Source organism: Sphingobacteriaceae bacterium (assembly GCA_016715905.1).
Classification (GTDB): domain Bacteria; phylum Bacteroidota; class Bacteroidia; order B-17B0; family Aurantibacillaceae; genus Aurantibacillus.
The window spans coordinates 692058-749728 of sequence record JADJXI010000004.1; the positions used below are offsets into that span (position 1 = coordinate 692058).

Consider the following 57671-nt stretch of genomic DNA (forward strand, 5'->3'; position numbering starts at 1 on the left):
CGGATGGGCATTTATGCATCCCTATGCGGCAATTCATGTGAAAAAGATTTATAAAAATACAATTATGATTTATAAAGGGCCGGAAAATAAATTGGTTTTAGACAGCTTGGAAAGCGGAGGAAAATTGGATGCTTACCGCCATGTTTTGTTTATGGCAGCTTTTAGTCAGAAGATAAAAGCAAAGAAAATCAGAAAGCTTGGAATTGCACACGAAAAAGGAAATAAACATATGCATTACAAAAAGAAAATGGAACATGGCTTTTTACCCGACAGTATTGACACCGTAATGGATTTGCATAATAATGAGCTCGGAATCCGTATTGGATCTGAAAACAAGAGTTTGAATTATACAGAACTTTCTAATAAAGTAATTAAATCTTTACTTGAAGGTGAAGGAATTGTTACAAAGAGAAATAATCAGGGGAAATTTACTGATTGTAATGGAGAAGTATTGGAACAAGAAGAATTGGTTCAATGGAATAATAAGAAATGCTTAATTCGCTCCAATGAATAATTTTAAATGTACCGGCTCCTTAAATTCCTGTTTAAAAAATACCAATCCGAAATGATATAAATCTATTGTACAGGTTACCTGTTCATGGGTTTGTATTTTTTTCCAGGCAGCGGTCATATCTTCACTCCAATAAATATCATCTAATACAATTACCGTATCTGCATTCCTTGTTTTTAATATTTCATGGAAATAACGCATGGTGGCTTCACAGGTATGATTCCCGTCTAAATAAACCAGTCCTACTTGTTTTAATTGAGTAAGCAAATCCGGTAAAGTTTGATCAAAATTACCTTCTATTAATTTACAATTCGAAATTTGATTTTGTGAAAACAAATTTTTTGCAAATTGACATAAGGCATCACTTCCTTCTAAAACATAAACCGGCTTTTTGGGATTAGCCAGCGCTAAATACATGGAAGTTAATCCCAGCGAACCGCCTACTTCTATGCAATTTTCCAATTGTAAAAAATTGGCTAGTCTATATAAAAGCTCAGCCTGTTTACGAGTACTAATTCCGGATTTAGCAATTTCGGCAACCTGCCTTTTAGTGCCTACAAATTTTTTAGAACCGGCACCCAAATCTTTTATTTCTAAAATGCTTTTATTGTTTAAAAGTTCGTGACGTACTTTATTTAATTTTTCGAAATCGTAAAAAACATTATTGTTATAAAAAACTTGTTCGCACAACTTAAATACAAAAGGTGAATGCACATCGTGCCCTTTGCGTTTGGCCACAAAAAAATGTTGTATGTATTTAATTAAACTGCTCATTAACTCATATCACAAACGCAATACACTTTTTTTTCCGCTTCACTATACCGGTAATTTAATTTCGTTTCTTTTTCCAAATAATACAAACTTAAACTGAATAATTTTTTTTCAGGATGATCTTTATTCCATTTGCGTAAAACGTATTTACAAAATAAAGGTCTTAAAAAATACATATCATTCCTTTGCATATTTTCAGTTAATTTTCTCCAACGATCATTTTTATGCATATCTAATAAGGATTCCGGTTTTTTAAAGTCCACATAGTCTTGATTAGTCCTTAAATCCCACTGTCTTCCAATAGAGTCCATTCCATAATAAACATACCAGCCTTCTTTTTTAATGATACTGGGAGAAAACATTCCCCAATTCTGATTAAATCGAAATGTATTCACCGGAACCTGAAGTGTATCACTCAACTCAACAGGAAACCAGGATAATGTACTTAAATTGATAAATACACTTATCATTATCACGCCCACTAAAAATACTTCTTTAAGTGATTTTAAAAACCCCAATTCATATTGTGTTATCGAAGAATTCGTGTATGGATTTAGAAATTTAAATTTCCTTTCCAGTTTATCCAGAGTGGCACTTGGCAACAGGCCAACAGCCGTTATCAAATTAATGATAAAAAATAAGCCAACGTATAAGGTAAAAGCAATACCTAAATGAAGGAGTATCAAAATCCAAAAAGCAATTAATCTCCAGTTTCCTTTTTTAGAAGGTAAAAGTATAAGCAGCGGTAAAATTAATTCGGCAAAATAAACAAACACAGTAAGTCCTTTCATTAAACTTGGCGATTGGTAAATCCAATCTCCTACCGGAAAAATTCTTAACTGTTCTAAACTCAGGGCATAATAAATGGCGGTGAAATCGGGAATCCATTCTTTGCCTGTTTTTAAATTAACAGTGAAAAAATAAACGGAGGCCAGTAAAACATAAAATCCCAAACCGGATAACGAATAAAATGGTTGAGTTGTAGAATATTTTGAAATGGAATATTTTTTACCCCAGGGCAGAAAAATTCCCCAGAATAGTACTAAACGGAGTAGGTCATCACCCGATTGATTAATAAATAAATTCCGATTGTGTAACGATATATAAAACAACCAAAGAATTAAACTCATTAAGCTGCTGCGAAATCCGATTAATAATCCAATAGCACTTACTATATGAACCAGAAACAAAGTTTTCTGCCAAAGCACAGTATCAAATAATAAATGTAAACTCCAATAACCTTGCTTAAATCCAAATAGCTCCACTACCCGTTTCGGCCACCAACCTTCAGCGGAGTACATATCACTTATATCTCCCCAACGGATAAATAAATCAATTAGAATAACACAGGCTAAACCTATTCGCATGAGCGACAAGGCCCGTACATCCGGCTGATAATAGGCCGAAATATTTCGGAGTATATTATTTAATTTCCCCAATGATGTAAATTTAACGTTTTTACTAAACCTACATCTGCTCAGGATAAATTACCCCTTAAATTTTTCGATTAGCGTTACGCTGTGAAAAAAATAATTTTAAGCGGTCCGAAATTAGTCATTGCGATTATTACTTGTAAATCGCCAAATGTAATATACTAATGTTGCGATTGAACCCAAGGCCGATGCAAAATAAGTATATGCCGCCCAACGCAAGGCATCTTTGGCCTCTTCATGTTCATGTTGTGCGGTTAATCGGGCGTTATCTAACCAAACTAAAGCTCTTTTGCTGGCATCTACTTCAACCGGCAAAGTTACTATGCTAAATAAAGTAATTGCACTTTGTAATACAATAAAAAGCAAAATCATGCTATTCATTAATGTGGGAGAACTATAAGCTATAAAGGCCAAACCTAAAGTTAAAAAACTCATAATCTGACTTGAAATCTGAACTACCGGAACCATTTTACTTCTCATGGTTAACCAGGTATAAGAATCGGCATGCTGTATGGCGTGTCCGCATTCATGCGCTGCAACCGCTGCTGCCGCCACATGATGCCCCTCATAAACAGCGGCACTTAAATTTACCGTTTTGGTTAAAGGATTGTAATGATCACTCAATATACCCGCAACGCTAACCACTTTTACATCATAAATACCATTATCACGCAGCATTTTTTCGGCAATTTCTTTACCACTAAAACCTGAACTTAACCGAGCTTGCGAATATTTGGCAAACTTTGATTTTAACCGAGAACTGATGAATAAGCCTAAAAGCATAAACACCACGGCAATTATTATTAAAATTGGATCGTAATACATAATCTCTCTTTTTTTTCGTTAAACTATCAATTTAAGTGCCATATTTTCAATTCTGCCATTATTACATTATCACTATCACAAATCTATTTTACTTCCTTCTTTTTTGCTAAAATTCGTTAAGCCTAATGACAAAAATAACAAAATAGCTTTCCTAAATGTCAGCCGTACAATTAACAATGTACCTTTAGTAAATCAATCTTTAATTTTCATTTGGTATTGAAACTATCTTTAGCTTTATTCATTATAAAATTATGTCCAATACCCCTAATATTTTAGTCACCAACGATGATGGCGTGTTTGCGCCGGGTTTAAAATTCTTAACTTCTATCGCTTCCAAATACGGTAATGTAGTTGTGGTTGCACCCGATAAACCGCAAAGTGGAATGGGACATGCCATAACCATCAATTCAACATTGCGTATTCAAAAAACGAATTATCATCAAGTAGAAATGGAGTTTGCTTGCACAGGCACACCGGTAGATTGTGTAAAAATGGCGGTAAACAACATCATGAAGTCAAAACCTGATTTGGTGTTAAGCGGCATTAATCACGGTAGCAATAGCTCCATTAATGTTATCTATAGCGGAACCATGAGTGCTGCTGTTGAAGGAGCATTGGAAGGAAGTCCGAGTATTGGATTTAGTCTTTGTGATTACAGTATTGAAGCTGATTTTACACCCGCTAAATTTTTTATTGAGAAAATAATTGAAAATGCCTTATTGCATAAAATGGAAAAAGGCGTTTGTTTGAACGTGAATATTCCAAAATTAAGAAGAGAAGATTTGAAGGGGATTAAAGTGGTAAGACAAGCTAAAGCAAACTGGGTTGAAAAATTTGATGAACGAAAAGACCCTTATGGAAGAGAATATTTTTGGTTAACCGGTGAATTTGTGAACTTTGAACCGGAAGCAACCGATACGGATGAATGGGCATTAGCCAATGGATATATATCTGTTGTTCCCGTTCAAGCAGACATGACAGCTTATAACAGTATTCAGCAATTAAAAAATTTAGAAAAATGAACTGGCAGAAATTAGATAGTTTTTGGAAAGGATTGGCAATAGGTGTGTTTTTCCCTATGCTTATTTTTGTTTTGTATTGGTTGTTTTTTCATCACCAACTCAGTTTTCCGAAAGGATTTTTACGTTATTTAACCGGGGGATATTTACTAAGCAGTGTAATTAAAATTTGTGGTATTGGAAATTTATTGCTTTTTTATTTAGGACTCACCAAAAAAATAGACAAGTTTACAAAAGGAATTATTTTAAGTGTATTGCTTTACGTTTTACTAGTGGCCTATGTAAGTTATTTTATGGAACCAGAATTTATTTAATTGAAATATTATTTCATAGCCGGAGAATCAAGTGGCGATATGCACGCCGCGAATTGTATGAGAGAGTTGAAAAAACTAGACTCCGGTGCTGAATTTGCATTTACCGGAGGAGATTACATGATAGAAGTTAGTAATTGTAAACCTGCCATTCACATCCGCGAAATGAATTTCATGGGATTTATTGATGTGTTAAAAAATATTGCCACCATCAAAAAAAATTTTAAAAAAGTAAAAAAAGATATTTTAGCCTTTAAACCTGATTTATTGGTATTGGTAGATTATCCGGGCTTTAATTTGCGAATGGCCAAATGGGCGCATCAACATCAAATAAAAACCGATTACTACATTTCTCCTACCGTTTGGGCCTGGAAAGAAAACAGAGTCAATATTATCAAGCAGTATATACACAAACTTTTTGTGATACTTCCTTTTGAAGAAGCATTTTACGCAAAACATAATCTTAAAGTTCATTTTATTGGACATCCTTTAGTGGATGCTATTGAATTTAAAAAACCTCAATTAAAATCAAAGGAATTATTTGTTACAGAAAATAAATTATCCGATAAACCTATTATTGCCATTTTACCGGGAAGCAGAAAACAAGAAATAGAACGAATGCTTAATGTAATGTTAGATGTTACTTCTCATTTTCCGAATTATCAATTTGTTGTTGCCGGATCCAATTCCTTAGATCAATCTAATTATCAAATTTTAAGTTCTTATAAAATACCAGTGGTTTATAATCAAACTTACGAGTTGCTTTCTTATGCAACAGCAGGTATAATTAAAAGTGGAACTTCTACACTGGAAAGCGCTTTATTGAATTTGCCACAGGTAATTTGTTATAAAGGAGGAAATCTTTCATTTAAAATCGCTAAAAAATTAGTTGATGTTAAATATATTGGCTTACCGAATTTGATTATGGATGCTCCATTGGTGAAAGAATTAGTACAGGATGATTTTACCATCAGCAATATTATCGATGAATTAAAAAAATTATTATTTGATAAAGAATATATAGAAACCATGCTAATCAATTATCAAAAACTCAGAGCACATTTGGGAGGAACAGGAGCTTCAGCTCGTTTAGCGCAAGCTTTGTATCATGACGTTAATATCAAAAACTAAATGAAAATATTAAAGAAAATAACTATTCTGTTATTTATTTGTTTCCTGTTTATACATGCAGCTACTTTTGTACCTACAGAACGATTAAATATTAGAATTTTCAGTCACTTAAAAGTGAATGCTTTACAATTAAATGTAAATGCCGGTACTTATAAGATTACAGTTGACGGAAAATTATTAGAAGAAAGTAAAGGAGAAAGTATTTATAAATTAGTGTTAAGTCAAGATAGCATTGCCATTTATAAAAGTGCGGAATATATTGGTAAATATCATTACGTTAAATTTTCAGGTGATGAATTAGCTGAAGTAAAAATAAAACTCATTAATCCCGAAAGAAAAATTCGCACTTACCAAAATGATGTTAGCTTTAGTGTAACCGACGGTTATATAAAAGTTTTAAATGATGTTATTTTGGATAATTATATTGCCGGAGTTACAGAGGCTGAGGCCGGACGAAGATCGAGCCTGGAATTTTACAAAGTACAAGCCCTTTTAGCAAGAACCTTTGCTTTATCCTCTATCAACAAACATGTTTTAGAGGGTTTTAGTTTGTGTGATCAGGTGCACTGTCAGGCTTATTTCGGTAAACCTCGTGACGTTAATATTTTTAATGCCATTGCCGAAACCAAAGGTAAAGTTGTTGTGGATGAAAATTTGGATTTAATTGTTGCTGCTTTCCATAGCAATAGCGGCGGGCAAACAGCCAATAGTGAAGATGTATGGGGATCGTACAGACATTATCTTCGAAGTCAGGTGGATAGTTTTAGTCATAAAATGCCAAACGCAAAATGGGAACGAAAAATGCTAACCGAAGACTGGTTGACTTATTTAAAACTGAAACACAATTACGCCATTGATGAACCTAACGCAGTTAAAGTAGCACTCAACTTTAAACAAGAAACCCGAAAGGTTTATTTAGAGTGTAATAATACAAGAGTACCTTTAAAAAATGTGAGACAAGACCTTCAATTGAAATCAACTTTTTTTTCTATTTACGAGCTGAATAATGATAGCATAGTGTTTAGGGGCAGAGGCTATGGTCATGGATTAGGTATGTGTCAGGAAGGCGCAATGAATATGTGTAAAAAAGGTTATTCCTATATCGATGTTTTACACTATTATTACCGAAATATCAGAATTATAGATATGCGGAAATTAAATTTTTTTAAAGACGAATAGTATTGCTTATCGTGTAGTATTTATTTTCAAATGTCTAAGGCTGCAATACATCATTTAAGAAAAGATCCAAAACTTAAGCCCGTGATAGCCAAACACGGGCCGGTTAAACTCAAAAAAAATAAAGATATTTATTTTATGCTGTTAAGGGCCATTGCCGGTCAGCAATTGTCAGTTAAAGCAGCGGCAACCATTTGGCAAAAATTTCTGAATTTATTCCCCGATCAATACCCTCATGCCCATTCCATACTTCATTTGAAGAGTAGCCAAATGCGAACCTGCGGACTTTCTTTTCAGAAAATAAGTTATATGGTGAATATTGCTCAATTTTCATTACAAGAAACTTTGGATTATGAAATTTTAAAATCCAAAAAAAATGACGAATTAATTGAATACCTGATCCAAATAAAAGGTGTGGGTAAATGGACTATAGAAATGATATTGATGTTTGGTTTGGGCAGAACAGATGTGTTCCCCTTAAATGATTTAGGAATACAAAATGGGATGAGAAAATTATATCGCATAAAATCAACCGATAAAAAAGTTTTATTGAATAAAATGGAAAAAATAGCCTCCTCCTGGAAACCCTATAGAACCATTGCCTGCATGTATATTTGGAAATACAAAGACAGTTAAAGTCTTAAAATATCTTAATTAAGCAATAATAAGCCTGAATTTACGCTTTAAACTTAAATGAAAAAGTAGGGCAAAAGATAAATTAATTAAACACGGATGTTTCTTTATTTGTTATCTTCAACCCGCAACAATTACTATGGGAAATTATATTTTTTTAGGACTATTAATTTCGTCTTTTGTAGGTTTATCCAAACTCTTTGGAAAAGCAGGAATAGAAGGCTGGAAAGCGTATATTCCATTTTATAACTTTTATTTATTAAGCAAACTATTAGGAAAACCCGGTTGGTGGGCTGCCATTATGATTTTTCCGGGTGTTAACATCATCATGTATGGTGTTTATGGTTTTAATGTTGCTCGTGCCTTCAACAAACCCGCCACTTCTGATTTGCTTTTCGCTTCCATTCTGCCCTACATATACTTTCTTAAATTAGGATTCGATTCCACTGCCAAATTTGTAGGATTAGATAAATTTAAAAAAGAACCCAGTTCATTCGTGAAAAACTGGCTCGACCCGATCATCTTTGCCGTAATTGCCGCTTCCATCATTAGAGGTTACACCATTGAAGCTTTTACCATTCCAACTTCTTCATTGGAAAAAAGTTTAATGGTGGGCGACTTTTTATTTGTAAATAAGTTTGCGTATGGTCCTAAAATTCCGCAAACTCCCCTATCCTTCCCTTTTGCACACCATACTTTACCCTTTAGCGAAACCACTAAATCTTACTTAGAGTGGATTAAATTTCCATATATGCGCTTACCGGGTTTTGGAAAAGTGAAAAATAACGATATAGTTGTATTTAATTATCCGGATGGGGATACCGTTTTGGTAAGTGAGCAAAACATGAGTTATTATGCGCTTAAACGTTATTTCTCGCAGATTATTCAACATGAAGAAACAAGGGCAGGCATGAAACCTCAAAGTGAAGCTTACTATGCTGCTAAAGCACATGAACTGATTCACTCAGAGGATATGCAAAATCCAATTAACGGCAAAAGAATGAATAAAGTCGTTGCCCGACCGGTAGACAAAAGAGAACACTATGTAAAAAGATGTGTAGCCATTGCGGGAGACGAATTGGAAATTAAAGATGCAGAGCTTTACATTAATAAACAGAAACAAACTGCACCGGAGCATGCTCAACATTTTTATTATGTAAAATGTACTTCCCGAATATTTGGAGATGAAATTGAACTTCCTAACGGTCAATATTCATTATCCAATATCAATGCTTTAGATAAACTGGATATTTATGCGTCAGAGGTGGGCGTTGCTGCCCTATCAAAAGATACTATTGTTTATCGACTAAATATGCCGGTTGCCGTTGCAGAACAAGTAAGACAAATGCAAGATGTTGTTTCGGTTACTTTAAAATTAGATGAAAAGGGAAAACTTGATCCTTCTATTTTCCCACATAATAATGCGTATGCCTGGAACAACGACAACTTCGGTCCGCTCTTAATTCCAAAAAAAGGTCTCACTATACCTATTGACACGCATAATATTTGTTTGTATGAAAAAGTGTTGAGTACCTATGATGATGGCATACACCATATACGTAAAGAAGGTGCACAGGTTACTTACGATGGCAAACCCATTACTTCTTATACTTTTAAACAAGATTATTATTTTATGATGGGAGATAACCGCCACAACAGTGCCGATAGCCGAAGTTGGGGATTAGTACCTTACGATCATGTGGTAGGTTCGCCGTTTTTTGTTTGGTTTAGTATGAAATATGCCGAAAATAATCCGGTGAGTGGAAAGTCGGTTATAGGATCATTAACTAAAAACAGTAAAGATGGGAAATTCAGGTGGGAACGCTTTTTGTGTTATGTGGAAGCCGGAAATTTACATTCAATCAAAATTCCATTTATTCTTTCTGTTTTGGCCTTATGGGGTTTCAGTAAATGGAATACAAAAAGAAAGCTGAAAAAAAATAATACTGGTAAAGCCTAAACAAATATTCATTTTTGTTTTTACACTAAAGTGGTTTATTGCGGCGGTTATTGGTATGATGATTTTTTTGATTACTAAATTCTATGTTTTTGATGTAATAAAAATTAATTCGGAAGACATGAAAGCAACACTAGGTAAAAACGAACTAGTGCTTATCAAAAGAATTTTTAATACCTATCAGATTAACGATTTAATTTACTTTAAATACCCAACTTCAGATTCAATTATCCGAAATACATATACTATTCAGCGTTTAATTGGTTTACCGAACGATACAGTAGAAATAAGAGAAAAAAGCGTGTATATTAATAATAAGTTAACAGCTGACCCTGCCTCCACTAAACATAATTATTTTGTAAAGGCGAATGTAAAATTAGATAGTGCTTTTATGTATACAAGTAATCTTTTGGAAGGAGGAGAAATTTCAAACGATTTGGATTATAGTTTTTCATTAACTAAAGAAGAAACGAAAAAATTAAAAAAGGAATACACAAAAATTAAATCCGTTGTTTATAAGATTGAACAAAAGGGAGCGATGGATGAAACCGTATTCCCCAACAATTCGAAGTATGCTTGGAACCGAGATTATTTTGGCAAGATTTGGATTCCAAAAAAAGAATCTAATATAAAATTGGATACAACTAATATAAGTTTGTATTTGAAAATCATTCAGGAATACGAAGGTAATTCAGTACATATAATAAAGGATAGTATTTTTATTAATAATGAGTATACTACCAATTATCTTTTTAAATACAATTATTATTTTGCTCTTGGCGATAATAGGGATAATGCAAACGATTCCAGAATATTTGGTTTTCTGCCGGAATCTTTTATCAAAGGAGTTGTGATCAAACATTTCAAGCCATAATACGAATGAGCTCTAAATCCGTTCAAAAAGTAATATTAAGCACTGCTTACCTTCCTAATATTTCCTATTTTAAACAGATTATAAAAGCTGAAGGATTAATACTTGAATCGCATGAACATTATATTAAACAGAGTTATAGAAACAGGTGTTGTATACTTAGTGCCAACGGCCCACTTAACTTAATTATTCCGGTTAAGCATTATAAAGGGATTATTACGGAAGTAAAAATATCCTATCAGGAAAATTGGCAGCGAAATCATTGGCGTGCCATTTGCAGCGCTTATAAAAACAGTCCTTACTTTGAGTTTTTTGAAGATGAGTTCAGTAATATCTATACTGATCGGTGGGAAAATTTGTTCGATTATAATTTATATCAATTGAAAATGATTTTAAAAATACTGCGGTTAGAAAAAAAAATATCCTTTACAGATTCCTTTCAACCTAATATTGATAACTTAACAGATTGCAGGAATTCTTTCAGTCCTAAAATTCCTCCTACTAAAGACGATTTGTTTTTAAATAAAGCTTACCCACAGGTTTTCGACAACAAATTATCCTTTAAAAACAACTTGAGTATAATTGATTTATTATTTAATCAAGGAATTAAAAGTGTTGATTATTTCAAATAAACACTTAAAGTTAATCTACACGTTAATTAAGCTAATCGCTTAACCTCCACTTGTTCCACCTAAAATACCCGCGCTGGAAGCACCCGAATAATCAACCGGAGTAATGGCTACAATCGGACATTTACTCTTATGAATAACTTGTTGTGCGTATGGTCCTAAAAATATACCGCTCACTTCATTATCCTGATCGGTCATTATAACAATAAGGTCGGCGTTAACGGCATTGGCAAATTCAACAGTTGCCGTAGCTCTGTTTTTCACATTGGTTTGTAATTCAATATGTACTTGCACACCGCTTTTTATAGCAATATCATTTATTTGTTTTAAAATTACTTCAGTGGCTGCTTTTTCGTCCTGCTCATCTTTACCCAACAATCCAACAACATGAACCGCTGCACTGAATTCTTTGGCCATTTGTATAGTATAATTTACTTTTTGGCGAGTATGTGAACTAGTATCAATAGGCATTACAATTTTATTATAGCCTTTATGATCCGCCACACTACTCATAGCCATAGTAGGACAGTGTGATTTGGTTAATACCTTCATAGCAACACTGCCAATCAAAAGCTCTTCCATAGGCGAATAACCATGCGTACCCATAATAATTAAGGATGCGTTAATTTCTTTGGCTACATCCACAATTTCAGTACTTGGACTTCCGGTTTTAATAATACAATCCACCTTAATTCCATATTTTTTTGATACATCTTTAGCCAAATCATTTAATTTTGAGGCGACTTTATCTTCCAATTCTTTGGTACTACTCATATCTATCGTTGGCAAAAACAGGTTTTGTGCCACATAATATGAGTTTATTACATGTAATAGGTAAACATCACCTTTAGTTAACTGGGCCGTAAAAGCACCGTGTGTAATTGCTAAGAGAGAGGTTTCACTAAAATCGACAGGAATAAGGATTTTTTTAGAACTGAATTGTATCATAAAAGTAGTATTTTGTGTTAAAAGTAGGTTTTTTTTGCAAAATATGCCATTTTAACATTAAAAAAATAGGTTTAGGCCCAACCTTTAGCCAAAAGGCCCGTATTAGTGGTTTGAATTATACACAAGTGGATACTGAAAACTTTAGGGATACAATAATTTGTCTATAAGCAGGAAATATTCTACTTTTGCGTAAGTTTTAAAATAAAAAAACATAAACCCAAATAAATATGAATAAAAAAGTCCTAATCGCAGCCTCATTGTTTACTACAATGTTGTTGCAAGCTCAGGAGGCAAGCTCCGGAGATGAGGTCGTGAAGAACAAAAAAGGAAACGAGATTCTGCCAAAAGCAGGAGATATCGGCCTTGGCTTTAACGCCGTTCCAATGATCGACTACGTTTTTAACGCGATTAAAATTAACCAAAATGCAGGTTTTGTAAGTGCTGCAGGTAACAATCATCAGTATGTTACAGGTTCTGCTAATCAAATTGTAGGTAAATATTATTTATCTCCAAAAGCTGCAATTCGCGGTAAAATCGGAATCAACACCCTTTCTGGTCGTATCACAAACCGTGTACAAGATTCTAAAGCATTATATGATGCAAGTTTCGGTACAGCAGAAGACATCAACACTGCTCAAAATTTACGTGTTGAAGACGTTTATAAATTTAATAAAAGTAACTTGTTAATTTCTGCCGGTTACGAAATGAGAAGAGGATATCGCCGTTTACAAGGATATTATGGTGGTGAAATCGCTTTTGGTGGCGGTGGAAATAAGGAGTACTTCACTTACGCGAATGATTATTCTGATTTATATGCTACTCATTACACCAACTCGGCTGCAGGTAACTTCAACACACAGCTTCAACACAACCCGACTGCTCCTGGTCGTCAAGAGCGTGTGTTGCACAATAATTACCGTGGCAACTTCCGTTTTGGAATGAGAGGCTTTATTGGAATTGAATACTTCGTTTTCGCTAAAATTTCAGTTGGTGCTGAATTTGGATGGGGATGGGCTATGTCAACCAGAACCAACAAAATCTCAACTGTTGAAGTATATGAAAACGGAACCAGCGGTTTAGCTACTGTATTTAATGATGAGAGAAGTACAGATACAAACGAAAGACAAAATGGATTCTCTGTTGATAATAACAATGGCGGAAACAATGGTTTTTCAATGAATAACTTAACCGGTGGCGGTGGAAATAGTAATGGTAACAACGGTTTAACCGGTGGTACTGGTGCTATCACTGTCTTATTTCACTTTTAATAAATAAATCAATAATAAATAAACAATAAAAAATAAATATAAAGTCATGAAAAAATCACTTTTAGCACTTACACTTACTGCTGCTCTTTTCTCTTGCAAGAAAGACATCGAGCAAAAGTCATTAGAAGCAACCGATATCACAGGTATGGGTTGGGTAAAGGGAACTTTACGTAAAACAATTATTACACCAGATGGTGGTGCGGGATGGACGAGCAACACAAAAGTACCTGCTGCCGGAGTTAATGTTAGCGTTCGCGTTAATAAGAATGGTGGAACTGGTATTTATCCAAATTCAAATCAATCAGGAGTTGAAGTATTCAACGGTGTAACTGATGCAAATGGTAACTACGCAATTGCAGTTAAATCAAACGGAACATCAAACGGTGTTAATGCTTTAGTTTTAGTTGAAGGTTTCCAAGGAACTCAAGATACTTTAATTAACGGAGTAACCAAAACAGGTCGCTTATGTAACTACTTTGGTATGAGTCAAAACATGATGGTTTACAAAGGTCAGTCTACTTATTGGAATGGAAATAACAACATTAATGAGTGGGCTTTCTATAATGGAAATATGTCAGTAGTAAATGATAACAATAACCCAACTCAAAATCAAATTGGAACTGCTCAAATTACAGGTTCAGTTACTTTTGGTGTTTGGACTTCATCTACTAACGTAGTTAGCGGAACCGTTCAACCGTCTTCAGTTAACCAAAATGGTTTATTAACTGCACCTGCAGGAACTAAAGTATACTATACTTTCAATACTGATCCTTTATCATTAAGTACAAAAGTTTACGAAACATCTTTAGCTGCTAACGGAACTTATACTTTTGATGTTTCAACTGTAAAAGTAAATACTCCTGGTTTTGGTCAAGACGGTAACGTTTGGATTCAAGATTTACGTCAATCACGTGATACTATTAAAATTACTTCAGTTTACACTGGAACTACTTTTGTAAGTTCAAGCACTGTAATTGCTACAGGTCCAACCGGTGTTTATAATGGTGGTACTTTCAGCAATCAAAACGACTTATTTAATGGAGAAATCAGAAATGGTGTTAACCATAACTATAACTTCTTTAGTTTCACTCAAGATTAATCAAGTACTTTTCTAAATAAAAAAGCCTCCCATTGGGAGGCTTTTTTTATGCTTATAGGTTTCTTTTTCCGTTTACTTTCATTCATATATAGTTCTTTAATACCTTAATGTCTAAGCGTGCCTTAACAACAAAGTTTTTCATTAGTTGAGACTTTCTCTTCAGATATAAGCTGTGTTTTATTAGTGCAGAAGTAGAAAGTAGACGTGAATGCCTATAAATAGCTTAAAACGGATAAAATAAAGTATTAAATCAAATATATGGTAATAGTAATACCCTATTTATAGTCCGTTTTCATCCCTTCTAACTCTTATAATTCAATAATTTTAATAGGCAACTTGCCCGAATAATTAAACATAAAAAAACCCACACTATTAAAATAGTGTGGGTTAATTAATAAAATATTTTTTATTGCGTACCTGTTGGTTGAGCCGGCGGAGCAGATGGAACATTAGCCGGTGCCGAAGGCATGGTAACCGCTGAAGCCGCTTTACGCTTAGCTATGGAGCCGTTATCTTCTGTAGTATCGGTTGTCATCGAACTTTTTGGAGCCATTAAAATGCTTAAAGCAATCAAAACAATGGCTAAACCCCAAGTTGCTTTTTCAATAAATTCAGTGCCTCTTTTAACACCCATAATTTGAGTTGCAGCACCGTATTGACTTTGAATTCCACCGCCTTTTGAATTCTGTACTAATACAACCAGAATTAAAAGGACACTAACTATTATTACTAAAACTGATAAAATCATTTCTCTTAAATTAATCTTTTTGAACGTTTTTTAATTTCTCAATCAGGGATGCAAAGTAAGCACTTTTTTGTGGATATTTCAAACTTAAAAGCTCATAAGCTCTAACGGCTTTTGAAATATTACCCTGAGATGCGTAAATGCTCGCAAGTGTCTCAGTTACAAGATCTTCACTTTCAAGTAGACTTTCTTTGGTTTTAATTTCGGCTTTAAAGAATTTTTGTTCTTCTTTATTTCGAATAGCTCCCGGATTACTTTCTATAATTTTATCTATTAATGCCTTTTGTTTTAGCTTAATCTTTTTAATATCCTCTTCTTGTTTGCCTAATACATCCTTTTTCTGAGCTGTAATTTCAGTGGTGTGTTCTTTATGTTTATCAACAAAAGTAAGCCAATCGGTAAAACTTTGCGGTTCCTTAGGCTTATCCTGCTTAATTTGTAAAACTTCCTTCTCAATAAATGAATTAACTACCGATCGCTCAATTTCTTTTTCAACTTTTTCGGGTGTAATTTTTTCTACCTGAATTTCCGGCTCCAAATTTTCAGTTTTTATCGGAGTGGTTTCAATTTTCTCAATATTTTTTGGTTCTACTAGCGTTTCTTGCTCTAATGTCTTAGTTTCTTTAATTATTTCAACTTTCTTTTCCTGCTCTTGAATTGGTGTTTCTTCTATTAATAAAGAATTTTGAATCAATTCATATAATTGCTCTCTGCTACTTACACTAATTGCTGTGCGCTTTATGGTGTTTTGATATAATGTTGTGTCCCAGTTTTTAGCAGATAAACTTAAAAGTATATGTGCTGTATGAAAATAAGGAAATTGATCAACCAAAGCCGATAATTCAGAAACAGCTTTTTTATCCATTTTTAATGGATGAGCCATAAAATCATATAGTTCCGATTCACGCATTTACCAATTATTAAAAGCTCTGTTAAATATATCTTCTGTTAACTGTCGGTATATTTCGGTTACCAATGTAGCTTCTTTGTCACTAATATTTTCTGTTGTTGCAAAATCTGCATAGCGTGTAAAGGCCTGATCAAAATCTTTCGTTTGATCGAATTTATTTTTATAGGTTACCTGCACGCTTATAGTAAGTCTGTTTGTGCTCGCTTGCTCGGTATTTTGCACGGCAACCGGTCCAACATTATAATCTGATATATACCCTTCAAACTGTAAATCGGCATTGGATTTAATTAATCCCAAATTAGTTTGTTGTGAAACTAAGTCACGCAGTTTCTCGGTGAAACGTTGTGATAAACTGGGTGCGCCTAAACTTGTGTTATTGGTGAAAAATCCTACACTTACTGTTTTTGCTTCGGCCGGAATAGTAGCACCGGATAGAGATACTCTTGGTTTGCATGCTAACATGGCAAAAAAAACAAGCGTATATGTTAGGATTCGTTGTATCATGACAATTGTATACCAATTAACGAAATATCATCAGTTTGTTCAAATCCTTTTTTCCACAAGATTAGCTTTTGTTCAATTTCCGTTTTTTGCTCGGGCATGCTCAGGTTCACGGTTTCCGTTATCCATTGCTTAAACAACTTTGATTTTACTTTTTTACCTGCTTGCAAATCTTGCGCAGGTTTATCTTCTAAATTACCAAACTGATCAATAATTCCATCAGAAAACAGATACAATTTCATGCCCTTTTGAATAGCGATGATTTGTTCACTGTATTTTTCGTTTTTTTCAAATAAACCAATAGGTTGTTTATTGGGTATTAACTCTGTTACGTTATTATTTGTAAAAATAAATGCCTTAGCATTTGCTCCGGCATAAGTCAATTCATTTTCTTGAATTGAAATAACTGACATATCCATTCCATCCCGCTGGCCATCTCCATCATTATGAAGATTTAATGCTTGTATAACATCATTTCTTAATTCATTTAAAATTAAAGCGGGTGAAAGTATGTTTTTCTCATTTACAATTTTATCCAACAAGGTCATTCCAATCATACTCATAAATGCACCGGGAACCCCGTGACCTGTACAATCCGCTAAAGCCAGAATGTGCCTGTTGTTTTTAAATGTGTACCAATAAAAATCACCACTTACTATATCACGTGGTTTATATAGTATAAAGGAATTGGGTAAACTTTTACGCAAAATATTTTCATTAATTAACAAAGCATTCTGAATTTTTTGAGCATAATTAATACTATCTGTAATATCACGATGTTTTTCTTCAATAATATTTTTTTGCTGTGATATTAATTCGTTTCTGCTTTTCAGCAATCGGTTATTTTTTTTGAAATTAAATACAAAAAACAGGGCGGTAAATAAAAACAGCATACTTAATACTAAACCACCCAATTGTTTTTGTTTTTGTTTTTCGGATTTTTCTAATTCTAAATCTTTCTTTAACAACTCTGCTTGTTTTTCTCCCAAAGTGATATCAGATTCCAATTGGGAAACTTTATTTGACAACTCCTCACTATTTAATTTTTGACGTTCCTTATTAAACTTTTGAAGCCACTCATAAGCCATTTTATAATCTTGCTTTTTTAAATAAATTTCATTGTACGTCTGTAGAATTTCGATTTCTAATTTTTTAAAACCACGGCTTGTTGCAATTTTCATGGCAGAATCGGCTAAGTTTATAGCCTTGTTATAATTTCCTTTTTCTGCATAAAAAAAAGCCAGATTATTCAAAGAGCCGCCTATTCCCAATAAGTCGTTGGCCTTGATGCGATATTTTAAGCCCCGTTCAAAGTTCACTAAAGCAGAATCTTGGTGTTTATTCATGATATAAATTACACCTAAATTATTATAATCGTTACCAACATTAATGATATTGTTTTTTTCCAGGTCGAATCGTAATGCCCTGATAAAATATTCAAAAGCTATTTCCTTGTCACCTTTCCCTGCATAGGCAATGCCCAAATTATTATACACGCTGGCAGAATTATCATTCACTTTATTTTGCTTAATAAGTTCCAATTGTTTCGTGTGAAAATGAATGGCTTTATTAAAATTATCTTGCGAATTAGCAATTAAACCTAACTCACTGTAAATATTGTATTCTATCTGATAATTTTTTTCCTGAATGGCCCGATTCAAAACCAGATTGCAATAATGTATGGAAGAGTCAATTTGCCCTATGCCTCTAAAAATTTGTGCTTTTAAATGCATAATATCAAATGGATAATTTATATATCCTTGCTTTTGCCAAAAAATCAAAGACTGATTAATAAACTGCAATGCTTTTTTAGGGTTTTCATTTTCATACAATTTTGACAATAAGAAATAAGTTCTACCTCTAACTGAATCATGTTTTTGATCATTTCTTGTAATCTCAAAAAGCGAATCCTTGTTAAGTTGAAGATAATGTTGAGCTGATAATTGACTTATCAATATGCTAAAAAAAAGAAATATAAAAATTTTACTCCTCAATGTGATATTCATTAATTTTTCGATACAAGGTTCGCTCACTAATTCCTAGTTCCTTGGCAGCATATTTACGTTTACCTTTATGTTTAACTAAAGCCTTCTTAATCATATCTATTTCCTTGTCCTGAAGCGATAAGGTTTCCTCCACTTCAATGGTATGTGTATCTGTATTTCCTTTCGGTAAGGCGGTATGTAAATTGAGTGGTGACAAAGCATCTTTTTGATTTGAACCATATAAGCGATTGGCAATTTGTATATCCTCTGCATCTATAGCTCCGCTGTTTCCGGTAGCTGCAGAAACTAAATCATAAACCACTTTTTTAATTTCATTCAACTCTGCCCTCATATCTCTAACTACTTTAAATATGAGTTCACGATCCGTGCCCTGCAAACCGGAATGATCTGAACCGAGTACAGAAGGTACATTATTTGAATTATACTGAGGTAAATACTTTAAAAGAATTTCGGCATTAACTTCTCTGTTTTTTTCAATAATTGAAACTTGCTCAGCAATATTTTTTAATTGGCGGATGTTACCCGGCCAAAAATAATTCACTAAAACATTTTCAGCATCTTCCGTTAAGCGTACAACGGGCATACGATATTTTGTAGCAAAATCATTCGCAAATTTCCGAAACAATAAATGTATATCCTCTTTACGTTCACGTAATGGAGGTAAATAAATAGGAACCGTATTTAAGCGGTAATATAAATCGGCTCTAAATTTCTCTCTTTCTAGTGCCTGATAAAAATTAATATTGGTGGCTGCTACAACTCTTACATCCGTTTTTTGAACCTTACTGCTTCCAACTTTTAAATATTCACCACTTTCAAGTACACGCAATAAACGGGCTTGTGTGGCCAAAGGCAACTCCCCTACTTCATCTAAAAAAATAGTACCTCCGTTAGCTACTTCAAAATAGCCTTTCCTGGCTTCAGTAGCCCCTGTAAAGGCTCCTTTTTCATGGCCGAACAATTCACTGTCTATTGTTCCTTCGGGTATTGCACCGCAATTTACAGCTATATATGGGCCATGTTTACGAGCACTATATTGATGAATAATTTGTGGGAACACTTCCTTTCCGGTTCCGCTCTCGCCATTAATAACCACATTCAAATCTGTTGGCGCAACCTGCCTGGCAATTTCTACCGATCGGTCGAGTAATGGATTGCTACCGATTATTCCGAATTTTTGTTTAATTTCCTGATTACTCATACGCTTGAATTATTTCGAGTTAGTTGAGATAAACTTATTCTGCTAATGAAACTACATGTCCAATCATGGTGGTAGTAGTACAAGAAGTAACCAAAACATTCACATAATCTCCCTTTTTGAAATTTTCTGTTGGAAAAACCACTACTGCATTTTGGGAGTTTCTGCCCATGAACATACTTTCACTCTTTTTAGAAAATCCTTCTATTAAAACTTTATGTATTTTATTTAAACCTTTAGCAACACCAATTGCACTGTTCTTGTGTTGCAAACTCATTACTTCGTTGTGTCTCTTATTTTTAATCTCTTCGCTCACATCATCTTTATACTTCCGTTCTGCCAAAGTTTTTGGTCGTTCACTATACATAAACATATAAGCAAAATCAAATTTTACTTCTTCCATCAAACTTAAAGTTTGGGCATGATCTTCATCTGTTTCACTGCAAAATCCGGTGATAATATCTGTACTAATTCCACACTCGGGTATTACTTTTCGTATGGCATTTATTCTTTCTAAATACCATTCGCGGGTGTAACCCCTGTTCATCAACTCCAATATTCGGCTGCTTCCACTCTGCACCGGCAAATGAATGTAATCGCAAATATTTTCATACTTAGCCATTACCTGTATTACATCATCGGTTAAATCTTTTGGATGCGAAGTTGAAAAACGAACTCTTAATTTAGGACTAAGCTGTGCAACTTTTTCTAACAACTGCGCAAAGGTTACTGCTTCTTGCTTTTGTTGTTCGCTCAGGTTTGCCTTCTTTAATCCACCTCCGGTATAAATATAACTATCTACATTTTGTCCCAACAAAGTCACTTCTTTATAACCGGCCTCCAATAATTGTCGGGCTTCTTTCAGAATGCTTTCAGGGTCTCTGCTTCTTTCTCTTCCTCGTGTAAATGGTACCACACAAAAACTACACATGTTATCACAACCTCGGGTTATACTAATAAAAGCGGTTACTCCATTACTATTTAATCGTACAGGTGTGAGGTCGGCATACGTTTCTTCTTTACTTAATATTACATTAACTGCTTTATGACCATCTTCGGCTTGTAAAATTAATCCGGGTAAATCGCGATAGGCATCCGGACCAACCACTATATCAACTAATTTTTCCTCTTCTAAGAATTGATGTTTTAGGCGCTCGGCCATACATCCCAAAACTCCAACAATGGCATATGGATTTCTTTTCTTCACCCGTTTAAAATCATTGAGTCGGTTTCTAACCCTTTGTTCAGCATTATCTCGAATAGAACAGGTATTCACAAAAATCACATCCGCTTCTTCAAAATTAGTAGTGGTTGAAAAACCGTTTTCACTTAATATAGAAGCAACAATTTCACTATCGCTGAAATTCATTTGACAGCCGTAACTTTCTAAAAAAAGTTTTTTATTGTTTATTGGACTAACAGACGATGAAAAAGGCTCTCCTTGTCGCCCTTCATCAATTATTTTTATCTCAGAACTCATTTATGGGACTCTAAAATTACCAATAATAATGACAAATTGACAGTTTTTAACAAAAATAGGGCCTGTTTATCGAATATTTATAACCAATGAGCCATTAATTTGGAAGTTGTGCTAATATTTATTTTTCTTTGCACCCTGTAAAAAATTACGGTCAACTATCGCCAACGGGTCAATTTGAGCGATTTTTGTTAATTATTTGAACTGACATATATATATGAGTAAAAATCTTGTAATCGTTGAGTCACCTGCAAAAGCAAAAACAATTGAAGGATTTTTAGGGAAAGATTTTACGGTGAAGTCGAGTTTCGGGCACGTGAGAGACTTAGTGAAGAAGGGATACGGAATAGATATAGAAAAAAACTTCACGCCAACATACGAAGTACAACCTGAAAAGGAAAAAGTAATTGCCGAATTAAAAAAATTAAGCAAGGGAGCCGATATGGTTTGGTTAGCGTCCGATGAGGACCGTGAGGGAGAAGCAATAAGTTGGCATTTATTTGAAACATTGGGCTTAGATAAGAAAAAAACTAAGCGTATAGTATTTCATGAAATTACCAAACCTGCAATAGAAAAAGCAATTAAGAATCCGAGGGAAATTGATATCAATTTGGTTAACGCTCAACAAGCTCGCCGTATTTTAGACAGATTAGTAGGCTTTGAATTATCACCCATCTTATGGAAAAAAGTTCGTCCGAGTTTATCAGCAGGAAGAGTACAATCGGTTGCTGTGCGATTAATAGTTGAACGTGAACGAGAAATACAAAGTTTTGTACCTACCAGCGCATTTAAAGTAGCTGCTATATTTCAAGTTGAAAACAGTAGTGTTAAAGCAGAATTAGATAAACGCTTTAAAACAGATAAAGAAGCTGAAGAGTTTTTAAATAAATGTAAATCGGCTATTTATGAAATTGTAAGTTTAGAGACTAAACCTGCGAAAAGAACACCGGCTGCTCCTTTTACTACCTCTACCTTGCAACAGGAAGCTGCTCGTAAATTAGGCTTTAGTGTGGCGCAAACCATGATGGTTGCTCAACGACTTTATGAAGCGGGAAAAATCACTTACATGAGAACTGACTCTGTGAATTTATCTGAAACGGCAATCAATCAGGCAAAAGATGCAATCACAAAGGACTACGGAAATAAATATTATCAGTTTCGTCAATTTAAAAATAAAAGTAAGGGTGCACAAGAAGCACACGAAGCTATCAGGCCTACCTATATTAATGTACAAGAAATTGAAGGAGAGCGCAACGAACAAAGGCTTTATGATTTAATTTGGAAACGAACTATTGCCAGCCAGATGGCAGATGCCGAATTGGAGAAAACAACTGCAAAAATTGGGATAAGTACCAGTAATGAAGTATTTGTTGCACAAGGTGAAGTATTAAAATTTGACGGATTTTTAAAAGTTTATATTGAAGGTACGGATGAAGAAAATGACGAGGAGAATTCGTCTATGCTTCCACCAATGAAAGAAGGCAATAAATTAAAAGTAAAAGAAATTAATGCCACCCAGCGTTTCACTCATCACCCTCCAAGATATACGGAAGCCAGTTTGGTAAAAAAATTGGAAGAGTTGGGAATTGGCCGACCAAGTACTTATGCCCCTACAATTAGCACCGTTCAAAAAAGAAATTACGTTGAAAAAGTAGATAAAGAAGGTAAACCTAGAAACTATACTTATTTAATATTAGAAGGCGATAAAATAGCCAAAGAAATAAAAACGGAGAATACCGGAGCTGAAAAATCAAAACTTTTTCCAACGGATATTGGAATGGTTGTTAACGATTTTCTATTTCAATACTTCCCCGATATATTAGATTTTCATTTTACCGCAAAGGTGGAAGAAGAATTTGATGAAATTGCCGATGGTAAATTGGAATGGACCAAAATGCTGAAGGAATTTTACAAACCATTTCATAAAAATGTAGAAAAAACAATAGATAAAAGTGAAAGAGCAAGTGGAGAAAGACTTTTAGGGAAAGATCCGGTAAGTAAAAAAGATATAATAGTGCGCATTGGGCGTTTTGGACCCTTGGCTCAAATTGGCGTAGCCGATGAGCAAACCGGTGAGAAGCCAAAATTCGCTGCATTAAGAAAAGACCAAAGAATGGAAACTATTACTTTGGATGAGGCTTTACTTTTATTTAAAATGCCCAGAATAACGGGTGAATTTGAAGGGAAAGAAATGAAAGTTGGCATTGGAAGATTTGGCCCTTATATTGTACATAACAGTGTATTTACCAGCTTAGGAAAAGAAGATGATCCTTACACTGTGGAAGCTGATAGATGCATAGAATTAATATTAGCCAAGCGTAAAAAAGATGCTGAAAAATTAATTAAATCGTTTGACGAAAATCCGGATTTAAAAATAGTAAATGGTCGTTGGGGTCCGTTTATTTCCATGAATCGTGAAAATTTTAGAATACCAAAAGGTACTGAACCATCCAAACTTTCATTTGCCGACGTGGTACAAATCATTGGCGGACAAGATAAATACGAAGCGGTAATTGAAAATTCAAAATTTAAAGCCGGAAAATCAAAAGGTAAAAAAACAGCGAAGTCAAAAAGCGTAGCGAAGTCAACCGCTAAAGTTGCTGCTCCAAAAAAAACCGTTAAAAAAGTTGCCGCAAAAAAAACTGCGGTAAAAAAGAAAGCCGTTAAGAAAACAGCTGTGAAGAAAAAGGCGGCCAAAAAAGCAAAAAAGAAGTAATTGCTTCTGCTTTTTCAAGTTTTTTAATCGTTCCCAATTTTGCGTACATTTAATTAAAATGTCGGCTTATCTTATACTTCTAATCAAAGCTATTCTCGCTTTAGTATCATTGGCATTTGCCAATTTTATGGTGGGTCGCAGCCTTTTATCTTTCTATAAAAGTAATGCCGCTAAAAATTACTATGAATATTTTTTCAAAAGCTCTTTAACGGGAACGATCGCAATTGTAATAGTCATATCCCTTATCAAAACACAATTTAATTCCATTAACCTATTATTTTTACTCCTCATTATTTTTATTTTCATTGAAAAGAAAATTAAAAAAAATAATGAAAAACTTGTAAGCACACAAATTAAACCTCATTTAAAATCAAGAGATTTAATTACCCTACTTGTTTTTTTATCAATAGCTTTTCTATGGAATTGCAGCGTTATATTTATTCCTTCTGAATTTCCAATTGCTGAAATTGAAAAAGATAGTTTTTATTATGCCGAAATTTCAAAATGCCTAATTCAAACCGGTAACGAAAATACATTTTTAACAGCAAATTTAATTGGAGACACTTATCATGCGGCAACACCTTACCATTATTTTGATCTCTGGATCAATGGATTCATGGCAAAAGTTTTTAAAATAAATTACGCTGTTTCTTTACATCTCATTACTTATGCCTATTTTCTATTTTTATTTGCTATTGGAATAATATCCATGTTTGGTTCTTTTCAGAATAACAAAATAATTAATAGCATTTTAACCTTAGCTCTTTTATTTATCGGAGGTCTATTTATTTCGGAAAATATTTTTCACTTGTTTCAGTACCAATCTCAAATGGAAGGAATGAATGAACGATTTGGCGGTAAACTGGCCATGATTTACGGTTTTGCACTGGCTAGTATGATGAGCTTTAAAGATCGAAATTACTCCTCCGGTTTATTCTATTTATTCTTATTGCCTATCCTGTCAATAAGTTTAGCCCCTGCAATTTATGGCGGAATTATCCTTTATTGCTCCATTTTATTTTTTAAGAATTCAGAAAAAAGAAGTGAAAGCATAAGGTATTTATTTTATGCAGCACTCCTTTTAACGGCTATTCAATTATTTTACGCATTCAATAAAAACTCCCATTTAAATTACAGATTAGATAAACCACTTTTGAAATACACCGATTTTACTGAATTTAGTTTTTTTAGGCTCAAGTTTTTTTTAGTGGAATTTTTTCTGAAATCCTGGGCCCAACCTTTTTTATTTGCTTTAAATTATTTACCGTTTATTCTTTTAGCGGTTTACTATTATTTTATTTCCAAATCGGATAAAACCTATCGACATTTAGTGCATATTTTGATTTGTATTTGGGTATGCGGACTAACAGCATTTTCTACACTTTATTTATTGGATGATGCTCATCAATTTTTCACCAACACGCACGTTTTAGCACATGTGTTATTTGCATTCACCTTTGTTTTACTTTACCAAAGAAAAGATGCATTTAAATTTATTTTATTGATACCTTTTTTATTTGGTTTAATCTTCCGTATTTATTTAAGTTATCATTCGTTTAAAAAAGTTGATGTTTATGGCAATAAAGTAAGCGAGGAATACCTGATAAAAGTGAATCAGCAATTTGATTCTATTACTCAAATAACTCATGGAGGCGTGATGTATGATAAAATATTATATAATAACACTAGAATAACTTATCCCTTGGAGTTTTATTTATGTCCAACCATTCTTAACCCGCTTGTTTATACTCCTTTTAATTTAACTCCGGAAATCATAAATGAAAAATGGAATTTATATCAGTATGATAAGGCTATTACCAGAAGCCCGTTTGTGCTTTTTTGCAGATCAGAATCCCAAAAAAACAAAAGTGTGTTAGAGAATCAAATTGATTTTATTCAAAAATACAATATTAAATATCTGATCATACCCACATCAGACACCCTTAAGTATGAAAAATATTTTCAAATTAAGCAGGAAATAAAAGATAAATTATCCGGGCAGAAAATAATATTTTTAAATTAAAAAAAAATGGAAAAAGTAAACATAGGTGAAAAATTGAATTTATTTCATGAGCATTGGTCGCCTCATATTGTAGGCGAATTGAATGGGCAACACATCAAATTAGCCAAGTTAAAAGGTGAATTTGTATGGCACAAACATGATTTGGAAGACGAAATGTTTTTAGTATTGAAAGGTACATTAACCATGCATTTAAGAGATAAAATAATTGTAATTAAAGAAAAAGAATTTATAATAATTCCCAAAGGTACTGAACACAAACCGGAAGCTATTGAAGAAGTTGAAGTATTGTTGTTTGAACCTATATCTACCTTAAACACAGGCGATGTAAAAAACAATCTGACCAAATCAGATTTAAAGAAAATTTAAACCCGAATTCCCATTACGCATACGTCATCAATTTGCTCCAGGCTACCCTTCCAGGCTTCAAAAGTTTCATTGAGAATATTTCTTTGCTCTTGCATAGGTAATTTTGAAATACTTAAAACCAACTCTTTAAAATTTTTGAATTTAAACTTCTTACCGTTATCTCCTCCAAACTGATCTACATAACCATCCGTAAGTAAATAAAAACAATCTCCCGGCAAAACATCAATTTCATGCAATTCAAATTTTTTACCTTCCGTTGAATGCCCTCCAATAGAAAATTTACTCGGTTTAAATTCGATTAATTCATTATTACGGATCAAAAGTAACGGGCGTTGAGCTCCCGAATAGTACAATTTATTTTCGTTTTTATGATAGGTACACAAAGCTAAGTCCATACCATCATTGGCCGATGCTTCTGAACTTTTCTTTATCAATTGAACCAATTTCTGATCAATGGCTGACAAAGCTTGTGCCGGATTATCCACCTGTTGATCGTTAATTACTTTATACATGATATCGCCGCAAATTAGCGACATAAATGCGCCCGGCACGCCATGACCTGTACAATCAGCCGCAGAAAAAACTGTAGTATTATTGCTAAAGTGATCAAACCAATAAAAATCACCGGATACAATATCTTTTGGCTTGTATAAAATAAAAGCTTCTTTAAAATTCTTATTAAACTCTTCGGTATTTGGAGCTACAGCCTGTTGAATTTTTTTAGCATACCGAATACTATCGGTAATATCCTTGTTTTTTTCTTCAATGATAGCTTTTTGTTTTTGAACTTCGACCGTTCTTTCCTGCACTTTATGCTCAAGATTTTCATAAAGATTGGCGTTATCCAAAGCAATTGCAATGGAAAGTGCCATATTCCTTAAAATGTTTACATGATAATCCTGATAAGCATTTTTTGTAAAACATTGTGCTGTTAATACTCCAATTTTTTTCTCTTTTGTAAAAAGAGGCAGGTAAACTAAAGAGTCAGGCGTTTCACCTACAATAGATTTGTTGAAGTTTTTTGTGTACTTCACATATTCTACCATATGATCATTAATCACTATTTCTTTTTCTTCTTCAAAGCACATTACGGCATATCGCTCTTTATTATCCATGCTTACTTGGACAAAGGGAAGCTTTTCACCTTTTTCAATAAACCCTGAAAATCCGATGGTATTCGTTTCCGGATTGTACATCCCAATACCAAAAGATTCAGCCCGAACAATGCTTTGGAGATTTTCATATACTCGAGAAACAATCGTTTCAACCGATAAAGAAGAGGCAATTACTTTGGCTATTTCGGCTGAAAGTTTAACATCATTAAAATTTTTCTCAATTAATTCTTTTTGTTTAATCACTTCTCTGGTTCTTTCCTGAACCATATCTTCCATATTTTGGTATAGAAATGCATTATCGATAGCGATGGCCACATACACTGCAAGGTTCTTCAAAATCTGAACGTGATAATCACTATAAGCATTTGCTTGCGTGCTTTGCACCGTTATAATACCAATCACTTTTTCTTTTAAAGTCATGGGAAGAAAAATGATAGATTTAGTATCAAAGGCGCCCTGAATAACCATATCTCCCCTTTTGATAAATTGATCTATTTCAGCATCAAAATCATTGATAACTACATCCCGATTTTCATTGTAACATAAATAAGTTAATTTATCCCGGTCGGTAATTTGATATACCATACTGGAGAATTTATCCTTTCCTTCAATGAAAAGCGGATAAACAATTTTATTCGTTTCTTTATTTAATAATCCAACACCAAAGCAATCAGCACTCATTAAACTGGTAATTTTAGCATATACTTTATCAATAATATCCTCTACAGATAAGGTTGATGTGATGTCATTTCCTATTTTAGTTAAAGTACGTTGATCCTCAAATGTTTTTTCAATTTGTTCTTTTTGTTTAATTACTTCTAAGGTTCTTTCTTTTACTTTCTCTTCCAAATTTTCATAAAGGTTTGCATTGTCTAATGCAATACCAATTGAAACGGCCAAATTTTTAAGTATATTAAAATGATAATCGGTGTACACATTTTTTTCAAAACTCTGAACGGTGAATACACCAATTTTCCGATCTTTAGAATACAATGGAATATATACAATAGCCGCAGAATCTTTACCCGAAACCGGGGCTGCTATTCCTTTTATGTATTTTTTATAATCTAGTAAATAGTCATTAATTAAAATATCCGTCTCGTTGGTAAAGCAATATGCGGCCAAACGATTTGGATCATCCGATTTATAACTAAAATAAGGCATTATCTCGTCATTCTCTACAAAACCTTTAAATTCGAGATTTCCATTAGATTCATTATACACACCAATTCCAAACATGGTGGCATCCATCAATTTATTTACATTTTCATATAATTTACTGATAATCGTTTCTACAGAAAGAGATGCACTAATATCTTCGGCAATCTGACCTAATAATCTGGTGTTTTCATATGCTGTGGAAATTTCGGCTGTACGCTCTGATACCCTTTCTTCCATTTGTGCATATAGAGAAGCATTATCAATGGCAATAGTTGTATAAATAGCTAAACTCTTTAAAAGCTGAATATGGTAATCACTGTATGCATTTACTTCGAAGCTTTGCACAGTAATTACACCAATATTTTTACCACCGTGTGAAAGCGGCATATAAATGATAGATTCGGTACTTTGTCCGGGTAGAGATTTTCTGGAACCCACCCTTTGACTATTGATAAATTCTTCCGTGAAATTATGAATAACCAAATCTTGTTGTGTTGTATAACATAAAACGGCAGGACGATTTTTATCAGACATTTTATGTGAATAGTCTTCCAGAATTTCGCCCTTTTCCATTACTCCCTTAAAAACAATTTCCTCATTTTCCGGATCGTAAATTCCTATCCCGAACATGGCAGCATCCATCAATTGATTCACACTGGAATAAACTTTACTAATAATTTCCTGTATAGAAAATGTACTTGTAATTTCACGTCCAATTTCACTAATCAGTTTGGTATTGTTGCTGGCTTTTTCAATTTCTTCTTTTTGCTTAACAACTTCAGAAGTTCTTTCTTTAACTTCTGTTTCCATATTTTCATACAACCAGGCATTTTCCAAAGCTGTGGCGGTATAGGTACTCAAGGTTTTTAAAATCTCGAGGTGGGAAGGCGTATATGCGTTAAACTTGAAACTTTGTACTGTAATTACCCCTATTATTTTTTTACCGAGAACCATTGGCGTAAATAAAAGCGAGTTTGGCATGTCGCCGGTTACCACGCGTATTTTAGTTACATACTTTTTATATTCTTTGCGGTTGTCATTTAAAAAAATGTCTTTTTTATTTTTGATACACCAAACCGTATAATTATCATCATCCGTTAAAGGAATAGTATGCACCACATCATCCAACACACCACTTTCAATTTCATACTTATACTCTACTGTATTATTTTCTTTATTGTAAATACGCACACCAAAACAATCCACAGACATTACCTCATTAATGCTGTCATATAGTTCTTTAAAAATACTTTTAAGATTCAAGTTAGAAGTAATGTGCCTTCCTATTTCATTTATTTTTTTATTTACCTTATAAGAATACTCAATTTCTTCTTTACTTCTCTTTAATTCAATCGTTCTTTCGTTTACAATACTTTCCTGCTTTTCATATAATCTTGCATTTTCCAAGGCTATAGCAATGTAAGTAGCCAGGTTTTTCAAAATATTTAAATGAAACGGATTGTATGCATTGGTTTTGAAACTTTGTACAGTAACCACACCTAATTTTTTATCTTTAAATAAAAGGGGCAAATATAAAATGGATTCTACCCTTTTTCCAATCTTAGGTGTATAGGCTTGTTTGATATACTTTATAATTTCTTTATCGTGATCATTTATTACAATTTCCCGCGCCTCATTAAAACAAATTGCCGTTAATCGATTAGTTTCTGATATTTTATATTTAGTATTCGTATATTTTTGTTTTCCTTCAATATAAAGCGGATAGATTACAGCTTCCTCCTTTTCATTGTAAATACCAATTCCAAACCCTTCAGCATCCATCAATTTGTTAATCGACTTATACGCTGTATTTACAATTTTTTCAACCGAAAGTGTAGAAATGATACGCTGACCCAACTCACTCATGTGAATAAGATTCTCGTTAAAATTTTCTAACTCTTTGGCTTTTTCTTCCAGTATTGCTCGCTCGGCACTATTTTGCAAAACCCGATTTTGTAATTCAAAACTTTTTGCCTGCTGAATACTTTTAAAATTTCTTACTTCTTCCTTATACTTATGATATAATTTAAAAAAGTAAAGCGCTTTATCATTTTGTTTTTGCTTTTCGTAAATTTCGGCAAGCTTTTGAGTTGTTTTATATAAAGTTTCTTTAGCACCAACTTCTTTGGCTATTTGATACGCTTCAGTAATAAATTCAACTGCTTTATTAGAATCCTTCTTTATCAAATATAAATTACCAATACTATTTAGGGTGTTGGCTATGCCTACTTTAAATCCAATACTTTTTCTAACCTTTAAACTTGTATTAAATTGGGATAAGGCTTTTTCGTACTGTTTAGATTTTAAGTAGGTATTACCAAGACCCTCTAATGCATAAGAAGTAACATTTAATTGTTCATCTAATCCTTTACACGTTTTAATGCATGTTTTAAAATACGATTCAGCATTCTTATATTTTTTTAAATTCAAGTAAGTTTCTCCGATACCCTCCTGAATTTTTGCTAATGCAATATTTAATTTATTTTTCTTTGCTAATTTCTCGGCTTCCAATAAAGACTTGAGCGCTTTTTCATTCTGTTCAGTAGTGTAGTACACTGTGCCAATACCATTTAATGCATCAGCCATAACCGGAATTTCATTTATTTTTAGCGCCAAATCATACGCGGTTTTATAGCATTTAAGCGCAACATCATAATCCGATAAAAGATAAAAATTGGTACCCAATGCAACGTATACCGATGATCCGTTTTTCTTATCCTTTAATTTCTTAAAAATTTCATTGGCTTGTAAACAATACTCAATTGCTTCTTCGTTTTTTGAAATCCAAACCATAGAAAAACCAATGTTCTTCTTGGCTAAAGCAATTCCCATTAAATAATTTTCTTTTGATGCTTTGACTAATGCTTTTTCAGCCAACTCAATAGCTTTTACAGGATCTTTTTTGATTAAAATCCTAGCCTTTTCATTTAAGGAATCAATTGTTTTGAAATTGGAAGGAGACTTTAAAGTAAGAGACATAATCAAAATACGTAAACACCTAAATTTAGGTCTTTATATTTGTTAAAACAAACCGAATTATTAAATTAACTTACTGTTAACTAATACTATATAAAATAAAAATCAATTAATCTCCAATTCAAACGGCATACGTGCCTGAACGCCTTTTTGACTTAAAATTTGACGTATTGATTTTAAGTATGGGTAAACCGGTCCCAGATTTTTTTGAAGAATGGACATTTCGGCATCTTTTTCAGATTTACCAAATAAATCTTCAAATGGATTTTTTGGTTTTGGTAATTCTAAAATTTTATAATCGGTAATTCCTGCTTTTTTTGATGCATATTGAATTGCATTATTTAAACCACCTAACTCATCTACTAGGCCAATGGCAATCGCATCAGCGCCGCTCCAAACTCTGCCTTGTCCAATACTATCCACATCACTTTGTTTCATTTTTCTACCTTCTGCTACTCTCGAAGTGAAAGTGTCGTAAACCTTTTCTACGCTAGCCTGAATGTACTTTCTTTCCTGTTCATCCAATGCCATTAAACCAGTTCCCATGTGGCTGTATTTATTGGTGTTTACCGTATCAATGGTGATACCTAATTTATCATCCAGCAATTTTTGCATGTTAGGAATCATTCCGAATACCCCAATAGAGCCGGTAATTGTATTAGGTTGGGCGAAAATCCGTTCAGCTGCGCAGCTGATATAATATCCACCGCTGGCTGCATAATTCCCCATACTAACTACTAACGGTTTACTCTTTCCCGCTAAAACAGTTTCTCTCCAAATCACATCGCTGGCTAAAGCACTTCCTCCGGGTGAGTTTACCCTTAGCACTATTGCCTTTACTTGATCATTTAAACGAGCTTCTTTTATTGCTTTTGCAATTCTGTCACTACCTATTTCCTGATCATCACCTTCGCCGCTCGAAATTCCCCCATTCGCATAAATAACTGCAATCTTATCTTTAGCCGTTTTTGCCTTTTCTTTAAAAGCATATTTTCCTAAACCTACCATGTTTAATTTTTCTTTATCCGCTTGCCCGGCCTTTTTCTTCAATTCACTCATAAATTCATCCATATACACCAATCCGTCAACCAATTTATTTTCTAAGGCATCACCGGGACTGCTAATTCGTAAGGTATTGGCCATTATCTGCAAACTGTCTTTTGAAAGGTTTCTGGATTCAGAAATAGCTACTAACATAGTATTCCAAATACTATTTAAAAAAGTTTCAGATTGCAAACGATTTGCTTCGCTCATTTTATCCAACATAAAAGGTTCAATGGCACTTTTAAATTTCCCGTGTCTGAAAATCTGAACGTCTACCCCTAATTTCTCAAATGTTTTCTTAAAAAACATAATACTCATACTTAAGCCTTTTAAATCCATAGCTCCCTGCGGATTCAGATAAATTTTATCACTTACAGAGGCTAAATAATACTCTTTTTGCCCATAGTATTCACCATAGGTGTAAATAAATTTTCCGCTTTTCTTAAAATCAAGTAACAAATCGCGTACTTCTTTAATGCTCGCAAAACCGGCATTTAAAGCTTGAACTTCCAAATAAATTCCTTTTACTTTTTCATCGTTTTTAGCACCCTCCAATTTTCGGGCAAGGGAATTCAAACCGGTTCCTTCCTCATTAGCGAATTTGTTCATTTTCCTGAATTCTTCAAAAGGATCTTCAATCTCTCGCTCATTGATATTACCACTTAACTTGATTTTAATTACTGCGGCTGATTTAGCCTTACCCGAATCATCCTCATTCATCGCCTCGCCAATACTGCTTTTAATTACTGCTATTATAACCACTATTCCCAGAATAGTTGCCAAAAATAATCCAATCAACGACCCAAAAAATGCCCCAAAAAACTGCTTCATAGTAAAGGTTTTTAATAATTTGTTATCTAATAAGAACCCTAAAAATACAAAGGATTATTAATTTAACCGAATTATAATATGAAAGAAGCAATTTTATGTTTGGGAAGTAATTTGGGCAACCGGTACAACACGTTAAAAGTAACGCGAAATTTAATTGCTCGTTTTGCCGGTAAGCTTGTTGCAAGTTCCAAGATATATGAAACTGAACCCTGGGAAAGCAAATCTCATTTGAAATATCTAAATCAGGTAATTATTATTCAAACTCAATTAACTGCTCCTTCCCTACTGCGGACACTATTGAAAATTGAAAAAAAATTAGGTCGGATAAGAACCGATGAAAAAAACGGAGACCGGAGTTGTGATATTGATATTTTGTTTTTTGAAAGAATGATATTTTCAAAAAAACAATTAACTATACCACATCCACAAATCGAAAATCGGATGTTTGTGCTCAAACCTTTGATGGATGTAGCCGCAAACTATAAGCATCCAATAAATAATAAAACAATTAAACAATTATATAAATCTTGTGCCGATAAGCTACATGTGAAGTTATACCAGAAACCAATTTATGTTTGTATAGAAGGGAATATTGGCAGTGGAAAAAGTACATTTGCTAAAGAAATAAGTCAATTACTCAAGGCTAAATATTTACCGGAAGAATTTGAAAAAAACAGCCTTTTACCCTTATTTTATGAAAAACCCGAACAATTTGCACTAATACTTGAAAACAGCTTCTTGTTAAGCAGGTTCCAGCAAATGAAAAATGTATTTGACACAACACAAAAAGCGGTGATTAGCGATTATACTTTCTATAAATGTCTTTGGTTTGCAAAAATCAACTTAAAAAATAAAGATTATAAAATTTTTAAAAAGCATTTTCAGGTATTAAATGATGAACTTCCTAAACCCGATTTAATAATTTATTTGAAAGCTACAATTCCTCAAATTCAGAAAAACATTAAAGCCAGAGCAAGAAAATTTGAAGAAAAAATTGATTCCACTTACTTAAAAAAGATAGCCAAAACTTATCAAGCAGGACTTGAGGATCTTAACAGCATTAAAATACTTCAAATACCCGTGGACGGGTATGAATTAAAACATACCAAAAGGTTAATAAATGAAATTAAAAGTGAAATAAATCAATTACAAAACGAATAATTTAATTAATTTTATTAGCTCATGCGTTCAATTCTTATTTTCATATCCATCTGCTTTTCATTGCTTTTTAAAAGTCAAATAACTTTTATAGGACATTGTTATATCAATAACGAAAAATTGGCTAATACCGAGATTTTAGTGAACAATGGATCAGATGTTATTCAAAAACTAAATACGAATAAAACAAATGACTTTAGTATTAAGTTGGAATTTGGAAACATTTACCGTTTACATCTTAAAAATGAGTTAAGTCCTAACTTAATTCTTGAAATAGTAGCCAATAATATACCGGATGAAAAAAAGAATATTCACATGACGCATGAAATGAATATTGAGTTTTATTATACAAATGATGATGATATAGATACCAGCGTATTTAAAAGACCATTTAAAAAATTAATATTCGACGGTAAATCAAAAATAGTGGAAGATACTGCATACACTGCGGCATTTGAAAGGAAAATTTTAAGACAGATACCATTGGTTGAAGAAGCCCGCGACCCTAAAGGTTTAGAATTTCCGGTAACAATTGCCGGACGATTAGTATTGAATGAAGATATTAAACTGCCTTTATCCTATAAAAAAGTTTCAATTTTTAATAAAGAGAATAAAATATTGAAAAGAACAGAAACCAATAGATTTGGCTCATTTGCCTTTACAGGAGTAAAATACTCGCAAATTTCAAAAATCAGAATTGAAACAGCATCTAAAGAAATTTCAGGAGGAGAAGCGCATGTATTAAACAGTAAACACGAGTCAGTTGCCAGTTCTAAATGTGCTGGCGAAGGGTGTTATATTAATTTAAATTCAGAAAAAACAAAGTCGTTGATTGACAATAATTATACGGCCAATATAGGCGGAAAACTAATACTCTCTTCACCGGGTTCTAAAAAGTTCTTTTCTAACAAAACAGTTTATTTATCAAACAAAAGAAATACCGTAATTCAAAAAACGACTACCAATATTTTGGGCACATTTGTTTTTGAAGGTTTAAAACCCGACGCATCTTATTATATTGGGATTGATGCCAAAGAAGCAAGTCCGGGTGAAAATATTGACTTTCTGAATAAAGACGATAAACTGGTTGCACAATTCGACACTGTGGCGGCATTTAGACGATCAATTAAGTTAAGTACCGACTTTAATCCAACCTTTAATGCGATTTCGATTAGTGATGATGAAATGAAAATGAATGTAAGAGCGAAATTATATGGTGATAATACCAATAACCCCATAGGAAAACTTAAAATACTTTTATTGAATGATGCTTATGTTGTTATAGACAGTGCATTGACAGATGATTTTGGAACATTTAAATTTAAATATCTTCCTTTTTTAAAGAAATTTTATTTAAGCGCAGAAAACACAAACAATATATTAGATGTGTTTAATAACATACTTGTTTACAGTATTGATGACAATTTATTAAAAGTAATGACACATGAAAAGGGAACAAAATTTGAATATCGCCCTATTCCTGCTGAAATGAATAAATTGAAAGAAATTGAAATAGATGACCCTTGGTTTGAATTAATTACAAACGATAAGGAAAGAAAAACAAAACGCGGATTAGATCAGAAAAAAACAATCATTGAGAATATTTTATTTAACAATAACGAACATGAATTATTGCCACAGGCCAAACAAATACTTGACAAAGTTATATTGGTTTTAAAAACAAATAAAAGCATTAAACTGGAGCTAAGCGCACACACTGACAGTAAGGGTAACGATGCCGACAACTTAAAATTAAGTCAATTGCGCGCGAAAAGTGTGCGCGAATACATTACGAAGGCCGGAATAGAAATTGATAGAATTATTTCTGTTGGATACGGGGAAGGTCAATTACTGAATAAATGTTCAAACAATGTACCTTGCACCGAACTTGAACATGCACAAAACCGACGTGTAGAATTTAAAATATTGGAAGAATAACAGTTATGAAGACCAGCACGATAAAATTTAATGTTACTGTAGATGAAAATCATTTACCCGAAAAAATTGAGTGGGAAGCTCCCGATGCAGGGAATAAAAGCACGGCAGAAAGCGTAATGATAGCACTTTGGGATAAAAAAGAAAATAACACCTTAAGAATTGATTTATGGACTAAAAATATGAGCATTGATGAGATGAAGAAATTTTATGTTCAAAATTTGCTTACCCTAACTGAAACTTATTTGCGAGCAACCGGTGATGATATAGGGGCCGGAAAAGCTAAAAAATTCTTTCAGGAATTCGGAAAAGAATTAAATGTTTTACAATAGTAAACGGGCGATTCAATTACTGTTCGCTATTTTTCTTAAAAAAGGAGAAATTCACATTACCATATTTTCTTTTTTCTAAAAAATAAGTTAATGTTTCCAAATTGGTTTTAGCGCCATGTTCAATAATTAAATATCCACCGGGATTTAATAGATTACGATTAAAAACAGAAGCGTGTATTTGCGCAATATCTTTTAAGTCGTAAGGCGGATCAGCAAAAATTAAATCATATGGGTAACTATTTGAACTTAAAAAACTAAAAACATCTGCTTTCACTACGCTCAAATTGAAATTTAATTCTTTACTTATTGATTTGACGTATCCACAACATTTAATACTTTGATCAACGCAGGTAATTTGTTTTACCCCTCTAGATGCAAATTCATAAGAAATATGACCGGTGCCACAAAACAGATCCAATACTTTAATTTCATCAAAACTTATTTTATTACTTAAAATATTAAACAAAGCCTCTTTAGCAAAATCGGTAGTTGGACGAACAGGTAAACCTGAAGGCACTTTTAGAATTTTTCCATGAAAGGCGCCTCCTATGATCCGCATAAATGCTGATTAACTAAACTAAAATAAAAATGTTCGGGGAGTTGCCACGATGTTTCGGTAAAACGAATTGCATTAACGGCAAAAGAAACATGCCGAATATATTTTTTCAATAATTCATGTACTTCAGAATTAACTAAAATATTTCCGGAAACTACCAGCTTTAATTTTTCAGGATCTAAACCGAATTGCTCTGCCATAAATAAAAGATAGTAGAGAACTTCCTCTTTATTTTCAATTCGGAAGGTGTTATAATAAATCAGGTCTTTATCCCTTTTCGCCAAAATTTCAATACTGTTATCCAAAAAGTTTATCCAAACATCTTTAGTTTTTAAAGAAGAATTAGTGAAAAACAATTCTATGGCTACAATTCCCGAACTTTTAATTGTTGCATTTTTAAATTCTTTTTCTAACAGATTCATTAAATTAGGTTGTGGTGAAAAAGAAAACTTCATGTTTTGAAAAGAATGGGTAAATACGGTTTGGATTTGTTGACCACTCGAAAACTCTAGGGTTTGTTTTACATTTTCCGGTTTATAAAATGATTCAGGAATTAAAGTATATATGGTATTATGAAGACAAATACTTACCTGCTGAAAATTACTTGCCGTTAACTGATGACTTTTAATTAAGTGGGAAATCTTTTCTTCTATAGATCTAAATTGCGTTAGTGCATCTAAATCAATCGTTTGAATAAGCTGAATTTGTTTAAATGACTTGTCACTTAAACAAAACTGAAAGTGGTTTTCACTTAAAAAAATGCTCAACCGGGTTATATTCTTAACCGGCACGGTAGCAACATATGCCTTTTGTATTTGTGAAACCAATGTCATCTAAGCCATTGCTAATATAACCTTAAAGAAAAAGAAGTGAAAATTTATTTACAGAGAAATTCAAAACAAGGACCTCTTTACATCAAATTGTTAATTATTAATATCTACTGAAATGCCATCCGAAATATTTAAGCCTAAAAAGTAAATGTCCAATAGAATTACATAAAAAAACCGTTATCTTTAATTCAAATACGAATATCAACAATGAAGCTCAAACAACTCTTTAAAATGAAACTCCTTATAACAATATATATAGTTATGATTAGTTTTTTAGGGTTTTCTCAAGGCAATTTAAGCTTTAAACTGGACTCCATACCGGCATACAATCCTGCTATAAGTCGAACATATGGAGTAACACTCCCGGAAAGATGGAAGTATTGCAAAGGCGACAATTTAAACTGGGCTTCGGTTAATTTAAAAGATGATTACTGGCCGAGAATAAATACAGAACTTCGGATAAACAATGTTTACCCGGCTATTTTTGATGGAATAGGTTGGTTTAGGCTTCCCATCGTGATTGACAGTTCATTAATTGGTAAACCATTATGTTTAATGATTCACCAACAAGGCGCCAGTGAAATATATATTGACGGAGAAAAAATATACGCCATGGGTGATATTTCAGCGGGTAAACAAGAATTTCAATCAAGAGAAAATTTAAACGGATTACCCATTTATTTTAGCTTTAAAAAAGGAGTAAATCATCTAATTACCATTCGATATTCACACTTTGCAATTGCCAAGTACCGGAAAATAAGTGATAACAATGCCATCGGATTTAGCGCGGCAATTGGTCATTTGCAAGAAGGTGTTCAAAACAATTATATTGCAGGAACCGTTATTTCATCTTTTTTTATTTTTTATTTCACCTTTTTTGCTGCCATTGGTTTCCTTCATTTGTTAATGTACTTTTTTTATAAAATTAACCGCTCAAATTTATATTTCAGCATTTTTTCATTAGGCTTTGGAGTTGGATTTTTATTTATGACTATTCAGTTTGTAGGATTTGATCCTGATTTTAACCTGAGTTTACAGCGCGTGTTTATTTATCTGCCATACTTTTATATAAGCGGATTATTAGCCATGCTTTATAGTATTTTTAATAACGGGAAATTGCCACGTATTTTTTGGATCATATTCACATTTCTCACCATAGATTTTATAAGTACTTTATTTGGGTTTGACTTAAAATATACTAGTATAGTTAATACTATCGTTTTGGTTATAGAGCCCCTTAGAATCGTAATTCAAGCCATTATAAAAAAGAAAGATGGTGCTTGGATAATTGGTACGGGTATTATCTCCACTATTGTTTTTTTCATTGTTTTTATCATGTCCAGTTATCTTCAAAATTCAGCTTACATTAACGATGGTCCGGCTATATCCTTGTTAATGGCATCCATTATAGTGTATTTTACCCTAAACATACCTTTAGCCATGTCTATTTACCTGGCCCGAGATTTTGCCCGTACCAGTAAAAAATTGGCACTTAAATTAAAAGAGGTAGAAGAACTATCAGCTAAAAACCTGGCCCAGGAGAAAGAGAAACAATTGATATTAGAACAACAAAATCAGATTTTGGAAGAGAAGGTAGTTCAAAGAACAGAGGAAATAACCGCTCAGAAGAAAATAATTGAAGAGAAGAACAAGGATATTACGGATAGTATTAAATATGCTCGAAGAATTCAAATGGCTCACATCCCCAGTGAATCCATGATAAAAAGGATATTGAATAAGCTTCGATAAACGGAACCTTTATAAAACCAAAAACCCGTATTTCCTACGGGTTTTTTGGCTCTCAAAAAACTAAAAACCATGGCTAGGCTTCTAGTTGCCCAATCGAACACGTCGACCGGGAGTATTTTAATTATTATCTAACTTATTCTTTAAGTCAGATAAAGCAGAAATGTCTCCTAAAGTTGTTTTTTCAACATTATCTTTAATCTTCTTAACTGCTTTCTTATTATCATCAGCCTCTGCTTTTTTAGCCGCTTTGTCTGATTTTCTTACTTCGTCTTTCACTTCTTCGTGTAAACGAGCGTGTGATACTACAATACGTTTAGCATCTTTGCTAAATTCGATTACTTTAAAATCAAGAATTTCTTCTGACTTTGCGTTTCCACCTTCAGCTTTAGCTAAGTGACGAGCCGGACAAAAACCTTCTACGCCATATGGTAATCCAACAGTGGCACCTTTATCATTTACAGTCATAACGGTTCCTTTATGTACCGAATCAATAGTAAATACAGTTTCGAATACATCCCAAGGATTTTCTTCTAATTGTTTATGACCTAAGGATAATCTGCGATTTTCTCCATCGATTTCAAGAACAACAACATCCATCTTCTCTCCTACTTTGCAAAACTCACTAGGATGTTTTATTTTTTTACTCCATGATAAATCAGAAATATGTACTAATCCATCAACACCTTCTTCCAATTCAACAAATACACCAAAATTAGTGAAGTTGCGAACTGTACCTGAATGTTTCGAATTCTTAGAATACTTCTCCATAATCATGTTCCAAGGATCAGGAGTTAATTGCTTCATGCCTAAGCTCATTTTGCGTTCTTCGCGATCCAAGGTTAAAATCTGAGCTTCAATTTCATCTCCAACTTTAACAAATTCCTGCGCACTACGCAAGTGCTGGCTCCAGCTCATTTCACTTACGTGAACTAAACCTTCTACACCCTGTGCAATCTCAACAAACGCACCGTAATCATTAATTACAACTACTTTTCCTTTGATTTTATCGCCCACTTTTAATTCAGCATTCAAAGCTTCCCAAGGATGCGGAGTTAATTGTTTTAAACCTAAAGCAATTCTCTTTTTATCATCATCAAATTCAAGAATTACAACCTGGATTTTCTCATCTAATTTTACTATTTCTTCAGGATGATTAATTCTTCCCCACGATAAATCAGTAATGTGAATTAAACCATCTACTCCTCCTAAATCAATAAACACACCATAAGAAGTAATATTTTTTACAGTTCCTTCTAATACTTGTCCTTTTTCTAATTTAGAAATGATATCTTTTTTCTGACTTTCAATTTCAGCTTCAATTAATGCTTTATGTGAAACTACAACGTTTTTAAACTCATTGTTGATTTTCACCACTTTGAATTCCATTGTTTTTCCAACGTACACGTCGTAATCACGTATTGGTTTTACATCTATTTGTGAACCCGGTAAAAACGCTTCAATTCCGAATACATCAACAATTAATCCACCTTTAGTTCTGCATTTTACAAAACCTTTAATGATTTCATCTGTATTCAAGGCAGCATTTACACGATCCCAACTCTTATTAGCGCGGGCCTTTTTGTGAGAAAGTATTAATTGACCACTTGCATCTTCAGCATGTTCAACAAATACTTCTACTGTATCTCCAATTTTTAAATCAGGGTTATATCTGAATTCAGAAAGTGCAACTACACCATCTGATTTATAACCAATGTTTATAACAACTTCACGGTTGTTTTTTGCTACTATTACACCTTCAATGATTTGAAGATCTGTAATCGTGTTTAACGATTTTCCATAGAGCTCATCAAACTTTGCTTTTTCTTCGTTTGAATAATTTTCTTGTTTCTTACCAATCGAACTCCAATCGAAATCCGGATTACCTACTAGGGCTTTTTCTGCCATTTTATTAATTAATTGTATTATATCGCGAGGCCGATATAAGGGGTTAAACTTATTTATTTATGCGCTTTTGCCTCAAAAAGCGGGGTACAAATATACGATTTTTAAGCCCCCCTTTTTGTTGAGTTGATTAATTTTAAAATGCTGATTTTTAAATAAATAGATGAAGCTAAAATGTTTATAAATTGTAAAATTTAATTCCAATTTCTATACATTCAATTTTAAATACCTGAAAAATAAAGACTTAAGGTTTAAAGGGAGATAAAGGACTGAATATTGCTTAATCGTCAAATAATTCGCTGTCGCTAACAATTTTGCATTTAGGTCCGGGGCGTGGAACTATCATGGTTTCAAAAGGCTTCATGGCTTTACTTGCTTTATCATACTTCATCGTTAATTTAACTTCCGATTTGCAAGTAACACCGCCTTTAACTGCAGGATTCCAAGCATTCATCATTTTAACTGCGGCAGTTAACTGTGCATTTAAAATTTGATCAGTTCCGGTAACCATAATTTTTTTAATTGAGCCATCATAATTAATTTGTATACGAATGAGTGCTAACAAATGTTTGCCGTGTCTTTTTTGTTTTTTAGAAAGGGTAATATTGTTTTTAAAAAATTCATTTAAATCATCATCGCCATTTTCATAAAAAGGAGGGCGACATGCTTTAGGATCTTTTGCTCTACGCGGCTTATTAGGTATAGCCTTTTTAGGTTTAGAAGCTTTTAATTCGGCATCACTTGCGGTGTGCGTAGTTTCAGGACCATGACCATCATATTCACCACCATCATCTTCTTCATTATGATGCGGAACTTTTACCGGCTCCGTATTTTTTACGACTTTCTCTTCTGTTTTCTCCTCTTTCTTCGTATCAACTTTCTTTGGTTCTTCAGCTTTCGTTTCCTTTACGGTATTTTCTTTAGGTTTACTTTTTTCTTCTTTTACTTTCTCCGGAGTTTTTACAGGTGTTTGCACCACAGGCTCTTCTACTTTTTTCACTTCTGCTTTTGCTGTTGGATCCGCTTCATAATAAATATAAAAACCTTGAGCTTTTTTAAAGGCCTCATTCTCTCCGGAACGGGTGTATTGACACATGTTTAAATAAGCAGTGCTGAACTGAAATAATCCCGGATAGGTTGCTAATAAATTCTCCCATCGTTCTCTGTTGTTATCTTCCCGCTTTTCCATGTCATCATTATCATATTCAGAAAAAACTAATACAATATCTGTAACTGTTTGTTTTAGTATGGCATCAACAGCAGGATCTTTAGGCATGCCATCGCTTCCTTTCTTCGACTTTACATAAACGTATTTTTTTGCTGTTGGAGTATAGGCTTTTGATAAAGAATCTATATCAATATTCATGTCATCATAAGTTGTTTCCTGGGCTGACATAAAAAAACCGGCTAGAATAGCCAGTACCGAAAATATTATCTTTCTTTTATTCATATAGATGTTTTACAAATAGTGAATATACAATTAATTTTTACTAAAAAGTGAATCTACAAATTCAACTGCATTAAATAATTGCAAATCATTTATCTTTTCTCCTACGCCGATGTATTTCACCGGCACTTTAAATTCATCTGTTATTCCAATTACCACGCCGCCTTTTGCTGTACCATCTAATTTTGTTATGGCTAATGCGTTTACTTCGGTTGCTGCAGTGAATTGCCTGCACTGCTCAATGGCGTTTTGTCCGGTACTTCCATCTAACACCAGCAATACCTCGTGAGGCGCATCCGGAATTACTTTTTTCATTACATTTTTAATTTTGGTTAATTCATTCATGAGATTAACTTTATTATGTAATCTTCCTGCTGTATCAATTATCACCACATCGGCATCTTTAGATTTAGCACTACTTAATGTATCAAAAGCAACACTGGCCGGATCGGCACCCATACCCTGGCTAATTAAAGTTACACCTGCTCGTTCACTCCATACTTTTAACTGATCAACCGCGGCTGCCCTAAAGGTATCTGCAGCACCTAAATAAACATTTTTACCGGCTTGTTTAAATTGATTGGCTAATTTACCAATGGTTGTGGTTTTTCCCGCACCATTTACTCCAACAACCATAATTACATAAGGTTTATTTTCTACTGCAAGCTGGTTTATTTTTTTTAAGTCGGCACTTTCATTAATTAATTCGGTGACTTCTTCTTTTAAAATTTTATTTAATTCCGAAGCGGTTAAATATTTGTCGCGCTTAACACGTGCTTCAATACGTTTAATAATTTTTATGGTGGTATTTACGCCAACATCTCCGCTAATCAATATTTCTTCCAGATTATCTAATACATCGTCATCAACCGTGCTCTTTCCGGCAACAGCTTTGCTTAATTTACCCAAAATACTTTCTTTGCTCTTGGACAAACCGTGATCGAGGCTTTCTTTATTCTCTTTGGTAAATAATTTGGAGAAAAAACTCATTGAAATTATTAGTGTGTTTAGGTTTATAAACAAAAAAATTCTTTCCGGTTGGGAAAGAATTTTCTTTAAATGTCATTCACATATTTATTTTGATTTCAAAAAATCAGCAATGTGATCATTGTGCACAATCTCTTCTTTGAATAAATATGCACCCGTTTTTTGAGATCTTACCATTTTAATCACTTTTGTAAAATCTTTTCCTTTTCCGCTTTTTAAGGTTGCTACAACTTTCTTTGCCATGTGCTATAATATTAAAAATTACTTAATTTCTTTATGAACAGTCATACGCTTTAAAATCGGATTGTATTTTTTCAATTCGATACGCTCAGTGGTGTTCTTTTTGTTTTTAGTGGTAATATAACGAGATGTTCCCGGCTTACCGCTTTCCTTGTGCTCAGTGCACTCTAAAATAACCTGTATTCTATTTTTATTCCTTGCCATTTCTTAGTCTATTAGTATTATAAAATGCCGTTCTGTTTTGCTTCTTTTAAACAAGCACTTATTCCTTTTTTATTAATGTTTTTTAATGCAGATGTAGAAACACGTAATGTTATCCATTCTCCCGTTTCAGGTATGAAAAAACGCTTACGTTTCAAATTCACTTTAAACTGACGACGAGTTTTAGTATTAGAGAAAGAAACTGAATTTCCTCCCATCGCTTTTTTTCCTGTTAACTGACAAATACGTGACATAATGCTTTTTCTTATATTGATAAATTCCCTTTAAAAAGGGACGCAAATATACATCATTAGTGACAATTCACCAAAAACATTATTAAACAACTGTAATTCAAGTACTTAATAAACTTTTTTAGATAATTCAAAAAGGCTTAAATTGCAGAATATTAGTTAACATGAGAAATTTCATCTTATCAATATTTTGTATAGTTAATTTGTTAGGTTTTGGACAAGATACCTTATTTTTCATCAATCAAAAAAAGTTAGCCGTTGTTCTTTTAGAAATAAATCCGGAAAGTATTAAATATAAAAGATTTGACAACAAAGAAGGTGCTACGTATACCGAACTAATTAGTAAACTACAATACGTTAAACTACAAAATGGTGTCATTGAAAAATTTAATAACGAACCAATTAAAGTTGCCAATACCAATGAAAACAAGGAGAGAGACTCTTTGATTTACAATTCAAATAAGGAAGCAGATCCATTTTTTGACGGGGACAAACCAGATGTTTTAATTTTTAAATCCGGTAAAAAAACGGAAGCTAAAGTTTTAATCGTAAATGAAAATGAAGTAAAATACAAGTTGTTTAATTTTCAGGATGGGCCAACTTATCACGCACAAAAATCAGAATTAAACTCTATACAATATGGAAACGGAAGAAGCCAAAATTTGAGCAACAATTCCGAATCATCAACTATAAACAATAATACTGCCTCTAATAATAAGGTGAATACAGAAAATAAAAGTGATAAAGAAGAAAAAGAAGACAAGGAGGATGAAATTACGGAAACTAAAAGCGGATACGCAGACCCGGCAAAAATTTACGGAGCTCCAACTTTAGCGGGAGAAACAAACGCATCCTTGTATGCCCGCGGACAAAAAGATGCAATGATTTATTACAAAGGATATGGAGGTGGCCTTGGTTCTGGCTGCGCAGCACTAGGGTGCACACCAATCCTTGGGCTTATTCCGGCCGTTATAGTTTCAAATACAGAACCAGATCATTTAAATCTGAACATGCCCTATTCCATTTATTCTAGTCAAATAGAATATAGGAGGGGTTATACTGAAACGGCCTATCGAATCAAAAAGAAACGAACTTGGGCAGGATTTGGCATTGGTTCAGGAATTTTTATTGGTATTGGGATACTAGCTGCCTTTGCAAGATAATCATGAATAAATTCATAATCATATTACTTTTATTAATCCCATTAATCAAACCGGTGTTGGCACAGGACACCCTCTATTTTAGCAACACCAATAAGCTTTGTGTGCAGCTTATGGAAATTAATCCGGATAATTTAAAATATAAACGATATGATAATTTAAATGGTCCTATTTACACAGTGAGTAAATCTGAAATCATAAAAATTGTTTTTCCAAATGGCGTTACAGAACAAATTAATCCAAACGAAGGTTTAACAAAAGAAGACGATAAGAATAACGAGGAAGATTTTTTTAGCGGAGATGCGGCAGATACACTTTTTTTTACTTCCGGAAAAAAAACAGTGGTGAAAATTTTAATGAATAGCACAACTGAAATTAAATACAAGTTGTGGGATTTTCAAGATGGACCAACCTATCAGGTTGGTAAGAATGAATTAAACAGTATTCATACAGGAAAGGGCAAAATTATTTCCATGGCTCAGGAAACAAAAAAAGAAGAAATAAAAAGTCAACCGGATGAATACGCAAAATATACCGCTTTTACCGGGTACTCATATGCATTTAATCAACGTTTGTATGATAAAGGAAAAATAGACGCAAGGCGCTACTATCGCCATAATGGCGGGGCAGTAGGCGTTGGTTGCGCAGCGGCAGGTTGCGGACCGTTAATAGGCATTATTCCGGCAGTAATTGTGGCCGATAATGAACCCAAAGAAATAAATTTAAGAATCCCACCAAGCGAATATTCAACACATCATGATTATTTAACCGGTTATAAAGAGGAAGCGAAAAGAATTAAAAAGAAAAAAGTTTGGACCGGATACGGAATTGGTTCCGGTGTACTGGCTGCTTTAACTATAGTTTACTATATCATTTTATTAAACGGTATTTAGGGGCCGTCAATCCTGTTCCAAAATACTTATCCGGATTCCGATGAATAATTACTTCATCGGTATAATTTTCTTCCAAGCAATTTTCAAGTAATTTCTTACCCCCTTCTACCAACACCGACTGAATTCCATTCGCATATAAATAAGCAAAAACATGCTTTAAAATGTTTTGTGAAAAATCCAGTTGAACAAATTGAATATTATCTTTTTCTGAATTCAATTTTGAATTGAAAATAATGGTTTTGGCTGCTTGATTAAAAATATGATGAGTTGGAGGAACATCCAGATTTTTATCCAGAATAATCCGAATTGGATTTTTTCCTTCTACTAAGCGTGTTGTTAATTCGGGATTATCATAAATAGCCGTGTTTTTACCAATAAAAATGGCATCTACACCGGCCCTTATTTGATGGGTTTCGATTAATTGTTCGGGGGTACTAATCATGTTTTCCGAACGATTTTCAGGAACCGGCAATTTACTAATAAACCCATCGGCGGTTTCAGCCCACTTCAAAATAATATGCGGTCTTTTATTTTCATGGAATGTAAAAAACCGTTTATTCAATGCTCTTCCCTCCTCTTCTAATACTCCTTCAATCAATTCAATTCCTTGCGATTTTAATTTTTCTATTCCTTTACCTGACACCAAAGGATTTGGATCTTTATTTGCAATCACCACTTTTTTAAATCCTTTTTCAATAATTAAATCGGCACATGGCGGGGTTTTACCGAAATGCGAACAGGGTTCCAAATTAACGTACAGGGTGCAATGTTCCGGTGAAATATCAATAGGTAAAGCGCGTATAGCATTTACTTCGGCATGTGCTTGTCCATATTTTTCATGATATCCCCGAGATACTATTTTATGATCATGAACAATAAAACAAGCCACCAGCGGATTTGGATAAGCATGCGGATTACCCTTTGCTGCATAAACCAGCAAATCCTTCATAATCCCTTTATCAAATTGTGAATTCAATACCCCTTTTAATCTTACGAATTTATATATTTATGCGTTCAAATCTTGCAATTAGTTTCAGATAATTTTTATTCCAACAAAAAACAGGTATTAGGCATCCTGTTTCTAATACCTGTATTACTTTATTTGAAAAGTGTGTTTTATGATTTCACTCCATTTGATGAACAATGGCTCATATTAAAAAATAAAAATGTCCTTGCCGATTGGTCAAATATAAATCTGATTTTTTCCAAACCTTTGGCAGGCATGTATTATCGTCCGCTTTTAAACGTTTGGCTTATGTTGGATTTTCATATCGGAGGAACTTCACCATTTATATATCATTTAAGCAGCGTGGTCCTTCACGGACTTTGTGTGTTATTGTTGTATTTAATTCTATTAGAACTTCAGGTAAGTAAAAAATTATCATTCCTTTTCACGCTTATTTTTGCTTTGCACCCCATTCATTTACATGCGGTAGCCTGGGTGCCCGGTAAAAATGATTTATTGCTTGGCTTTTTTGCTTTGAGTGCACTTTTATTTTTACTCAAATATATTCAATCCAAAAAATTATACTTTTTCATTATACATTTTTTCTTTTTTAGTGCATCTCTTTTCACCAAAGAAAATGCTTTTTTATTAATCATTCCTTTTTCCATTCTAATAAATTCGCAAAAAAAATCAACTTTTTTAATATCCTTACTATTATGGACCGGCGTTATTTGCCTTTGGTATTTTATCCGACAAAATATTGTTAATCATTATATTCCGGTTCATGGAGAGTTAACAAATTCCATTATCAAATTTATCCAAGGACTTTTCATGGCTATTGGCAAATCTTTTCTGCCCTATCCTCAATCGGTTTTTCCAATCATCAATAATTTTTCCGTTTTAACAGGAATAGTAATTACCATACTTTTAGTAATCCTGACTTTGAAAAATAAATTACGCAACAAACGATATGGTTTAACCGGACTTGGTATTTTTATTTGTCTAATTGCTATACCCCTTTGGTACGGAGCCAATAGTTCGAGCGGTGAACACTACGAGCATCGCTTGTATTTACCGATTATTGGATTACTAATTTTTCTTTCTCAACTCAATATAAATTTTAATCACAAAAACTTTATTAAGGCTATGTATATTTTACTTATCGTTTTTGGGATAAAAGCTTTTATGCGGATGGATGTATATAAATCGCCATTGGCTTTTTGCGAGAGTGGAATAGCAGAAAACACCCAATATTTCCAATTTTATTTCGAGAAGGGAAATATTATGTACGATCAAAAAAAGTTTAGTGAAGCCATACAAAATTTTAATCAGGCACTTGAATTGCAAAGTAGACGTCCGCAAATACTCCATAACAGGGCTAATGCTTTATTGGAAGTTGGGAAACCGGAAGAAGCCATTGCTGATTATAATTTGGCTTATGAAGTTTCGGGGAAAGACCCCTTGATTCTGGTATCCCGCTGTGTGGCTTTTAATCGCATTGGAAAAATTCCGGAAGCCGAACGCGACCTTAAATTGCTTAAACAAAGTTGCGCACAATGTATTCCACCGGGTTTAGAAGAAAATATTAAAAAGAATTTTGACCGATATCAGTTTAATGTTATTCAAAAACTAATTAAGGAAGAACCCGGCAGGGCTATTTATTATGTGAACAGAGCTAAATTGTACCTCGATCATAAAATGCCAAAAGAAGCGCTGGCTGATTTACAAAAAGCCTGTGAATTGGAACCGGAAAACAAGGAATTTCAGACTTATTATCATGAATTAAATCAAAGTTTACCTCGTTAAACACTATTCAGCTCAATCAACTTGTAATTCAACCGAACTCACCCATTATTTCATCCGCTTTACTCATTCATGTCTTAAATGACTTAAACAATTTATAAGTTTGCTCAAAAAAATTCATGAAAAAATTAATTATCCTTCTTTTTATTAGTATTTCAACTCTGCTTAATGCACAAACTTCAACCTTTGTAAAAACATATAGTGTTCAAAACTTAACTCCGGCTGGTTTTCACCCCAAAACTATAATTTACGGTAACTCCCAATTCATAGTACACGCTGAAGGCTCAGGCTCTTTAAGCATTCAAAAAAATAATTTGAACGGAATTCCGGTTACTAAACGTAGCTATGCAAACTATAGCATTCTTGGTAATCCATCTTATTATCTTGAAACACTAAATGGCACATTATTAATAAGCGGGAGTAAAACAACTAGCTTGGGAACTGTACCATTTATTTTACGATTAGACACAACAAACTGCAATAGCATACTCGCTGCCGACTATATAATTGCCGGTTACAACAGTATCAGAATAAATGATGCCAAAGTGTTGAATAACGGAAACTTAATTTTAGTAGGGGGCGCTTCAAATACCGGCACATCAACTGCACAAGACGGATTCGTATTAGCAATTAATATTCCGGCAAATGGTAGTCCACTTTATAGCCACACTTTAACAGTAAACAGCAGTACTAACACAAGCCTAATTTCTATACAAGAAATTAGTAATAGCTCATTTATGTTTTCTGCAAGCGGTAACGGATCGCCTTACCTTGGAAAAGCCTTAAAAACCACAAGCACTTTTAGTACCATTAATGCTTATGGGTGTAGTATAGGCGCCTCCAGATTGAATTCATACACCAATGCAAAGAAAGTTTTTGCGCATACCAATGATTTGATTTTTAAATTAGATACTAATTTGGCTCAATTATCACTTTCTGCACAAATGGGAATAAATATGCCTGCCTGTTTAGGCACCAAATACGCTAATAACAAAATTTACAGAATGTTAACCGGTAACGTGGTGCATATTGTAGATACAGCTTACGCGGTTATTGCTAACACTTATTCTTCAGTAATTGCAAGTTCTTTAACTCCAAAGGATGTTGTTTCAGATGCGAATAATATTTATGTAACTTTTGGCTCGAATAGCACTAGTAATAGACATGATTTACTTAAAGCTTCATTAACCGGCACAATGAATTGTTCGAGCCAGGTTATTCCAAATCCGGTTACAAATGGAACTAACGGAGGTTCCGTTACTGCCACATCAGCCCCGGTTCCATTCAATTTACTATTCAATAACCCGGTTTCACCTACCATTTCTGTAACTTATACCGATGTTTGTAATTCGGTTGGAATAAACGAAATAATCAAAAACAATTCACTTCGTCTTACTAGTAATAACGGAATATATCATATTGCAATTGCTAATGAAATTGAAAATATTCAGTTATTTGACTTAGGTGGAAAGTTAATTGCTAATTTTACCTTTAATTCAAATTCTAATCAGGAAAGAATTAATTTGAATGATTTAACAACCGGTATTTATATTATTAAAATTACTGATTCTAATAAAAATGAATTTAAAGGAAAACTGATACGGTAAATTCTTTAAAACGATGTCTTAAGAACCACAATGTATTGCATTGTGGTTTTTTTTTAGTTCAAAAAAACGTATCTTTATACTCCTCAATTCTATTTCAAAATGTTTGATAATTTACAAGACAAGCTAGACAGAGCCCTTAAAAACTTAAAGGGGCAAGGAAAGATTACTGAAATAAACGTAGCCGAAACTTTAAAGGAAGTAAGAAAAGCCTTAATTGATGCCGACGTTAACTTTAAAGTTGCCAAAACATTTACGGATACCGTTAAAGAAAAAGCCTTAGGACAAAATGTGTTAACGGTAGTTTCTCCCGGTCAATTACTGGTAAAAATTACACACGATGAACTTGCCAATTTAATGGGAGGCACCAAGGAAGATATTTATCTGGCCGGAAATCCAACCATCATTTTAATGAGCGGCTTGCAAGGTTCAGGTAAAACAACCTTTACAGGAAAGTTGGCCAATTTCTTAAAAAATAAAAAAGGAAAAAGTCCATTAATGGTGGCCTGCGATGTTTATCGTCCGGCCGCCATCGATCAGTTGCATGTGTTAGGTGAACAATTGAGTATTCCGGTATATAGCAATAAAGAAGAAAGTAATCCGGTTAAAATTGCACAAGCTGCCATTAAACATGCAAAAGATAATGGAAACAATGTGGTTTTGATTGATACAGCGGGACGATTAGCCGTTGATGAAGAAATGATGAATGAAATTTCTGAAATCAAAAATGCAATTAAACCCAATGAGATTTTATTTGTAGTGGATAGTATGACCGGACAAGATGCTGTGAATACTGCCAAAGCATTTAACGATAGATTAAATTTTGATGGTGTAATTCTAACCAAATTAGATGGTGACACCAGAGGTGGAGCTGCGCTTTCCATTAAAAGTGTAGTAAATAAACCCATTAAGTTTATAGGTACCGGCGAAAAAATGGAAGCTCTGGATATATTTTATCCCGAACGTATGGCCGATCGTATTTTGGGTATGGGTGATGTGGTGACCTTAGTTGAAAAAGCTCAAGAACAATTTAATGAAGAAGAAGCCCGAAAATTAAGCAAGAAAATAGCCAGCAATAAATTTGATTTCAATGATTTTTTAAGTCAATTACAGCAAATTAAAAAAATGGGTAATATGAAAGATTTAGTGGGCATGATACCCGGCGTTGGTAAAGCGCTAAAGGATGTGGATATCAATGAAGATGCTTTTAAAGGAATTGAAGCTATTATCTCAAGTATGACCCCCGAAGAACGCAGCAAACCCGAATTAATCAACGGATCGCGCAGACAAAGAATTGCCAAAGGAAGCGGACAGGGAATTCAGGAATTAAATAAATTATTAAAACAATTTGAAGATACCCGCAAAATGATGCGCATGATGAATGATAAAAACGCTATGGCTAAAATGATGCGGAATATGCCGAGACCGAAATAATGAAATTGAAGAACTATAAAATACTTATCCCCATTTTTCTACTTTTTACATTTGTTAATGATGCTTGTAAAAAAATCTCCAAACACCCTTTAAATCTTTATGGAATATGGGTTTCTAGTGAAGGTTATTGTGGCTATATGTATTTGGAAATAAATAGAAATAATATTGGAACTTACGGAACAGATGCATATTACATAGGTTGCAGTTATAAAAAATGGACTGGAAAAGTTCGTTATAATAGTGTTAATATGTTTATAGGTTCAACTAAAATGACATTCATAAAAAAGCCCGAATTAAATTTTTCAAATGACTCAGCGGCCGGGCATGGTTGTCCCAAAAACCGAATTTTAGCAACAATGACCATCCAATTATCCAAATTTCATAATGACGCGATTTATAATTTCAAAAAAATAAAAGATTATTGATGAATACTAGTTTCTAACAGTAATTAATTTAGAAAAAAAATATTTTGCTACTCAAATATGATTTAAAATTATGCCATTCCGAAAAAAATCATTTAATTAGAGCTTATGAATACAACAACCATGAATTTAATAGACGGGAAATCGGTTTCCTTAAAATTACAGGATGAAATTGCGGCTGAAGTAAAAAAAATTGTTGAAGCAGGCGGAAAAAAACCGCATTTAGCAGCCGTTTTGGTAGGAAACGATGGAGGCAGCGAAACTTATGTAGGAGCCAAAATTAAAGCTTGCGAAAGAGTTGGATTTGAATCAACCTTAATCAGACGTCCGGAAAATATTACTGAAAAAGAACTATTACAAATTGTTTTCGAATTAAACTTAGACAAGTCTATAGATGGGTTTATTGTTCAATTGCCTTTACCCAAACACATCGATGAGCATAAAGTAACCATGGCCATTGCTGCCGAAAAGGATGTTGATGGATTTCATCCCGCTAATGTGGGGCGAATGGTATTAAATCTTCCGACTTATGTAAGCGCAACACCTTATGGTATTGTACGTTTATTGGGAGAATATAATATTGAAACCAGCGGTAAACATTGTGTGGTGATAGGAAGAAGTAATATAGTGGGTTCGCCTATGAGTATTTTAATGGCCAAAAATAATAAAGTTGGAAACTGTACTGTTACACTTACCCATAGTAAAACAAAAGACCTGGCCGCTATTACCCGTTCAGCCGATATCATTATTGCTGCTTTAGGTAAACCCGAATTTTTAACCGCTGATATGGTAAAAGAAGGGGCTGTAGTGATTGATGTGGGTACCACTCGCGTGGAAGATAAAACCACTAAGAGCGGATTTAAATTAAAGGGAGATGTAAAGTTTGATGAAGTTGCGCCTAAGTGCAGTTATATTACACCGGTTCCAGGTGGAGTTGGTCCAATGACTATTGCCAGTTTATTAAAAAACACATTACTAGCTGCAAAAAAGGAAGTTTATCAATAAGAATATTGCATTATTCTATTAATTTATTATTTGATGACCTTAAATAAAACCGGCGATTGGAGTTTTGCGCCAGCGATTGAGCGGCATGTTTAAGCTCCTTCGCATGAAAGATTAGCCCGGCGAAGAGCGAGTAGCGAAAGCGCGTTAAGGCGCCCATATTAAAAAATCTATACTTTTAAGAAGGATATTTTTTACTTTTTTAAATCTTTTAATACTTTCAGTGAGAAAATTAAAAGCAAAAAAGAGGCTAAAGAAATACAGGCCCACATAAACCAGGGCTCTTGCCATAAATTAGTTTCAACCGGAGTTACTTCAGAAACTATTGCCGGAATAAGTGCAAGTTCAGATCCATTGCCAATAATTAATTGTTTGGAAATTTTATCTTTAAAATAAGCGATATCATACACCGGTAATGCTAATTTTTTATCCCCGGCTTTTAAAATATATTTTTCGTTTTCCTTAAAATCAGCAACCAAATAAGATTGCAGCTGACTAAATTCTATTTTCTCAATTTCTAAAGCAGGATTATCGTTATTCTTAATCTCTATTTCAAATTCACCTTCTCTGAAATTACTAATCTCAAAACTATTGGAATGGTCAGAATTTAATTCAAAACTCATAATCAAGTCGCGGTATTGCTCAACTTTTTTCTTATTAGTTTGTGTGCGATTAACGTAAACATTCACTTCTCGCTTAAAAAAATTAGGTGCTTTTATATTGAATCTAATTTTATTGATAATTGCGGCATTTTTAAATTTCACTTTTATTAAAGTCGTTTTATTCTCCTTTACTTCGGTGCTTATTAAGGAATCTGCTTTTATTTCGTTTAATTTTCCGGCACTTATACAACCCTCAAAATAACCCGCTTTCAAAATATTTAAGGGTTTAGTGGAAAGATCTTTAATTTCAAACTTAATGTATTTGTAATTTACCGGAGGGAAATGAATGCTTCTATAGGCATTCGTATTATCTAAATCATACAAGTGATGTAAAAATATATGATCGCTAATCGAAAACCATTCCTTATTGTCATTGCTCCCGGTAATATCACACACTTTCCAGGCATCAGAATTTACGATGTTTAAAATTACATGTCCGATTTGTTCTGCATTTGGATTATGAATTGTAAAACGCGTGTAACGCCCCTGCCCTACTTCTTTATTTAAAATTTCATACTCTTTAAATGAAGTTGAATTATATTTAAAGGTTTCGTTCACCAAAAAATAAGGCGTTTCCCTTCCGGCAGAATCAAACAATCTTACATCACTAAAATCACTTTTAGCATAATTTTTTAATTCGGAAGAGATGGCTAAGGCTTGCAAAGCATTTTGCTTAGGCGTAAAAGCCAAACTATGGGTGAATACCTGGGAAATTCCAAGTAAACCGAATAAGATAAAACTAAGCGTTAGTATTTTCCTCATTATTGCTATTGTTTTTGGTTTGTGCATCATCCATTAAAATGGCTTTTATTTTTTGATACATAAACGACATAATTAATAATAAAACACCCAATAAAATAAAGGCTATAATTTTACCGGCTTCGCTTACATCTTTTATATCGTAAGTGAATAATTTAATTAAGGTAATGGCCAGTAATACTAAAGCCATAATACGAAGCGGACGAATTTGTCTTTTTATTCCAATACTTAATAAGGTAAAAGAAATAACTCCCCAAAACACAGGCAAGGCTGTTTTGCTGATCTCTTCCTTCATATAATCTATAACGGTATGCACCAAAAAATAATCATCTCGGTAAAATGCATTCATTTTCATCACCAACACATTTAAAATAACTTCATTTGACAAAATAAAAATTCCAAAGAATCCGAAAATCCAGTACAAAGCATTCTTTCCGTTTACAATAAAGTTATTTTGTTTTATTCCCTGTTTAATACATAATATAAAATGAGCAGTTAACACTAAAAGTGAACCAAAATGAAACAAAAAAGTATGGTAATACTTTTGTTCAGTATAACAATTATCCGTTATTTCATCGTAAGGCAATAAACTGTAAATAATAGTATAAATTAAAATATTTAAACACAATTGAATAAAAGAAAGTGTGAATTTAGATTTACTGTATGTTTTTAATAATAATATTCCGAGGATTCCCGTAAAAGCAAAATGATAAAAGAAGCAAATACCGGCAACTGAATTTGCTTTGTCGATATAGTTATCGCTTTGATTTCCGATTTCCAGCATACCGGTAAAGTAGGCAACTACGGAAGCTGTTATTAATAATATATTTCCAAAAATCTTTGGATTTAAATCATACCACTTTGGTTTTTCTTCCTTAGTTTGTTTATACAGTAGCATACCGGCTATAAAAAAGGCAGCAGCGGTAAATACACCGGTAATAAATGCTTTATTGATGAGTACAGGCATATGCTGATCTGCACCACTTCCGTAAAAGTTGATTAAATCCATGACAAAACTCACCACGGCACAGGAACTAATGAGTAATGAAGCTAATTTAAATGCCTTTAATTGTGTTTTACCCGCTAACCAAACTAAAAGTAAAGCTTCAGCTGCCCAGAACATGGTGATGTAATTCCCTTTCAATTGCACCGGTGCGGCAAGGGTGGCAAAGGTTAAAGTCATGCCCAATAAAAGGTAAACCAAATTCTTATCCGACTTAAATTTCTTATGCAATAAATAAGCGAGTATGAAATTAAACACGCCCACCACAATGGTGTAAATTCCTTTCAGGTGCCAAGCATATTCTTTTAATGCTAGCATGGAGGCGATATAAAAAACAAAGTTATTGCTCACCAATATAATTAGTTCAACATAAGTAAATGCTCTTTTTTCTTTGATGTTATTTACAATATTCATTAAAACAAATACCAGGTAAAATATATTGCCAAATAAAAAGGCACCGGCATAAGGCGCATTTACAACACCTACTACTTTTGTTCCCAACCAGGCGCAATATAAAATTACCGTGAATGCATAAGATAGAATATTGATGATGTTCCATTTTTTAATATAGGCCAACACCAACATGCCAATGTCCAAAATCAAAATATAAGTAAACAAAACTTTGTAATTGCCTTCGCCTGTACTTAACATTAAGGGCACGCCAAAACCTCCCACAAGGGCAAGCGCTGCCAGTTCTTTTCGATCATAGGCCACTGAAATTAAAACACTGAAGCCGGTTATAAT

48 protein-coding genes (2 of these 48 cut by a window edge) are annotated in these 57671 nt (G+C 33.4%); 25 read left to right on the top strand and 23 right to left on the bottom strand.

Features of this window, described 5'->3' with window-relative positions; genetic code table 11:
• On the top strand, positions 1 to 514 hold the 3' portion of the coding sequence (locus tag IPM51_07350) for a hypothetical protein (GenBank protein MBK9284123.1). It extends 86 nt beyond the left edge of the window; the window shows 514 of its 600 coding nt (coding positions 87–600); the start codon falls outside the window, past its left edge; its stop codon occupies positions 512 to 514.
• On the opposite strand, the gene IPM51_07355 is transcribed toward IPM51_07350, so the two are convergent.
• The 3 genes from IPM51_07355 to IPM51_07365 form a co-directional block, all read right to left on the bottom strand.
• A complete protein-coding gene (locus IPM51_07355) occupies positions 494 to 1285 on the bottom strand; it encodes a class I SAM-dependent methyltransferase (GenBank protein ID MBK9284124.1) in 792 nt (263 codons plus the stop codon). The genes IPM51_07350 and IPM51_07355 overlap by 21 nt on opposite strands.
• A complete protein-coding gene (locus IPM51_07360) occupies positions 1285 to 2721 on the bottom strand; it encodes a hypothetical protein (GenBank protein MBK9284125.1) in 1437 nt (478 codons plus the stop codon). The genes IPM51_07355 and IPM51_07360 overlap by 1 nt, the downstream gene beginning before the upstream one ends.
• Positions 2722 to 2832: 111 nt before the next feature.
• Positions 2833 to 3540, bottom strand: a complete 708-nt coding sequence (locus IPM51_07365; GenBank protein ID MBK9284126.1) for a zinc metallopeptidase — start codon at positions 3538 to 3540, stop codon at positions 2833 to 2835.
• 251 nt (positions 3541 to 3791) lie between these two features.
• Between IPM51_07365 and surE the strand changes: the two genes are divergently transcribed.
• The 8 genes from surE (at position 3792) to IPM51_07405 (ending at position 11270) form a co-directional block, all read left to right on the top strand.
• Positions 3792 to 4562 carry a 5'/3'-nucleotidase SurE gene (gene surE, locus IPM51_07370; protein MBK9284127.1) on the top strand — a complete coding sequence of 257 codons (771 nt, stop codon included), beginning with the start codon at positions 3792 to 3794 and terminating at the stop codon, positions 4560 to 4562.
• Positions 4559 to 4873 carry a hypothetical protein gene (locus tag IPM51_07375; protein ID MBK9284128.1) on the top strand — a complete coding sequence of 105 codons (315 nt, stop codon included), beginning with the start codon at positions 4559 to 4561 and terminating at the stop codon, positions 4871 to 4873. The genes surE and IPM51_07375 overlap by 4 nt, the downstream gene beginning before the upstream one ends.
• Positions 4874 to 6001 carry a lipid-A-disaccharide synthase gene (gene lpxB, locus IPM51_07380; GenBank protein MBK9284129.1) on the top strand — a complete coding sequence of 376 codons (1128 nt, stop codon included), beginning with the start codon at positions 4874 to 4876 and terminating at the stop codon, positions 5999 to 6001.
• Positions 6002 to 7180, top strand: a complete 1179-nt coding sequence (locus IPM51_07385; protein MBK9284130.1) for a SpoIID/LytB domain-containing protein — start codon at positions 6002 to 6004, stop codon at positions 7178 to 7180. It abuts the gene before it with no gap.
• Positions 7181 to 7225: 45 nt separating this feature from the next.
• Entirely contained in the window at positions 7226 to 7813 is a 588-nt protein-coding gene (locus tag IPM51_07390; protein MBK9284131.1) for a DNA-3-methyladenine glycosylase 2 family protein, read from the top strand.
• A 136-nt stretch (positions 7814 to 7949) separates the two neighbouring features.
• Positions 7950 to 9770, top strand: a complete 1821-nt coding sequence (locus IPM51_07395) for a hypothetical protein (protein ID MBK9284132.1) — start codon at positions 7950 to 7952, stop codon at positions 9768 to 9770.
• Between the two features lie 58 nt (positions 9771 to 9828).
• Positions 9829 to 10641, top strand: a complete 813-nt coding sequence (gene lepB, locus IPM51_07400) for a signal peptidase I (protein ID MBK9284133.1) — start codon at positions 9829 to 9831, stop codon at positions 10639 to 10641.
• Between the two features lie 5 nt (positions 10642 to 10646).
• Positions 10647 to 11270 (top strand): WbqC family protein, encoded by a 624-nt coding sequence (locus tag IPM51_07405; GenBank protein MBK9284134.1) that lies wholly within the window; start codon positions 10647 to 10649, stop codon positions 11268 to 11270.
• A 39-nt stretch (positions 11271 to 11309) separates the two neighbouring features.
• On the opposite strand, the gene IPM51_07410 is transcribed toward IPM51_07405, so the two are convergent.
• Complete coding sequence (locus IPM51_07410) at positions 11310 to 12215, bottom strand: universal stress protein (protein MBK9284135.1); 906 nt, start codon at positions 12213 to 12215, stop codon at positions 11310 to 11312.
• A gap of 227 nt (positions 12216 to 12442) precedes the next feature.
• Between IPM51_07410 and IPM51_07415 the strand changes: the two genes are divergently transcribed.
• Together IPM51_07415 and IPM51_07420 are read left to right on the top strand one after the other, a co-directional pair.
• Positions 12443 to 13483: a hypothetical protein gene (locus IPM51_07415; GenBank protein ID MBK9284136.1), complete on the top strand. Its 1041-nt coding sequence runs from the start codon at positions 12443 to 12445 to the stop codon at positions 13481 to 13483.
• Positions 13484 to 13529: 46 nt separating this feature from the next.
• A complete protein-coding gene (locus tag IPM51_07420) occupies positions 13530 to 14582 on the top strand; it encodes a hypothetical protein (GenBank protein ID MBK9284137.1) in 1053 nt (350 codons plus the stop codon).
• A gap of 406 nt (positions 14583 to 14988) precedes the next feature.
• Here the strand turns inward: IPM51_07420 and secG are convergent, their stop codons facing one another.
• The 6 genes from secG to miaB all read right to left on the bottom strand — a co-directional run bounded on the left by secG (position 14989) and on the right by miaB (position 21422).
• The gene (secG, locus tag IPM51_07425) at positions 14989 to 15330 is read right to left on the bottom strand and encodes a preprotein translocase subunit SecG (GenBank protein ID MBK9284138.1); all 342 of its coding nucleotides are present in this window, start codon (positions 15328 to 15330) and stop codon (positions 14989 to 14991) included.
• A 10-nt stretch (positions 15331 to 15340) separates the two neighbouring features.
• Complete coding sequence (locus IPM51_07430) at positions 15341 to 16237, bottom strand: hypothetical protein (GenBank protein MBK9284139.1); 897 nt, start codon at positions 16235 to 16237, stop codon at positions 15341 to 15343.
• A complete protein-coding gene (locus tag IPM51_07435) occupies positions 16238 to 16741 on the bottom strand; it encodes an LptE family protein (GenBank protein MBK9284140.1) in 504 nt (167 codons plus the stop codon).
• Positions 16738 to 18579 carry a tetratricopeptide repeat protein gene (locus tag IPM51_07440; GenBank protein MBK9284141.1) on the bottom strand — a complete coding sequence of 614 codons (1842 nt, stop codon included), beginning with the start codon at positions 18577 to 18579 and terminating at the stop codon, positions 16738 to 16740. The genes IPM51_07435 and IPM51_07440 overlap by 4 nt, the downstream gene beginning before the upstream one ends.
• Before the next feature lie 142 nt (positions 18580 to 18721).
• Positions 18722 to 19945, bottom strand: a complete 1224-nt coding sequence (locus tag IPM51_07445; GenBank protein MBK9284142.1) for a sigma 54-interacting transcriptional regulator — start codon at positions 19943 to 19945, stop codon at positions 18722 to 18724.
• A gap of 34 nt (positions 19946 to 19979) precedes the next feature.
• On the bottom strand, positions 19980 to 21422 hold the full coding sequence (gene miaB, locus IPM51_07450; protein ID MBK9284143.1) for a tRNA (N6-isopentenyl adenosine(37)-C2)-methylthiotransferase MiaB: 1443 nt from the start codon (positions 21420 to 21422) through the stop codon (positions 19980 to 19982).
• A gap of 214 nt (positions 21423 to 21636) precedes the next feature.
• Between miaB and topA the strand changes: the two genes are divergently transcribed.
• Genes topA through IPM51_07465 form a run of 3 tightly spaced genes read left to right on the top strand, consistent with a single transcriptional unit; the run spans position 21637 to position 26524 of the window.
• Entirely contained in the window at positions 21637 to 24135 is a 2499-nt protein-coding gene (gene topA, locus IPM51_07455) for a type I DNA topoisomerase (GenBank protein MBK9284144.1), read from the top strand.
• A gap of 58 nt (positions 24136 to 24193) precedes the next feature.
• Entirely contained in the window at positions 24194 to 26158 is a 1965-nt protein-coding gene (locus IPM51_07460) for a hypothetical protein (protein ID MBK9284145.1), read from the top strand.
• A gap of 6 nt (positions 26159 to 26164) precedes the next feature.
• Complete coding sequence (locus IPM51_07465; GenBank protein ID MBK9284146.1) at positions 26165 to 26524, top strand: cupin domain-containing protein; 360 nt, start codon at positions 26165 to 26167, stop codon at positions 26522 to 26524.
• Here the strand turns inward: IPM51_07465 and IPM51_07470 are convergent.
• Both IPM51_07470 and sppA read right to left on the bottom strand, forming a co-directional pair.
• Positions 26521 to 31779 (bottom strand): GAF domain-containing protein, encoded by a 5259-nt coding sequence (locus tag IPM51_07470; GenBank protein MBK9284147.1) that lies wholly within the window; start codon positions 31777 to 31779, stop codon positions 26521 to 26523. The genes IPM51_07465 and IPM51_07470 overlap by 4 nt on opposite strands.
• Positions 31780 to 31881: 102 nt before the next feature.
• Entirely contained in the window at positions 31882 to 33651 is a 1770-nt protein-coding gene (sppA, locus tag IPM51_07475; protein MBK9284148.1) for a signal peptide peptidase SppA, read from the bottom strand.
• A 78-nt stretch (positions 33652 to 33729) separates the two neighbouring features.
• On the opposite strand from sppA, the gene folK reads away from it, so the two are divergent.
• From folK to gldC, 3 genes are read left to right on the top strand one after another with little or no spacing between them, the layout of a single operon-like run.
• Positions 33730 to 34812 carry a 2-amino-4-hydroxy-6-hydroxymethyldihydropteridine diphosphokinase gene (gene folK, locus IPM51_07480; protein MBK9284149.1) on the top strand — a complete coding sequence of 361 codons (1083 nt, stop codon included), beginning with the start codon at positions 33730 to 33732 and terminating at the stop codon, positions 34810 to 34812.
• Between the two features lie 21 nt (positions 34813 to 34833).
• A complete protein-coding gene (locus tag IPM51_07485) occupies positions 34834 to 36747 on the top strand; it encodes an OmpA family protein (protein MBK9284150.1) in 1914 nt (637 codons plus the stop codon).
• Between the two features lie 5 nt (positions 36748 to 36752).
• A complete protein-coding gene (gene gldC / locus IPM51_07490) occupies positions 36753 to 37076 on the top strand; it encodes a gliding motility protein GldC (GenBank protein MBK9284151.1) in 324 nt (107 codons plus the stop codon).
• Positions 37077 to 37092: 16 nt separating this feature from the next.
• On the opposite strand, the gene IPM51_07495 is transcribed toward gldC, so the two are convergent.
• Both IPM51_07495 and IPM51_07500 read right to left on the bottom strand, forming a co-directional pair.
• Positions 37093 to 37635 (bottom strand): RsmD family RNA methyltransferase, encoded by a 543-nt coding sequence (locus IPM51_07495; GenBank protein ID MBK9284152.1) that lies wholly within the window; start codon positions 37633 to 37635, stop codon positions 37093 to 37095.
• The gene (locus IPM51_07500) at positions 37623 to 38465 is read right to left on the bottom strand and encodes a DUF3822 family protein (GenBank protein MBK9284153.1); all 843 of its coding nucleotides are present in this window, start codon (positions 38463 to 38465) and stop codon (positions 37623 to 37625) included. The genes IPM51_07495 and IPM51_07500 overlap by 13 nt, the downstream gene beginning before the upstream one ends.
• 258 nt (positions 38466 to 38723) lie before the next feature.
• Between IPM51_07500 and IPM51_07505 the strand changes: the two genes are divergently transcribed.
• The gene (locus tag IPM51_07505) at positions 38724 to 40211 is read left to right on the top strand and encodes a hypothetical protein (GenBank protein ID MBK9284154.1); all 1488 of its coding nucleotides are present in this window, start codon (positions 38724 to 38726) and stop codon (positions 40209 to 40211) included.
• 117 nt (positions 40212 to 40328) lie between these two features.
• On the opposite strand, the gene rpsA is transcribed toward IPM51_07505, so the two are convergent.
• The 6 genes from rpsA to IPM51_07535 all read right to left on the bottom strand — a co-directional run bounded on the left by rpsA (position 40329) and on the right by IPM51_07535 (position 45242).
• Positions 40329 to 42116, bottom strand: coding sequence for a 30S ribosomal protein S1 (gene rpsA / locus IPM51_07510; GenBank protein MBK9284155.1), 1788 nt, complete (start codon positions 42114 to 42116; stop codon positions 40329 to 40331).
• A 277-nt stretch (positions 42117 to 42393) separates the two neighbouring features.
• Complete coding sequence (locus tag IPM51_07515; GenBank protein ID MBK9284156.1) at positions 42394 to 43563, bottom strand: hypothetical protein; 1170 nt, start codon at positions 43561 to 43563, stop codon at positions 42394 to 42396.
• Positions 43564 to 43593: 30 nt separating this feature from the next.
• Positions 43594 to 44550 (bottom strand): signal recognition particle-docking protein FtsY, encoded by a 957-nt coding sequence (gene ftsY, locus IPM51_07520; GenBank protein ID MBK9284157.1) that lies wholly within the window; start codon positions 44548 to 44550, stop codon positions 43594 to 43596.
• 84 nt (positions 44551 to 44634) lie between these two features.
• The gene (locus IPM51_07525; GenBank protein MBK9284158.1) at positions 44635 to 44790 is read right to left on the bottom strand and encodes a DUF4295 domain-containing protein; all 156 of its coding nucleotides are present in this window, start codon (positions 44788 to 44790) and stop codon (positions 44635 to 44637) included.
• An 18-nt stretch (positions 44791 to 44808) separates the two neighbouring features.
• Entirely contained in the window at positions 44809 to 44991 is a 183-nt protein-coding gene (gene rpmG / locus IPM51_07530; protein MBK9284159.1) for a 50S ribosomal protein L33, read from the bottom strand.
• 17 nt (positions 44992 to 45008) lie between these two features.
• Complete coding sequence (locus IPM51_07535) at positions 45009 to 45242, bottom strand: 50S ribosomal protein L28 (protein MBK9284160.1); 234 nt, start codon at positions 45240 to 45242, stop codon at positions 45009 to 45011.
• A 161-nt stretch (positions 45243 to 45403) separates the two neighbouring features.
• On the opposite strand from IPM51_07535, the gene IPM51_07540 reads away from it, so the two are divergent.
• Together IPM51_07540 and IPM51_07545 are read left to right on the top strand one after the other, a co-directional pair.
• Complete coding sequence (locus tag IPM51_07540) at positions 45404 to 46402, top strand: hypothetical protein (GenBank protein ID MBK9284161.1); 999 nt, start codon at positions 45404 to 45406, stop codon at positions 46400 to 46402.
• A gap of 2 nt (positions 46403 to 46404) precedes the next feature.
• Complete coding sequence (locus tag IPM51_07545; protein ID MBK9284162.1) at positions 46405 to 47292, top strand: hypothetical protein; 888 nt, start codon at positions 46405 to 46407, stop codon at positions 47290 to 47292.
• On the opposite strand, the gene ribD is transcribed toward IPM51_07545, so the two are convergent.
• Entirely contained in the window at positions 47270 to 48268 is a 999-nt protein-coding gene (ribD, locus tag IPM51_07550; protein MBK9284163.1) for a bifunctional diaminohydroxyphosphoribosylaminopyrimidine deaminase/5-amino-6-(5-phosphoribosylamino)uracil reductase RibD, read from the bottom strand. The genes IPM51_07545 and ribD overlap by 23 nt on opposite strands.
• 45 nt (positions 48269 to 48313) lie before the next feature.
• Here ribD and IPM51_07555 point away from each other — a divergent pair, with 45 nt between their 5' ends.
• The 5 genes from IPM51_07555 (at position 48314) to IPM51_07575 (ending at position 54506) form a co-directional block, all read left to right on the top strand.
• Positions 48314 to 50044, top strand: a complete 1731-nt coding sequence (locus IPM51_07555; GenBank protein MBK9284164.1) for a tetratricopeptide repeat protein — start codon at positions 48314 to 48316, stop codon at positions 50042 to 50044.
• A 116-nt stretch (positions 50045 to 50160) separates the two neighbouring features.
• Positions 50161 to 51648, top strand: a complete 1488-nt coding sequence (locus tag IPM51_07560) for a T9SS type A sorting domain-containing protein (GenBank protein ID MBK9284165.1) — start codon at positions 50161 to 50163, stop codon at positions 51646 to 51648.
• 99 nt (positions 51649 to 51747) lie between these two features.
• Positions 51748 to 53079: a signal recognition particle protein gene (gene ffh, locus IPM51_07565; GenBank protein MBK9284166.1), complete on the top strand. Its 1332-nt coding sequence runs from the start codon at positions 51748 to 51750 to the stop codon at positions 53077 to 53079.
• Positions 53079 to 53504, top strand: a complete 426-nt coding sequence (locus tag IPM51_07570) for a hypothetical protein (protein ID MBK9284167.1) — start codon at positions 53079 to 53081, stop codon at positions 53502 to 53504. The genes ffh and IPM51_07570 overlap by 1 nt, the downstream gene beginning before the upstream one ends.
• Before the next feature lie 120 nt (positions 53505 to 53624).
• Entirely contained in the window at positions 53625 to 54506 is an 882-nt protein-coding gene (locus IPM51_07575) for a bifunctional 5,10-methylene-tetrahydrofolate dehydrogenase/5,10-methylene-tetrahydrofolate cyclohydrolase (GenBank protein ID MBK9284168.1), read from the top strand.
• A gap of 191 nt (positions 54507 to 54697) precedes the next feature.
• Here the strand turns inward: IPM51_07575 and IPM51_07580 are convergent, their stop codons facing one another.
• Together IPM51_07580 and IPM51_07585 are read right to left on the bottom strand one after the other, a co-directional pair.
• Positions 54698 to 55927, bottom strand: a complete 1230-nt coding sequence (locus tag IPM51_07580; protein MBK9284169.1) for a hypothetical protein — start codon at positions 55925 to 55927, stop codon at positions 54698 to 54700.
• Positions 55905 to 57671: the 3' portion of a DUF2339 domain-containing protein gene (locus tag IPM51_07585; protein ID MBK9284170.1), read on the bottom strand. 705 nt of this gene lie beyond the right edge of the window; the window shows 1767 of its 2472 coding nt (coding positions 706–2472); the start codon falls outside the window, past its right edge — the gene reads right to left on this strand; the stop codon is at positions 55905 to 55907. The genes IPM51_07580 and IPM51_07585 overlap by 23 nt, the downstream gene beginning before the upstream one ends.

Coding starts and splice junctions, on each gene's coding strand:
- IPM51_07500 (MBK9284153.1), bottom strand. CDS start 38,465: ATGACATTGGTTTCACAAATACAAAAGGCATATGTTGCTACCGTGCCG.
- IPM51_07580 (MBK9284169.1), bottom strand. CDS start 55,927: ATGAGGAAAATACTAACGCTTAGTTTTATCTTATTCGGTTTACTTGGA.
- IPM51_07375 (MBK9284128.1), top strand. CDS start 4,559: ATGAACTGGCAGAAATTAGATAGTTTTTGGAAAGGATTGGCAATAGGT.
- IPM51_07505 (MBK9284154.1), top strand. CDS start 38,724: ATGATTAGTTTTTTAGGGTTTTCTCAAGGCAATTTAAGCTTTAAACTG.
- ftsY (MBK9284157.1), bottom strand. CDS start 44,550: ATGAGTTTTTTCTCCAAATTATTTACCAAAGAGAATAAAGAAAGCCTC.
- IPM51_07560 (MBK9284165.1), top strand. CDS start 50,161: ATGAAAAAATTAATTATCCTTCTTTTTATTAGTATTTCAACTCTGCTT.
- IPM51_07355 (MBK9284124.1), bottom strand. CDS start 1,285: ATGAGCAGTTTAATTAAATACATACAACATTTTTTTGTGGCCAAACGC.
- IPM51_07420 (MBK9284137.1), top strand. CDS start 13,530: ATGAAAAAATCACTTTTAGCACTTACACTTACTGCTGCTCTTTTCTCT.
- IPM51_07485 (MBK9284150.1), top strand. CDS start 34,834: ATGCGTTCAATTCTTATTTTCATATCCATCTGCTTTTCATTGCTTTTT.
- surE (MBK9284127.1), top strand. CDS start 3,792: ATGTCCAATACCCCTAATATTTTAGTCACCAACGATGATGGCGTGTTT.
- IPM51_07545 (MBK9284162.1), top strand. CDS start 46,405: ATGAATAAATTCATAATCATATTACTTTTATTAATCCCATTAATCAAA.
- topA (MBK9284144.1), top strand. CDS start 21,637: ATGAGTAAAAATCTTGTAATCGTTGAGTCACCTGCAAAAGCAAAAACA.
- ffh (MBK9284166.1), top strand. CDS start 51,748: ATGTTTGATAATTTACAAGACAAGCTAGACAGAGCCCTTAAAAACTTA.
- IPM51_07535 (MBK9284160.1), bottom strand. CDS start 45,242: ATGTCACGTATTTGTCAGTTAACAGGAAAAAAAGCGATGGGAGGAAAT.
- folK (MBK9284149.1), top strand. CDS start 33,730: ATGAAAGAAGCAATTTTATGTTTGGGAAGTAATTTGGGCAACCGGTAC.
- gldC (MBK9284151.1), top strand. CDS start 36,753: ATGAAGACCAGCACGATAAAATTTAATGTTACTGTAGATGAAAATCAT.
- IPM51_07460 (MBK9284145.1), top strand. CDS start 24,194: ATGTCGGCTTATCTTATACTTCTAATCAAAGCTATTCTCGCTTTAGTA.
- secG (MBK9284138.1), bottom strand. CDS start 15,330: ATGATTTTATCAGTTTTAGTAATAATAGTTAGTGTCCTTTTAATTCTG.
- IPM51_07385 (MBK9284130.1), top strand. CDS start 6,002: ATGAAAATATTAAAGAAAATAACTATTCTGTTATTTATTTGTTTCCTG.
- IPM51_07515 (MBK9284156.1), bottom strand. CDS start 43,563: ATGAATAAAAGAAAGATAATATTTTCGGTACTGGCTATTCTAGCCGGT.
- IPM51_07465 (MBK9284146.1), top strand. CDS start 26,165: ATGGAAAAAGTAAACATAGGTGAAAAATTGAATTTATTTCATGAGCAT.
- IPM51_07415 (MBK9284136.1), top strand. CDS start 12,443: ATGAATAAAAAAGTCCTAATCGCAGCCTCATTGTTTACTACAATGTTG.
- IPM51_07495 (MBK9284152.1), bottom strand. CDS start 37,635: ATGCGGATCATAGGAGGCGCCTTTCATGGAAAAATTCTAAAAGTGCCT.
- IPM51_07405 (MBK9284134.1), top strand. CDS start 10,647: ATGAGCTCTAAATCCGTTCAAAAAGTAATATTAAGCACTGCTTACCTT.
- IPM51_07445 (MBK9284142.1), bottom strand. CDS start 19,945: ATGAGTAATCAGGAAATTAAACAAAAATTCGGAATAATCGGTAGCAAT.
- IPM51_07540 (MBK9284161.1), top strand. CDS start 45,404: ATGAGAAATTTCATCTTATCAATATTTTGTATAGTTAATTTGTTAGGT.
- IPM51_07570 (MBK9284167.1), top strand. CDS start 53,079: ATGAAATTGAAGAACTATAAAATACTTATCCCCATTTTTCTACTTTTT.
- miaB (MBK9284143.1), bottom strand. CDS start 21,422: ATGAGTTCTGAGATAAAAATAATTGATGAAGGGCGACAAGGAGAGCCT.
- rpsA (MBK9284155.1), bottom strand. CDS start 42,116: ATGGCAGAAAAAGCCCTAGTAGGTAATCCGGATTTCGATTGGAGTTCG.
- IPM51_07470 (MBK9284147.1), bottom strand. CDS start 31,779: ATGTCTCTTACTTTAAAGTCTCCTTCCAATTTCAAAACAATTGATTCC.
- sppA (MBK9284148.1), bottom strand. CDS start 33,651: ATGAAGCAGTTTTTTGGGGCATTTTTTGGGTCGTTGATTGGATTATTT.
- IPM51_07395 (MBK9284132.1), top strand. CDS start 7,950: ATGGGAAATTATATTTTTTTAGGACTATTAATTTCGTCTTTTGTAGGT.
- IPM51_07410 (MBK9284135.1), bottom strand. CDS start 12,215: ATGATACAATTCAGTTCTAAAAAAATCCTTATTCCTGTCGATTTTAGT.
- IPM51_07430 (MBK9284139.1), bottom strand. CDS start 16,237: ATGCGTGAATCGGAACTATATGATTTTATGGCTCATCCATTAAAAATG.
- IPM51_07365 (MBK9284126.1), bottom strand. CDS start 3,540: ATGTATTACGATCCAATTTTAATAATAATTGCCGTGGTGTTTATGCTT.
- rpmG (MBK9284159.1), bottom strand. CDS start 44,991: ATGGCAAGGAATAAAAATAGAATACAGGTTATTTTAGAGTGCACTGAG.
- IPM51_07435 (MBK9284140.1), bottom strand. CDS start 16,741: ATGATACAACGAATCCTAACATATACGCTTGTTTTTTTTGCCATGTTA.
- lepB (MBK9284133.1), top strand. CDS start 9,829: ATGATTTTTTTGATTACTAAATTCTATGTTTTTGATGTAATAAAAATT.
- IPM51_07525 (MBK9284158.1), bottom strand. CDS start 44,790: ATGGCAAAGAAAGTTGTAGCAACCTTAAAAAGCGGAAAAGGAAAAGAT.
- IPM51_07575 (MBK9284168.1), top strand. CDS start 53,625: ATGAATTTAATAGACGGGAAATCGGTTTCCTTAAAATTACAGGATGAA.